40 protein-coding genes and 3 pseudogenes are annotated in these 45,593 nt (G+C 45.2%); 31 read left to right on the forward strand and 12 right to left on the reverse strand.

Going from position 1 to position 45,593, the window contains the following annotated elements:
* The first annotated feature begins 11 nt into the window (after positions 1-11).
* Both BK127_RS37320 and BK127_RS37325 read left to right on the forward strand, forming a co-directional pair.
* Positions 12-113, forward strand: coding sequence for an S-layer homology domain-containing protein (locus BK127_RS37320; RefSeq protein ID WP_256711612.1), 102 nt, complete (start codon positions 12-14; stop codon positions 111-113).
* A 433-nt stretch (positions 114-546) separates the two neighbouring features.
* Positions 547-918, forward strand: a complete 372-nt coding sequence (locus BK127_RS37325; RefSeq protein ID WP_076237767.1) for an iron chaperone — start codon at positions 547-549, stop codon at positions 916-918.
* A gap of 276 nt (positions 919-1,194) precedes the next feature.
* Here BK127_RS37325 and BK127_RS37330 read toward each other — a convergent pair whose 3' ends face one another.
* Both BK127_RS37330 and BK127_RS37335 read right to left on the reverse strand, forming a co-directional pair.
* On the reverse strand, positions 1,195-2,523 hold the full coding sequence (locus tag BK127_RS37330; protein ID WP_076237768.1) for an SMI1/KNR4 family protein: 1,329 nt from the start codon (positions 2,521-2,523) through the stop codon (positions 1,195-1,197).
* A gap of 19 nt (positions 2,524-2,542) precedes the next feature.
* Positions 2,543-3,052: an endonuclease V gene (locus BK127_RS37335; protein WP_076237769.1), complete on the reverse strand. Its 510-nt coding sequence runs from the start codon at positions 3,050-3,052 to the stop codon at positions 2,543-2,545.
* 252 nt (positions 3,053-3,304) lie between these two features.
* Between BK127_RS37335 and BK127_RS37340 the strand changes: the two genes are divergently transcribed.
* A complete protein-coding gene (locus BK127_RS37340; RefSeq protein WP_076237770.1) occupies positions 3,305-4,876 on the forward strand; it encodes a sigma-70 family RNA polymerase sigma factor in 1,572 nt (523 codons plus the stop codon).
* A gap of 259 nt (positions 4,877-5,135) precedes the next feature.
* Here BK127_RS37340 and BK127_RS45200 read toward each other — a convergent pair whose 3' ends face one another.
* A complete protein-coding gene (locus BK127_RS45200; protein ID WP_076237771.1) occupies positions 5,136-5,336 on the reverse strand; it encodes a hypothetical protein in 201 nt (66 codons plus the stop codon).
* 166 nt (positions 5,337-5,502) lie between these two features.
* Between BK127_RS45200 and BK127_RS37350 the strand changes: the two genes are divergently transcribed.
* The 3 genes and pseudogenes from BK127_RS37350 to BK127_RS37360 form a co-directional block, all read left to right on the forward strand.
* On the forward strand, positions 5,503-6,477 hold the full coding sequence (locus tag BK127_RS37350) for an SDR family NAD(P)-dependent oxidoreductase (RefSeq protein ID WP_076237772.1): 975 nt from the start codon (positions 5,503-5,505) through the stop codon (positions 6,475-6,477).
* Between the two features lie 33 nt (positions 6,478-6,510).
* Positions 6,511-6,954, forward strand: a complete 444-nt coding sequence (locus tag BK127_RS37355; RefSeq protein ID WP_076237773.1) for an SRPBCC family protein — start codon at positions 6,511-6,513, stop codon at positions 6,952-6,954.
* A 100-nt stretch (positions 6,955-7,054) separates the two neighbouring features.
* Positions 7,055-7,585, forward strand: a pseudogene (locus BK127_RS37360) (NmrA family NAD(P)-binding protein); the annotation flags it as partial.
* A 45-nt stretch (positions 7,586-7,630) separates the two neighbouring features.
* On the opposite strand, the gene BK127_RS37365 reads toward BK127_RS37360, so the two are convergent.
* Entirely contained in the window at positions 7,631-8,086 is a 456-nt protein-coding gene (locus BK127_RS37365; protein WP_076237774.1) for an AraC family transcriptional regulator, read from the reverse strand.
* Between the two features lie 407 nt (positions 8,087-8,493).
* Between BK127_RS37365 and BK127_RS37370 the strand changes: the two genes are divergently transcribed.
* The 10 genes and pseudogenes from BK127_RS37370 to BK127_RS37415 all read left to right on the forward strand — a co-directional run bounded on the left by BK127_RS37370 (position 8,494) and on the right by BK127_RS37415 (position 21,618).
* The gene (locus BK127_RS37370; protein WP_179097741.1) at positions 8,494-9,180 is read left to right on the forward strand and encodes a hypothetical protein; all 687 of its coding nucleotides are present in this window, start codon (positions 8,494-8,496) and stop codon (positions 9,178-9,180) included.
* Positions 9,181-9,374: 194 nt separating this feature from the next.
* Positions 9,375-10,163: a nucleotidyltransferase domain-containing protein gene (locus BK127_RS37375; RefSeq protein ID WP_076237776.1), complete on the forward strand. Its 789-nt coding sequence runs from the start codon at positions 9,375-9,377 to the stop codon at positions 10,161-10,163.
* Positions 10,164-10,242: 79 nt separating this feature from the next.
* Positions 10,243-10,975, forward strand: a pseudogene (locus BK127_RS37380) (SDR family NAD(P)-dependent oxidoreductase).
* A gap of 188 nt (positions 10,976-11,163) precedes the next feature.
* Positions 11,164-12,156, forward strand: coding sequence for a sugar ABC transporter substrate-binding protein (locus tag BK127_RS37385; protein WP_076237777.1), 993 nt, complete (start codon positions 11,164-11,166; stop codon positions 12,154-12,156).
* Positions 12,137-13,594 (forward strand): sensor histidine kinase, encoded by a 1,458-nt coding sequence (locus BK127_RS37390; RefSeq protein ID WP_076237778.1) that lies wholly within the window; start codon positions 12,137-12,139, stop codon positions 13,592-13,594. The genes BK127_RS37385 and BK127_RS37390 overlap by 20 nt, the downstream gene beginning before the upstream one ends.
* Positions 13,591-15,180 (forward strand): response regulator, encoded by a 1,590-nt coding sequence (locus BK127_RS37395; protein ID WP_076237779.1) that lies wholly within the window; start codon positions 13,591-13,593, stop codon positions 15,178-15,180. Before BK127_RS37390 ends, BK127_RS37395 begins: the two co-directional genes overlap by 4 nt.
* Positions 15,181-15,310: 130 nt before the next feature.
* Entirely contained in the window at positions 15,311-16,405 is a 1,095-nt protein-coding gene (gene xylF, locus BK127_RS37400; RefSeq protein WP_076237780.1) for a D-xylose ABC transporter substrate-binding protein, read from the forward strand.
* A 70-nt stretch (positions 16,406-16,475) separates the two neighbouring features.
* Entirely contained in the window at positions 16,476-18,005 is a 1,530-nt protein-coding gene (locus tag BK127_RS37405) for a xylose ABC transporter ATP-binding protein (protein WP_076237781.1), read from the forward strand.
* Positions 18,006-18,015: 10 nt separating this feature from the next.
* A complete protein-coding gene (locus BK127_RS37410; protein WP_076237802.1) occupies positions 18,016-19,188 on the forward strand; it encodes a sugar ABC transporter permease in 1,173 nt (390 codons plus the stop codon).
* Positions 19,189-19,464: 276 nt separating this feature from the next.
* Complete coding sequence (locus tag BK127_RS37415; protein ID WP_076237782.1) at positions 19,465-21,618, forward strand: bifunctional diguanylate cyclase/phosphodiesterase; 2,154 nt, start codon at positions 19,465-19,467, stop codon at positions 21,616-21,618.
* Positions 21,619-21,749: 131 nt separating this feature from the next.
* On the opposite strand, the gene BK127_RS37420 is transcribed toward BK127_RS37415, so the two are convergent.
* Positions 21,750-24,014 carry an AraC family transcriptional regulator gene (locus BK127_RS37420; protein ID WP_076237783.1) on the reverse strand — a complete coding sequence of 755 codons (2,265 nt, stop codon included), beginning with the start codon at positions 24,012-24,014 and terminating at the stop codon, positions 21,750-21,752.
* A gap of 375 nt (positions 24,015-24,389) precedes the next feature.
* Here BK127_RS37420 and BK127_RS37425 point away from each other — a divergent pair, with 375 nt between their 5' ends.
* The 10 genes from BK127_RS37425 (at position 24,390) to BK127_RS37470 (ending at position 32,976) form a co-directional block, all read left to right on the forward strand.
* Positions 24,390-25,283, forward strand: coding sequence for an ABC transporter permease (locus BK127_RS37425; RefSeq protein ID WP_076237803.1), 894 nt, complete (start codon positions 24,390-24,392; stop codon positions 25,281-25,283).
* An 8-nt stretch (positions 25,284-25,291) separates the two neighbouring features.
* Positions 25,292-26,146 carry a carbohydrate ABC transporter permease gene (locus tag BK127_RS37430; protein ID WP_076237784.1) on the forward strand — a complete coding sequence of 285 codons (855 nt, stop codon included), beginning with the start codon at positions 25,292-25,294 and terminating at the stop codon, positions 26,144-26,146.
* 71 nt (positions 26,147-26,217) lie between these two features.
* On the forward strand, positions 26,218-27,744 hold the full coding sequence (locus BK127_RS37435) for a type 2 periplasmic-binding domain-containing protein (RefSeq protein WP_144026675.1): 1,527 nt from the start codon (positions 26,218-26,220) through the stop codon (positions 27,742-27,744).
* Positions 27,745-27,762: 18 nt separating this feature from the next.
* Positions 27,763-28,791, forward strand: coding sequence for a Gfo/Idh/MocA family protein (locus BK127_RS37440; RefSeq protein ID WP_076237786.1), 1,029 nt, complete (start codon positions 27,763-27,765; stop codon positions 28,789-28,791).
* Positions 28,792-28,836: 45 nt separating this feature from the next.
* The gene (locus tag BK127_RS37445; RefSeq protein ID WP_256711610.1) at positions 28,837-29,769 is read left to right on the forward strand and encodes a Gfo/Idh/MocA family protein; all 933 of its coding nucleotides are present in this window, start codon (positions 28,837-28,839) and stop codon (positions 29,767-29,769) included.
* A complete protein-coding gene (locus BK127_RS37450) occupies positions 29,766-30,659 on the forward strand; it encodes a sugar phosphate isomerase/epimerase family protein (protein WP_076237788.1) in 894 nt (297 codons plus the stop codon). Before BK127_RS37445 ends, BK127_RS37450 begins: the two co-directional genes overlap by 4 nt.
* 190 nt (positions 30,660-30,849) lie before the next feature.
* On the forward strand, positions 30,850-31,299 hold the full coding sequence (locus BK127_RS37455; protein WP_076237789.1) for a MarR family winged helix-turn-helix transcriptional regulator: 450 nt from the start codon (positions 30,850-30,852) through the stop codon (positions 31,297-31,299).
* Positions 31,300-31,364: 65 nt separating this feature from the next.
* A complete protein-coding gene (locus tag BK127_RS37460; RefSeq protein ID WP_076237790.1) occupies positions 31,365-32,186 on the forward strand; it encodes an NAD(P)H-binding protein in 822 nt (273 codons plus the stop codon).
* Positions 32,187-32,334: 148 nt separating this feature from the next.
* Positions 32,335-32,514: a DUF3934 family protein gene (locus BK127_RS37465; RefSeq protein WP_076237791.1), complete on the forward strand. Its 180-nt coding sequence runs from the start codon at positions 32,335-32,337 to the stop codon at positions 32,512-32,514.
* A gap of 18 nt (positions 32,515-32,532) precedes the next feature.
* A complete protein-coding gene (locus BK127_RS37470) occupies positions 32,533-32,976 on the forward strand; it encodes a HEAT repeat domain-containing protein (protein WP_076237792.1) in 444 nt (147 codons plus the stop codon).
* A gap of 77 nt (positions 32,977-33,053) precedes the next feature.
* Here BK127_RS37470 and BK127_RS37475 read toward each other — a convergent pair whose 3' ends face one another.
* The gene (locus BK127_RS37475; protein WP_076237793.1) at positions 33,054-33,602 is read right to left on the reverse strand and encodes a hypothetical protein; all 549 of its coding nucleotides are present in this window, start codon (positions 33,600-33,602) and stop codon (positions 33,054-33,056) included.
* A 251-nt stretch (positions 33,603-33,853) separates the two neighbouring features.
* Here BK127_RS37475 and mreB point away from each other — a divergent pair, with 251 nt between their 5' ends.
* The 5 genes from mreB to BK127_RS37495 all read left to right on the forward strand — a co-directional run bounded on the left by mreB (position 33,854) and on the right by BK127_RS37495 (position 38,229).
* Positions 33,854-34,930 carry a rod shape-determining protein gene (gene mreB / locus BK127_RS37480; protein ID WP_076237794.1) on the forward strand — a complete coding sequence of 359 codons (1,077 nt, stop codon included), beginning with the start codon at positions 33,854-33,856 and terminating at the stop codon, positions 34,928-34,930.
* A 163-nt stretch (positions 34,931-35,093) separates the two neighbouring features.
* Complete coding sequence (locus tag BK127_RS44210; RefSeq protein ID WP_179097742.1) at positions 35,094-35,240, forward strand: hypothetical protein; 147 nt, start codon at positions 35,094-35,096, stop codon at positions 35,238-35,240.
* 136 nt (positions 35,241-35,376) lie between these two features.
* On the forward strand, positions 35,377-36,735 hold the full coding sequence (locus BK127_RS37485) for a hypothetical protein (protein WP_179097743.1): 1,359 nt from the start codon (positions 35,377-35,379) through the stop codon (positions 36,733-36,735).
* 96 nt (positions 36,736-36,831) lie between these two features.
* Positions 36,832-37,464 carry a spore coat protein gene (locus BK127_RS37490; RefSeq protein WP_076237796.1) on the forward strand — a complete coding sequence of 211 codons (633 nt, stop codon included), beginning with the start codon at positions 36,832-36,834 and terminating at the stop codon, positions 37,462-37,464.
* Positions 37,465-37,557: 93 nt separating this feature from the next.
* Positions 37,558-38,229 (forward strand): amino acid permease, encoded by a 672-nt coding sequence (locus BK127_RS37495; protein ID WP_076237797.1) that lies wholly within the window; start codon positions 37,558-37,560, stop codon positions 38,227-38,229.
* Between the two features lie 190 nt (positions 38,230-38,419).
* Here BK127_RS37495 and BK127_RS37500 read toward each other — a convergent pair whose 3' ends face one another.
* From BK127_RS37500 to BK127_RS37525, 6 genes and pseudogenes are all read right to left on the reverse strand, one after another.
* On the reverse strand, positions 38,420-39,508 hold the full coding sequence (locus BK127_RS37500) for a GerAB/ArcD/ProY family transporter (protein ID WP_076237798.1): 1,089 nt from the start codon (positions 39,506-39,508) through the stop codon (positions 38,420-38,422).
* Between the two features lie 28 nt (positions 39,509-39,536).
* Entirely contained in the window at positions 39,537-40,709 is a 1,173-nt protein-coding gene (locus BK127_RS37505) for a Ger(x)C family spore germination protein (RefSeq protein WP_076237799.1), read from the reverse strand.
* The gene (locus tag BK127_RS37510; protein WP_076237800.1) at positions 40,706-42,256 is read right to left on the reverse strand and encodes a spore germination protein; all 1,551 of its coding nucleotides are present in this window, start codon (positions 42,254-42,256) and stop codon (positions 40,706-40,708) included. The genes BK127_RS37505 and BK127_RS37510 overlap by 4 nt, the downstream gene beginning before the upstream one ends.
* A gap of 361 nt (positions 42,257-42,617) precedes the next feature.
* Positions 42,618-43,605, reverse strand: a pseudogene (locus BK127_RS37515) (GMC family oxidoreductase N-terminal domain-containing protein); the annotation flags it as partial.
* 121 nt (positions 43,606-43,726) lie between these two features.
* Entirely contained in the window at positions 43,727-44,260 is a 534-nt protein-coding gene (locus tag BK127_RS37520; RefSeq protein ID WP_256711611.1) for a hypothetical protein, read from the reverse strand.
* Between the two features lie 245 nt (positions 44,261-44,505).
* Complete coding sequence (locus BK127_RS37525; protein ID WP_372237408.1) at positions 44,506-44,991, reverse strand: phage lytic cycle repressor MrpR family protein; 486 nt, start codon at positions 44,989-44,991, stop codon at positions 44,506-44,508.
* Positions 44,992-45,593: the final 602 nt, after the last annotated feature.

The raw sequence follows: 45,593 nt of genomic DNA on the forward strand, positions 1-45,593 counted from the left end.
CAGCCAAAGGCTTGATCAACGGTTATGAAGACGGCACAGTGAAACCAAAAGTGAACACTACCCGCGCCCAAGCGGTCACGGTCATTCTCAGAGCTTTACAAGCGAAAAAGTAATAGTTCTAATGTGGGGGCTACTGCCGCTGAGCGCCAAACTGGTCGGCGCAAAATCTTAAATGAACGCATGAAAGAGGGACTTCCGCAGGCATGATTGATTGCCGGGGGATAGTCCCTTTTTTTTGTTGCAAATCAACGGTTTTATTACTGATTATGGTACAGAAGTAGATGTAATCTTCCCATTAAACAACGAGATAGTGAAATGTAATATACTTCACGGGCAGAAACGTTCGATCCCCGGCTACCGCTATCTTACGACCTTACAAAAAAGAGGTCGAACAGAAAGATCTGGTGACCTCATAATACGATTGGGCAGGATAGCTGAATGGGAATCGCATGTTTTATGGTATATTAATAGAAGATTAGACCGTGTTTTAACGACGAAAGGGATTGAAGAATTTCTCTGAACATAGTTATTTTAGGAGGTTACAACGTGGAAGTTTTTTTCAGATATTTAGCGTGTATTAATAACTCCAAACATCGCGACCGAACGGAGGAGATTTTGACGTGGGTTGCCAACAAATTCCCGAATTTGGAAGCGCAAATCAAGTGGAATACGCCAATGTATTCCGATCACGGCACATTTATTATCGGCTTTTCCACAGCGAAGCATCATTTGAGCGTTTCACCCGAAGAAGTATGCATCGCGCACTTTGCCGATAACATTGCTCAAGCTGGCTATAGATCTACCAAAGGCTTATTTAGAATACCGTGGAATGAGCCGGTAAATTACGAATTACTTGAGAGAATGATCGAGTTTAATATTTTGGATAAAGCAGACTATTCAACTTTTTGGCGGAAATAAAAAATGTTATTGAACTAACTGGGATACTTCATCCGTCCGCAAAGACGAGATTAGAATCGATTGTTTCAGTGTGATACAATTTCCCGTGCATGTTACCAATTTTTACTGGGGGACCATTATTAAATGAATATGTTCGTCTATATACGGAGGCGCGTTCGCTTGAAGCCATATTTCGTGCAGTTTGCAGGTTTCCGCATTGGTTTATCACCGTAACGGAGCGGCCTAGGCATAAGCAGCAGCTAATCAAACTACGGGTGCTCATAATGGGTAGTTTAATTATTTTTTGTCAAAATAATCATCTTGCACATTTAATTCGTTCAAACAACCAATAAATTTTTCCCTGAAATTATTATTGTTTTTATATTCCGGCCATGCAGCCTTATAATAAGGCAATAACTTCTCATGAGGGATAATGCCCCAATATAAAATAGAGCTTTTCATAATCTCCTTGTCGCAACCCATTAACATCTGTTCAATGATCTCCCAACTTTCTGATTTATCATTGCAACTGCGTGTGGCATAGATTGCGGTTGTTTGTATATTCGAGTCGTTGTGGCACAAAAAGGGCTTAAAGTTTTGGAGTGTAATCGCGCCGGAAGATTCCAAAACATACCCCACACGACGTAACGTTTCCGGGTCACGAACCCTGTCAAGACTTTGCAAGATCACTATTATAAAATCCTCTAAATCAAAAGATTTTCCATACCCGTTCAGAATCATTAAAGCTTGTAAAAAATCCTCATTTCTATCCGAATGCAAAAGCTCCAGAAGATAGTCTCTTCCCGCATCAACAGAGGTTTTGCAGATTAGCTGAATGGCTGTGGTGCGATCATTTTGTCTTTGGTCAGCAACGTTTTTTAAAACATCAATGGTTGGCTGCGAGATTTTTTTAAACTTGAACATTCCATCCAGCGCTTTTGATCTGATTTCTTCGTTAGGGGCGTTTTGATAAACTTGTATCAACGCATTTTCATCGCCCGGCATTCTGCTGCCAAACCACGCGATATCATAATCCAGAATAATTTCGTCCAGCCAGCGCTCATACCAGTCCAGAAAGTTGTCTTCATAGACAAAGAAAAAGGGATGATCAGGATAAAAATCTGAAGTGTAAACAATTTTCCCCCTGTGCTTCCCTTCAAGTACGAGATACATATCGTATTCACAACCTTGTGTGCCAATGCACAACATGCCACCCATCACCCTATCACGGGCGGTGTCGTATTCCAGGTCGGAGATGTCCTCATCATTGATCAGGGGGGCGGTCAGATGGTTCCATTCCTCTTTTGTCATTCCGGGATGCAGAACGCATTTTGCAGCGAGTGCATTTCTATCGGTACAGGAAGCTGCCTGTTCAATCGAATAAATCCCGTAATAAGGCCCGGCACCTCCATTTCCGACATTCGTTAAAAAATGTGTATAAGACTCCGGGAGTGAGACCGAATTTGTTGCTTGCCAGTCCGCAAGCTCTTTTACTGTAAGCTTGTCATAGACCCTGTATTTGTGTGATGATGCTCCAAACACCAAAAAAGCCGTATCTTTGCGCATAGCCTTTTTGAGTTTGTTTTTTATGCGATCCAGTTGCGTTTCTTTCTTCCAAAACCACATTTTGAATCCCCCTTGTTGATTATTGCCGGGCTTCCTTTGTTTGAATATCCAGCAATTTCAGCAGATGCGGAAATCGGTATTCTCCATACATACTCTGTATGTGCTGAGCAGCATCTGCCAGATCGATGCCGACAGAGGTTATATATAAAGGTTTGGAGCTGTTGCCGCGGTAAATCTTTTTGACAAAAGCTTCGTTGTCGCGAAAGGTATTTTTCGCAACACCGATGACTGGAATTTTCCCTGAAAAATTTGTGTAAACATAATGTCCGAGCCCGGGCTTTTTTTCATTGTTTAAGTACACATAGCCATCCACAACAATGGTATGTATTTGGTTAATATCAGTAAGTTTCATCAGTTCCTGTATGCAAGGGAGCTCTCGTTTATAGAAAAAACCAGGTTCGTATTCGTGCGGGTTTTCCGTATAAGACACGATGACTTCGTGTGGCGTAGAATCTTCCCAACATTGAAAAATAACTCCCACTGATTTCGCTTTATTTTCCTCATAATACACATCGACAGCGATGATCATGGATAGCGATTCCTTCCTTTAAGCTCATTTATGGCTATAGATTATAGCTAATATATCACATTTTTCCAGTAACGGGGAGCAGGAAAGGCCATCCTTTGCGGGATGGCCTTTAAACTTGCCGTTACAGACAACGCGATGAACCGTATCATAAGTAGCGGCAAATATCTGCTGCTATTACAATAGAACCAAGTAACCTTTTGCAACGATACTGGCACTTGTATATAGAATCTGAATACAGAGGAGGTGCAAGAGGTGCGACAGTGGATCGAGGAAGCTCGGCTTGGTGACCAAATTGCATGGGGGCGGATCGTGAAATATTTCGGTGGCATGGCATTTTCTGTAGCATATGGAAAATTAGGTGATTGGGGCCAAGCGGAGGATGCGGTTCAAGAAGCGTTCGCAGAGGCCTTTGCCAATCTCGCTAAGTTGAAGGATGCGGATGCGTTCCCGGGATGGTTCAAGACCATTATCGAACGTCAATGTCATCGCCTTCTTCGCCGTAAAAGACATTCCACGATGCCGATGGATGAAGCAAGTGCAATGGATGTAGAGAAATTCAATGTGGAATCTATCTTAGAAAAAAAGGAATGGCAGGAAAGACTTCATCAATCCGTCGAGGGTTTGTCTAGCAATTTAAAACTGGTAGTTCAATTATTTTATTTTCATGGGTATTCGATAAGAGAAATATCAAGTTACCTGAGTATATCTCCTTCCGTACTAAAAAAACGGTTGTTCGATGCCCGCAATAAGCTGAGGACGTCGCTAATTGTCACTGACTTTGTATCCATGTTCGACGATCTATACGAAGGGGGAGTATCAATGCTCCATATAGTAAACGGAGATTTTGTCGGTGATAAGTTGAGGAAGGGGAATATTCGCGGAGATATCTTGGTCTGGAGAGAAGTGTATCCGGTAGGTCCGGTATTCGTTGAAATGGGCGAGCCCATTCAGAGGTCGACAAGAGTGGAGTATTTGGAGAAAACCATGGGCATTCCGGCAGATGACTATGTGACAAATTGTAAGTCGCAAGAACAGATTCTGCAAAACTTCCACAAATACGATGAGGTTGTACTATGGTTCGAGCATGATTTATTTGACCAGCTCATGCTAAGCTTTTTGTTGCATTGGTTTTCAAGGCGGACACTAGGCCACACAAAACTGAATTTGCTGTGTATCGGCGACTACCCAGGTATTGATTTGTTTCGAGGATTGGGACAGCTTACAACTAAGCAGTTGGAAACATTGTCAGGTACGTGGCAGAGGATCGGACAAAAGGAGCTTGAGACGGGCAGAAGAATTTGGGAGGCATATGCCTCCCCGGATATAGAACGGCATGTTGAGCTTTTGCATGAAGACACATCGGAGCTGCCCTTTGCTCACGCGGCATTTGAGCTGCACTTATCCCGCCTGCCTTCGGCAATGAATGGGCTGGGGATTGTGGAGCAGACCATCTTGGAGCTTATTCGGCATGGGGTGAATACCCCGCGCGAGCTGTTTAAAGAGATAGGGAGCCGCTTAAGTGGGCTAGGCATGGGTGATTTGGAATTTTGGTATCGATTAAGGAATATGTCGGAACGACCGAATGCGCTATTAGAGATACGGGGGTCTCATACTATTCCTGATTATCGAAAGAAAACTACCCCATCCTTTGAAAATTGCGATATTTCATTAACGGAGGTAGGGATGGAAGTAGCCGCGGGAGTAAAGGACTGGGTGAAGGTGAAGGGAATGAATGAGTGGTATGGCGGTCTGCATCTACATGGTGATTTAACATGGCGCTGGGACCCTGAGAGAAAGCGGTTGGTTCATGGAATAAGGGAATAACTTGCCGTTACAGACAGCGTGGTGAACGATACCATAAGTGACGGCGAAAAATAGGGAGTTTTTCATAAAAAGCAATCTCGAAACGGTTACTCCTATTTTCGATTTCATTTTGCTTGATAGAATAGCATTTGTTCAGCTTGGACTACCCCCACTCCTCTTTTGAATCATGCAGATCAAGGCATTCGCAAGTTCGACATCAGGAAGGGCAGCACATGCTCGATGAATTGTTCCGCCGGCTCTTCCTGCCTTTGACTCCACTTCACAAGAGTTGTTGCTTGGCATTGTCCTTCATCGCCTGCGACAGGACCCGTCGTGCATTCAGCTGCTTAGTCGTTTCAATCTGCCACTCACAGACCGCCAGTATTAGATTGAACAACAGCTCTGTGCCCTGCATTCGCGTACCGGGAGAATCCGTGTAGATAGAATCTTCGTAAATGCTTTCTGAATTCGCGGAAGCCATTGGCTTGTCCAAATTAAAAGAAATGTAAGGGGAGGCGAATGAAATTATCTCCTACACAAAAATATTCAATTTGGTAATTGACTAATCAATAACTAAATGGTAAGATGAATTCAAGTTAGTGATTGATCGATAACAAATAAAAAATAAAAATGGAGCTGATGAAAAAATGGAAAAAGCGATTGTAATTGGAGCAACGGGTGGGACAGGAGCAGCAATCACGGAAGAGCTTGTCAAACGGGGAGTACCTACCATTGCTTTTGGGCGTTCGCGCCAGAAGTTGGAACAGTTTGCTGAAAAACTTGGCAATCCGAAGCATTTGATGCTCGCCATTGGGGACGCAATGTCTCCTGACGACATTGTAGCTCAAGCAGGCGGTGCTGACGTATTATTCCATTGCGCGAACGTACCCTACCACGAGATGGTGAACAAACTGATTCCGCTAGGCGAATCCGTGATGGAGGCGGCAGAACGGCTTGCGATTAAAGTAGTAGCGATCGACGGGATCTATCCTTATGGGAGAAAACAGATGGAGCTTGTCACGGAAGAACATCCAAAGGAGCCTCATACGATAAAAGGAAAAGTACGCCTGGACTATGAACGTATGTTGTTCAGTAATCGATGGACTAAGGTAAAAGTCATGATTGTTCGTTTGCCCGATTATTATGGACCCACGGCTAATGAAGCCTCGTATTTAGGTTCAACCCTAGAAGCAATAGCTGCTGGCAAAATGGCTTTTTTCATCGGCAACATGCATGTGCCTCGCGAATTCGTTTATTTACCGGATGCGGCTGCGATGGTTACTGAGTTGTCAGGCAAAGACTTCGCATATGGACAGAACTGGAATATACCGGGTGCTGGGCTTATATCAGGGCAAGAGATCGTACGGATTGCACAAACGGCAAGTGGCCATGTTAAACCGGTCATTCCCCTGAAAAAATTAGGTTTATCGTTGATAGGTATGGGCGTGCCCGTGATGAAAGAAATCGTCGAGATGCTTTATTTAACCGAAGAGCCGCTGACACTAAGCAGAGAAAAATACAACCGGTTCATTGGACCGATCACCGCGACGGCGTTCCAGGAGGGTATTACTTCAACTGTTTTGGCATTGCAGAAGAGCAAGGCATCTATTGCACAAAAGTAATTGATTAATCAATCATAAAGGAGATGAAATAGTATGTCTAGATCGTTTAAGTTAAAAACATTCACGATGAGCTTTCTTTTACTAATAATAATTGTGATTGGCTGGGTCATCTGGCGGATACAGACTGGTATTGATCAATGGCCAACTTGGCAGAAAAACGTCTCCCAGGCGCGGTTATCCGGTCCTATCGCAGTAGGAAGCACCTTCCAGTGGGAGACGCATGGGCTACCCATCGACTCCACCATCCGCGAGGTCGACCCCATGCGACGCATTGTTTGGTGGGGGCCAGCACAAGGCATCGATGGCGTCCACGTATGGACCATCACTCCCACTGCCAAAGGAGTCGTTGTGCACACCACGGAGTCTTGGGACGGTCCGCCTGTAGCAGCCGACCCCGACAGCATGCGCGCGGCACTCACGTCCTCGCTCAATGCCTGGCTTGCTGACCTCAAGACAACTGCCGAGGCGGCTAACTAAAAAGTAGCCTTTATTAATCGAAGAGGCCGACAGACACCTATCACCATATATTCCAATGATTAAGGACAGGTACGCACTCGAATAGTTTGAAGAACTTGTACAGGCAGGCCATAATGTGCGTGCGATGACGCGCAACCCGGCAAAAGCAAATTTTCCAGAAGGGGTTGAGGTCGTATATGGCGACCTTGCTTCCCCAGAGTCTCTTGTGCCCGCGTTGCGAGGCGTTACCAGCATGCACTTGATCACTTTTAACAGTGAAGGTTTCGGCTCGCTGCAGACTGGACCTGAAATTGTGGAACTTGCCAAAAAAGCTGGAGTAGAGCGAGTCACGGTATTGTGGAACGGTGTGAACGGCCACGAAGTGCTGACGATACCAGAGAAGGTTCGCACGATTAGTGAAGCAATCGGAAAGGATATCCGTTTCGTCGAGCTCACCGAAGATCAAGCGCGCGAACGCATGCGGATTAAGGGAGCCCAAGAGGACGTTATTGATTTTGTAATAGGTTGGCATGCCAACCCTCCTAAATCTGCGTATACAGTGGTTCCTACCGTCGAGCAGGTCACTGGCCGCCCAGCACGCACCTCTGCCGAGTGGGTGTCTGAACACGTGCAATATTTTACAAACCCATGAATCGAAGTGTTACAAAGTAGCAACTAAAGATTAAGCTAAGCAATCTTATAGCCGTTGTACAGGCACGCATATTTCGCAAAAGTCTTGGTTAACCATTTCACCAGTGTATTTTTCTAAAATCGGTTTGTTGTCAATTTGATATCCTCTGTTGTGTAAAGCTGGAAAAATTTCATTCCATGCTTTTTGAATATCTTCTGCTGTATGTTTGACTTTGCAAATAACATATTCTCCGCCAGAAAGTTCACCTTCGTTAATTGAATCATCAATTTGATAATCCTTCACAATGACAATACATGCATCATATCTACAGTTTTCAGGAAGTGTTGTTTGAGGGTTATCTTGTGGAATTCCAAGTAAAATTGCCGATTCAGTAAGTAGTTTTTTCTCACCTGCCCATTTTTTTAACTTATCCATTGCTTGAATATTGGCAAAACCATACGGACCAATTTGTCGGACATATGCAATTCGATAATTCGGGAGAGATTCGATTCTAGTATCCATAACTTCATCTTCCTTTCTCTAATGTGTTATTTTCTACATTTTGGATATTATCATGATATAAAAAAATAATCATTTGATTTTTTTATATTGAAAATTTTACCGAATGGGTTGCCGCGGATAGGCAGCAGATGCGTAAGCACCGAGGGATGAATTGCGAATCGATGAAGGAATAGCCATTACCTACAAGCTTGAATTAATGGAATAAGTTGGTCCTTGGACATCAAGGGCAGTATGGATAAATATGGAATGTTATTATAAAATAGAATATAGCTATTCAAATGAATTATATTGTAGGAATGTTGCGGTAGGATTCTGGGGGAATATGCCGACGAGCTGGGTAAGTTAAAGTAGAACTTGTATCTCTCCCAAAATAATATCATGAGAGGGAGTGAGTGACATACATGTATATGATCTCGGCCGTCTTGTATTTCCTGACGCATCACCCGATCTGGTCATTTTTGATAATCTTATTCTTCAGCTTTGCCATGGGTATCCTCTTATTAATATGGCGTAACCATGTCAAATGGTTTTTTATCTTGCCGACTGTTGGTTTTCTGGCAGCGATTTTCAACATCTTTCTCACACATTATGTAAATTCATTATTTCTTAACGCCGTTGGAACGGAGGGTACTGCAATCATTGTTTATGCAGAGGAAACAAACTCCTTGTACAATGATCAATATGTTTGGGAGTACGAAGTAGTCCTTAAAACCTCCGATGGGCAAGATGTGGCGACGAGTTTCACTACCATGTCCGCCAGTATCTATCCGCTGCGCAATGCCATTCTTATTCCGCCCAAGGGTGAAGTTTTCGTCGCCAAATATGTTACAGGTTTCGAACGTAATATCCTCATCATGAGCGACAAGTCAGATTACGGAAAAAAATGGGTAATCAATACAGACTTAAAACCGGTTAAAAAAGCCGAAGGCCAACTTGCAACAAGCCCCACCAATCCGAAATTTATTTCGGAATACCGCCTGGCACTTCAGGCATTCCTCGAAAAGCACCGCGATGGGCCTGATTCAGCTCTAATGCGTCAGTATGAGCAAAAACTCGAAGCTCTAGAAGCGACGGAACGCAAGCTGCAGCCCTAGCAGTAGGATTCTAACCATTTTCATTATCTGCGCTGTACAGACGGCTAACGGAGAATCATAGTGGAGGAGCTAGTCGCGAGATAGCTTCTCTTTTTTTTATAGTCGTCATACTTGTGCCATGTTCGCTTAGCCTATTATCAGCGATGATAGAAACAGAAGCGACACAACGTGCAGGATGAAGGAGGTAGTGCTATATGACCAATTATCAGCGACTTATTAAGGAAGAGTTACAACAAATTGAACGGGATGAACAAGTTCGGATTTTATATGCATGTGAATCGGGTAGTCGTGCTTGGGGATTTCCTTCACAGGACAGCGATTACGACGTCAGATTTATATATATCCGACCGGTAGAGTGGTATTTGTCCATTGTCGATAAACGGGATGTTATTGAGCGTCCGATCAACAATATGCTGGATATTAACGGCTGGGATTTGAAGAAAGCCTTGAAGCTGTTTCGCAAATCCAACCCGCCGCTGCTGGAATGGCTGCAGTCGCCGATGGTATATATGGAGAACTATTCGGTTGCTGAACAAATCCGCGGCATTTCTCCAACAACCTTCTCACCGCATTCGTGCATGCATCATTATCTGCATATGGCGAAAGGGAATTACCGGGAGTATCTGCAAGGAGATCAAGTAAAGATTAAAAAGTATTTTTATGTACTGCGTCCGATCCTGGCATGTGAGTGGATTGAGAAGTACAATACTATGCCGCCTATCGAGTTTCATTTATTGGTAGAAGGCCTAGTGCCAGAGGGCAGTGAGCTAAAGGGCATTATTCAAGAGCTGCTGGTTCGGAAAATGGCTGGTGATGAGATGGATTACGAAGCAAGAATTAATCCGATCAATGAGTTCCTGGAAGATAGAATTCATTACTATGACAGGACGGCATCCAATATGTCTTCTGCTGAGGGCGGTCTGACTAATCGGCTTGACGAGTTGTTCCGATCGGCACTCGAGGAGGTTTGGTTTATTGCATAGAAACTTACCCTATAGTGGAAATTACCTGTATGGCTGAATCTGAAATGCCTGTTTGAGTTGAAAAAAAGGAGATGCCGATATGGGGATTCTGAAGGGTAAAGTAGCTATTGTGACGGGTGCTGGAAGCGATTCTTCTTGCTGGGGAAGGAGCCCAAATCGTGGCCACCGATATTAATGCTGCCTCCGTACAAGCTGTTGTGAAGGAGATTGAAGCACACGGCGGACAAGCGATTGCTTATGCGCATAATGTTGCAATGGAGGACGAGTGGATCAAGGTCGTGGCCGGAACTATGGAGACATACGGCAGACTGGATGTGCTGGTTAATAATGCGGGGATTTCATTGGCTACTGGGTTGTTAGAGACGACGATTGAACAATGGGACAAGGTCATGAACATCAATTTGAAGAGCACCTTCCTCGGGATGAAACACGCTATTCCACATATGCAGGCCAACAAGGGGGGATCCATTATTAATATTTCTTCCATTGCTGGTCTTACAGGAAGCAGCGGCGCAGGTGCATACACAGCTTCCAAAGGCGGTGTTCGCATGCTGTCCAAAGCCGCTGCCGTTGATTATGGCAAGGACAACATTCGGGTCAACTCGGTTCACCCCGGCTTTATTGAGACACCGATGAGCTCAGATTTTGTACATAACGAGCAGATGCTGAAGTGGTTTTTGTCTCAGACAGCCCTCCCAAGGGTAGGACAAGCTTCTGAAGTGGCGGCAGCGGTGTTATTCCTGGCTTCGGATGCGTCTTCCTATATTACAGGCATCGAATTACCTGTAGATGGAGGCGTTACGGCGAAGTAATCTGAACAGTATCCATCTTATAGAACAAGCCTGAGCTGAGATCTTTGTGATCTCACTCAGGCTTGTTTGGCTATTGGGCTGAATGATCATACTACATCTCACATATCGGGATGATAAGAATAATTCTTCCCAATCCATTAAGGATGCACTATATTTAGTAATACATGGAATTAATAGGAGGTTGCTATGTGCGCAAATGGCTCGGTTTCTTTCTAAGCATCACTTGTATCGCGACTACGTTAGTGTTTACGATGTATTATACCTATCAATTTTATATGGCTAACCAAACGGATGAGTTCCAAAACACAACCGCTCCTGATACCAAATACAGGTTAATGTTTATCGCTACTGAACAGAATGCGCCCTCCAGGGGAAGAGTTCAGGAAAGAGCCTTGGAAGAAGCGCAGAAGCAAGGGGCTTCTATTCAATTTCGCAACGCGGTAAGGCCGAACGAGGATGAAATTATGAAGCAAATGGAGGTCGGGATAGCCGCCAGGGTCGATGTCATGATTGTTCAGGGGATGGACAGCCCGAGGTTTGTTCAAGTCGTGAATAAGGCATCCGCTCAGGGGATTGCAGTCATTACCGTATTTACTGACTCACCGGACAGCCTGAGAAAAGTGTATGTGGGTGCAGACCATTTCATCGAGGGCAATCAGATGGCTGATAAGGTCGCGAAGGCTGTTCATTATGAGGGAGCTGTTGGTATTCTGTATGACAGTAAGGATCACAGTTATCAAAATGAACGATTGAAGGGAATTGTACAAGCGCTATCCAAGTATCCGGCGATCCGCGTCGTTCAGGCGCAGTTTGAAGGAGACTCCCGAGATGGGGCCTATCGACGAACAAACGATTTGTTAAATGATGGCGAGCACCTGCGTGCGATAGTCGGTTTAAGTTCGGAGTCCGTGGTCGGCTCTGTGCAAGCGCTTACTAGCCGTGATCGGATTCAGGATTATTTTGTCGCTGCTTTTGATGATTCACCGGAAATTATGCATTTGATATCTTCGAACAAGATTGATGGGGTCATGCTGCACGATGACGGCGATGTCGGACAAACCAGCGTTTCATTAGCGTTGGAATGGCTGCGAGGCAAGAATCTGCCGCTGGAGCCTTACCATTATGTGACGAATCGGCTGTATACGAGTGAGGAGTTCATGCATGAAAACATTGCAAAGTAAAATGATCATGCTGACGGTCATTATTTTGGTATTTATGGCAGGACTATGGCTATTTCTTAACAATCAGCACCAACTGACGATTGAAAAATACAATTCGATTCTCCAGCGCTATATGGCAATGAACGAGCTGACGAATCTGAGTACGGAAGCGGTCAAGCAGCTTAACGGGTATACCAATAACCCCAGTAAGGAAACAGAAGCCCGATTTAGCTACGCGGTCGAGAAACTCGAAAGAAATTATGTTGAGCTGCCCGCGCTTATCAATTCGGGTAACAAGACGACCTTGCTTAATTTCAAAAATATGATTGCGAGCCTGGTTGAGACGATGAAGCTCTCAGCCAAGGATACCGAGCGACAGGAGAAAAACTCGGCACTTACAAGGCTGGAGGAAGCGATCCAAGTTAATAAATTCGTTCATGAGGAAATGCTTTCTTTGCTTAACCAGGAGTTGAATACATATAACGATTTTTATGTGCGTATGATTCGGCAGAGTGCAGATTTGCGCAAGCTTGGATTCTGGAGCTTAGGTCTGGCCTCGGCGCTGCTATTTTTGTTCTCGTATCAATTTGTCGGCAGCATTACCCGTCCAGTTCGAACGTTAGCGGCTGCAGCCCGGGAAATATCTGCGGGTAATTTTGATAAGCCTATAGAAATCAAAGGCAGGGATGAATTGTCCTTGCTCACCTTGACGATGAATCGGATGAGAATCAGTATCAAAAATTTGATTGAGGAAATGAGTATCAAAGCGCAGCTGGAAAAAGACTTACGGGATCATAAATTATTGTTGAAGGAAAGCGAGCTGCGCAGCTTGCAAAATCAAATCAATCCTCACTTTTTATTCAATACACTGAACATGCTGGCCAAAAAAGCTTATTTGGAAGGTGCCGAGGAAACCAGCGAGCTGATTGCGAGTGTGTCCGGTCTTTTGCGCTACAATCTACGAAGCTTGAAAGGGATGGTGACGCTCAGGGAGGAGCTGCATGTCATTCAAGAATATTTGATCATACAGAAAGCCCGATTCGGCTCCAGAGTGGGGTATGAGCTGAAGCTGGATGAGTCGTGTTTTACCGTACCTATTCCTTGTATGACGCTGCAGCCCTTTGTTGAGAATGCGATCATCCATGCGATTGAACCGCTTGAGCAAGGGGGGACAATCCGTATCGAGGTAATTAGACAGAATGAACAAGTGATCATCGAAATTGCCGACGATGGCGGCGGCATGAAGGAGGAGCAGATTGCTGCTTTTTTCCATTTTCGCGATCATGATCCGGAGGAATCCATCACAGTTGGGACAACTACCGGAATAGGTATACCCAATGTGATTCGCCGTCTCCAGTTGTATTGTGGGACAGACGATGTCGTTCAGATTAGCAGTGATAAGGACAAAGGAACCGTCATTCGGTTGACTTTGCCGCAACAAGGAGGAAATAAGGGATGACTTTATTTAAAATATTGATCGCAGACGATGAGGAACTCGAACGTGAAGCGCTGAGCCGTATTTTGAGTAAAGGACTGAACGATATCGAAATCGTCGGATTGGCGCATAACGGGAGAATGGCGGTGGAGCTGGCGGAGCAGCATCGGCCTGATGTGATTTTATTAGATATCAAGATGCCGGGAGTGGACGGACTGGAAGCGGCTCAGATCATTCGAAGCACGGACCGCGATGTGAAGATCATTATGGTCACGGCGTTTGATTCCTTTGATTATGCCCAACAAGCGCTTCGCCTGCAGGTGAGCGATTATATGCTGAAGCCAAGCAAGTCGTCGGTGATTTTGGAGACGGTGGGCCAGGTGTTGAAAGAGCTGGAGGGGGAGCGGGAGAATCGTCAGCGGCAGCTTCGTGTAGTGGAAAAGCTGGATAAGCTGCTGCCTGTATTGGAGGCGGATTATGTGACACAGCTATTATATGACAGCGTTCACGAGTCGCATCTACAGGAAATGGTGTCATTGCTGGAATGGAAGGAGCAGGGGCCTGCCTTTGTCATGGTATGTACGATTCAGACGGAAGGCGATGACGCAAGCTTGCCCGCCGTCTATAAATCGCTGACCGAATATTTCCGAACCACTTCAGATGGATGGGTTGGGAAGCTCAGCTTTAACCAGATGCCGATTATCGTTTTGGCTGATGTGCAGCAATCGTACCGTGCGCAAAGCACCTCGCTCATACGCAAATTACTTAATTACGTTAGCTGCTTTCGTGGTGTACGCGTATTTATCGGCATTGGCAGCTGCTCGGAGTCTACTCACGACATCCGGCAATCGTATCATGAGGCTCTGTTAGCTTCGACTGATTTGTCGATTCCGACCCATTGTCGGCATTACTCTGATCTACTGCTGGAGGATAATCGGTCAGCTCTGCGTTCTTCGGAAACGGAAAAGGAGGTGCTGGAGCAAGCTCGCCGAGGCCAATGGCATGAGGTGAACAGGCTTCTGCAGCAATGGATCAACGGCTTTGAAGCTGAGGGCTGCCGACTGGTTGAAGCACAGCAGCGGGTTCAAGACCTGCTGTTGATCTTGTCCCGATTTACCCTGGAGCTTGGTGCCAGGACGGAAAAGCCTTATTATGCCTTTCAAATTGTGAGCTATGCCCAGCTTCGGTCGGAGCTGCTTCGTATTGTGGATGGAATCGTAAGATCCGTCAAGGAGATGCAGACCCAGGTGGAGCCCGACTTGATGCTCAAGGTCAAAGCCTATATTATCCAGCATGCACAGCGGGAAATATCGCTTGATTTGATCGCTGAGCATGTCCAGATCAGCCCATTTTATATAAGCCGGCTGTTTAAGGAAACCTTCGGGACGAACTATGTGGATTTTTTGACGGAGTGCCGGATCGATAAGGCCAAGGAGCTCATGTCCGATGAAGGGAAGAGCTTGAAGGAGATTGCCTATGAGGTAGGCTACCACGATCCGAATTACTTCAGCCGTGTGTTTAAAAGAACCGTAGGCCAATCGCCGACCGATTATCGAAAAGATTTGCTGACACGGCATCGTCCGCTATCCACTAACCATGAAAGCGTTTAAAAAAGTGAAGAAGATAACAAGATAGTGCAGATAATGGTTCAACTGAAAGCGCTCTCCCCATGATAAATTCAAGTTGTAAGCAAGTTTAACAAACAAATAACTTTACAATTAGAGGGAGAGGTTCGAATTGATGAACAAATGGTTGAAAAAGAGCGGCATCGTGGGCTTGGCATTGACTTTTACCGTAGCTTTAACGGGCTGCACAACTGGAGAAACCAAGCCAGCGGCAGCAGGTGGCGATTCGAAGCCAGCCGCTACAGCACCAGCCGCGGATAAGAAAGACAAGAAGATTGTTATCGGGATGTCGCTTGACACCTTGCAGGAAGAGCGGTGGCAGCGTGACCGCGACATGTTCGTAGCCAAAGCCAAGGAGCTTGGAGCGGAAGTTAACGTGCAGGCAGCGAACAGCGATGACGCGAAGCAAATCGCACAGGCGGAGAACTTGATCAGCCAAGGCGTAGATATTCTTGTGGTCGTACCTCATAACGCTGAGGCGACAGCAGCCATTGTACAAAAAGCACATGCGGCCAACATCAAGGTCATCTCTTATGACCGATTGATCAAAAACTCGGACGTGGACCTTTACATTTCCTTTGATAATGAGCGTGTTGGTGAGATGCAGGCGAAAGCGATTGTAGAAAAAGCGCCAAAAGGCAAATATGTGCTAATTGAGGGTTCAGAAACAGACAATAACGCACATTTATTCAAAAAAGGGCAGATGAACATTTTAAAGCCGCTGGTGGATAAAGGCGATATCAAGATTGTATACGAGCAATGGACGAAGGATTGGGGTCCGGCTAATGCACTGGCTAATATGGAAAATGCTCTGACAACGAACAAGAATGAAGTTGATGCAGTTGTTGCTGCCAACGACGGTACAGCAGGCGGAGTTATTCAAGCACTGACGGCGCAGAAGCTGGCTGGTAAAATTCCGGTTTCCGGCCAAGATGCGGAGCTGGCTGCGATGCAGCGTATTGTTGAAGGTACGCAGTTAATGACCGTGTATAAGCCGCTGAAGAAGCTGGCGGATGAAGCTGCTACTGTTGCTGTGAAGATGGCTAAAGGCGAAAAGGTAGACGCTCCGAAAAAAGTGAATAATGCCAAAATCGATGTACCGTCCATCCTGCTCGATCCTGTAGCGGTGAACAAAGATAATGTGGATTCAACCGTCATTGCGGACGGCTTCCATAAGAAAGAAGATGTATACAAGAACGTTAAGAAATAAGCAGCGAGCCGAGAGGGCGGGGAATCCCGCCCTTTTTCTGAGAGGGAAACCGAGAAGGGGGAATAGTTACATGGAAACCATGGCCCTTGAAATGAAAACGATTACGAAGGAATTTCCGGGGGTTAAGGCACTGAATCAGGTCACATTTAAGGTGAAGAAGGGTGAGGTGCACGCTTTGTGCGGGGAGAATGGAGCGGGCAAATCGACTTTAATGAAAGTGCTAAGCGGGCTGTATCCGGCGGGAACCTACGAAGGTGAAATTCTGGTCGACGGCGTCGTACAGCGGTTCGGACATATTAAAGACGCGGAAAAGGCAGGCATTGCTATCATCTATCAGGAGCTTGCATTGGTGAAGAATCTGACCGTTGGTGAAAATCTGTTTTTAGGTAACGAGCCTTCCCGCTTCGGTATTATGGACTGGGATTATGTTTACCTCGAGACGGAAAGCTGGCTGCGTCAGGTGGGTTTAAGCGGCATCAAGCCGGATCGGATTACGGGGACGCTTGGCATCGGGCAGCAGCAGTTGATTGAAATAGCAAAAGCCTTATCCAAGAAGGCAAAAATCCTCATCCTCGATGAGCCGACAGCGGCACTGACCGAGAAGGAAGTTGCTATTTTGCTTGCCATTTTGAAAGAGTTCAAAAATCTGGGTGTTACCTGCATTTATATCTCACATAAATTAAATGAAGTATTCGAGATCGCGGATACGATTACCATACTGCGTGATGGACTGACGATTGCTTCGCAGCCGACATCGGAATTGACCGAGGATAAAGTGATTTCACTTATGGTGGGACGAGAATTAAAAGAACGGTTTCCTCGTGTGGAGGCACAACCGGGTACAACGATGCTGGCAGTGAAGGATTACACGGTATGGGACCCGAGCCAGCCGGGACGTAAAGTGATTGACAACCTATCTTTTGAATTAAAGCAGGGAGAAATTCTCGGCATCTCGGGTTTGGTCGGAGCCGGTCGCAGTGAATTGGTGCTGAGTTTGTTTGGAGCTTATGAGGGAGCAAAGCAAGGCAGCGTTGCCATTGACGGCAAACCTGTAAATATTAAAAGTACACAACAGGCCATAGAGCACGGAATGGCGCTAGTATCCGAGGATCGAAAAAAATATGGGCTGGTGCTGGATATGGATATTAAAAATAATATCAGCTTGTCCAGTTTACATAGCATTTCCGTCCGCGGGGTCATTCAGGAAAATCAGGAAATAGCCGTCGGTCAGGATTACATTCAACAGCTGAAAATAAAAGCGAATTCGGTAGAAACCGTTGTAGGTACATTAAGCGGCGGCAACCAGCAGAAGGTGGTTATTGGGAAATGGTTAATGACCAAGCCCAAAATTCTCATATTGGATGAGCCGACGCGTGGGATCGATGTAGGCGCTAAGTTCGAAATTTATAACATCATGAATCAATTATTATCGCAGGGGGTGGCCATTATTATGATCTCATCCGAACTGCCTGAAGTATTAGGGGTCAGCCACCGGATTATGGTGATTTCGGAGGGTAAGATGGCCGGTATATTCAACTATCAATCAGCAACTCAGGAGGTTATCATGGCGGCAGCAACAGGGGGAATCAAACATGGCTAATTTTGGCGGTATGCAGGTGCCGGTAGACGGGGTCAAAAATCATAGAAAAATTCAGTTGTGGATGAAAATGGACATTAGAGCATACGCGATGATCGGTGCTTTGGTGGCGATTTGGCTGTTGTTCTCCTTGCTTAACGACACGTTCCTGACACCAAGAAATTTATCCAACTTATTTTTGCAAATGTCAGTGACCTCGGTATTGGCGATTGGCATGGTACTGGTCATAGTGGCCGGACAGATCGATTTGTCTATCGGCTCGATTGTTGGCTTGACCGGCGGGGTGGCCGCCATTCTCAATGTTTGGTATGACTGGAGTACGGTCCCCGTCATTATAGCTACCATATTGCTGGGCGCAGTGATAGGATTCATTCAGGGCTGGTGGGTCGCTTATCGGGCTGTTCCCGCATTTATCGTGACGTTGGGCGGTATGATGGTATTTAGGGGGCTTTGGCTGGGCATTTCCGGTAGTAAAACGATTGCTCCGCTATCTCCCGGATTCAAATATATAGGCCAATCGTATTTAATTGGACCCATCGGTCTGATTTTGGCAGTAATCGCGATCGTATTTCTGGTGATTGGACTGCTCCGCAAGCGAAATTCGCGCAAAAAATATGGCTTTGAGCTGGAGCCCATGACGTTCACAATGGCCAAGGCTGTCATCTATGCCGCACTCATTCTCGGCTTCGTGCTTCTCATGAATCAATATCAAGGTATACCCGTACCCTTCCTGATCGTCATCGTCTTGGCAGTGATCTTCACTTTCATGGCCAAAAACACTGTGTTTGGCCGCCAAACGTATGCGGTAGGAGGCAATGCGGAGGCTTCCCGCTTATCCGGGATCAATACGAAACGAAGATTGCTTGTCGTCTTTGTGCTGTGCAACACACTGGCAGCGGTAGCCGGATTGATTTTAACCGCAAGGTTGAATGCTGCTACGTCTAATGCCGGTAATATGTATGAGCTGGACGCGATTGCAGCCTGCGTCATCGGCGGAACCAGCTTGCTTGGCGGTGCAGGAACGATTATCGGTGCTATTATCGGTGCTTTGGTAATGGCCAGTCTGGACAATGGAATGAGCATCATGAACGTGGACTCGTATTGGCAGCTGATTGCCAAAGGCAGCATCTTGGTCGTTGCCGTATGGTTCGATATTTACAGCCGTCAAAAAAAGAAGAAGGCGTAAGCAGTGCGAATTCCGAAGCTATTATGGATTGAACAGCAGTTGGTTGTGTACCTACTGCGAGGTTGTATGAGCGAACAACTCATGCAGCCTTTTTTTATGAAATGAAGTATTACCCATTCCCATAGACAAATACGTATAGATTAATTACAATACAATTAAGCAATACAAACCGACCCTTATGATTGGCGGGGTGGGTTTATTTTGCATGTGCAAGTATGAGAGCAAATAAGTTCGATAGATGATAAAGAAATAATTAAATGCTGGAGGTGACAATTAATGAAGGAACAGAGTACCAACAGCTTATCCAATTCCCCTATCTATCCTTCTGAGGACAGCCTGTTATTGGAGAATGACGAAAGACTTAGAGGTGCTTTGAAGGAACTGTCAGATATAAGACATGCCTTGGACCAGTCATCCATTGTGGCAATCACCGACCCGCGTGGAACCATTCTCTACGTAAATGATCAATTTTGTAAAATATCTCAATATGAGCGGAATGAACTGCTGGGACAAGATCACCGGATATTAAATTCAGACTATCACGCCCGCGATTATTTCAAGGACATGTGGGCTACAATAGGGTCCGGACGTATTTGGCGAGGAGAAATCAGGAATAAAGCCAAGGATGGCACGTTCTACTGGGTAGATACGACGATCGTTCCATTTTTAAATGAACAGGGAAGACCCTACCATTATGTCTCGATTCGAAATGATATTTCCCTTCGTAAGCAAATGGAGGAAGAGATAAGAAAAAGCGAGGAAAAATACCGTTTAATTACCGAAAATTCGTCGGATCTGATTTCAATCATCGATACAGCAGGGAACTTTGTGTATGCATCCCCATCTCATATGATTTTGTTAGGACACGACCTGACTAGCTTTGAATCCAGTCATTTACTTCAATGGGTACATGTAGAGGATCGTGAGATCGTATCTACTAGTATTCAGCAAATCATACATACGAGGAAATTGTCGACTCAACTGGAATTTCGAGTTCGAACGCGCAGTGATAGGTACTTTTATGTGGAAACGACACTCAATCCTATTCTCCAAGCATCCGGGGAGGTTACAAGCCTGGTTCTAGTCATGCGTGATATCACCGAACGGAAAAAATCGGAGCAAACGATCTACCATTTAGCTTACCACGATACCTTAACGGATTTGCCGAATCGAAGATTATTTATGGATCGGTTACGCAAGGAGGTTCAACTAGCGAAGCGTCATCAAGCTCAATTAGCGATTATGTTTCTGGATTTGGATCGATTTAAAGACATCAATGATTCACTTGGGCATGAAGCAGGTGATCTTATTCTTATAGAATCAGCTAAAAGAATCAGCCATTGCGTCGGTCCTAATGGTTTGGTCGCTCGTCTGGGTGGCGATGAATTTGTTGTGTTATTAAAGAGCCTGTCGAGCCTGACGGAAGTGGAATCCGTGTCAATCGACATTCAAACCATTCTTCAAGAACCGATCGAGCTTGCTGGGCAGCTTTATAGTATGTCCTGCAGTATGGGAGTCGTCTTATTCCCTTCCAATGGTAGGGACCCGGATGAGCTGTTAAAACGCGCGGATATGGCTCTATATGCAGCTAAGGATATCGGGAGGAATGGGGTCTCATTCTTTCATTCTGATATGGAGGAGCGTTCTTTGGCACGCATTTTGTTAGAAAACGAGCTGAAAAAGGCGATTGAGCTTGAGCAATTTCATATTGATTATCAGCCTAAGCTTGATCTATCGACGGGCCAGTTAATCGGTATGGAAGCACTTGTGAGATGGAATCATCCCGAATTAGGGAGAATACCTCCTGATAAATTCATACCCGTAGCTGAAGATACGGGGCTAATTATCCCTCTTGGAGAATGGGTTTTGCGGCATAGCTGTGAGCAAAATAAAAAGTGGCAGGCTCATGGTTATCCTCATGTACAACTGTCTGTGAATTTGTCGGCCAGACAATTTTATCAGCCTGACCTGCTAGATAAGATCAAAGAGGTATTAACGATGACGGAATTGGATCCGCAATGGTTGGAACTGGAAGTTACCGAAAGTATTTTTGCTGATATTGATCATGCTGTGACCATTCTGGAAGCAATTAAGGAATTAGGGGTCCATACCTCCATAGATGATTTTGGAACAGGTTACAGTTCATTCAGTTATATTAAGCATCTTCCCGTTAATACTTTGAAAATTGATGCCTCGTTTATTCGGGATATTCATCATAATAAAGAGAGTCAGGCCATTGTTAAGGCCATATTGACCATAGCTCAAACGTTGGATATCAACGTGATTGCGGAAGGTGTTGAAAGTCAAGAGCAGTTAGCCATTCTGCAAGAGGACGGCTGCAATCAAGGACAAGGTTTTCTATTCAGCAAACCCTTATCCGATCAGGATTTTGGAGCGTACCTGCAAGGTTTGCGAATAACTCGGAGTTAATGAGATTGTAAAGGTTTGCTTGCTATCCAGAGCAGCACAAAAAGCATACTGACGCGTCAGCATGCTTTTTGTGCTGCATGAACGCTCTATCGCGGATAAATCGAGTAGAGCCATTGCTTTACGGTATCCAGTTAATCCTGAAGCCTCGTGTTCAAAGGATGGGTATGCATTTTCCTGTATTCACCAGGTGACAATCCTGTATGTTTTTTAAACATCCGGATGAAGGAATTGATCGTCTGGTATCCGATCAGATGAGAGATATCCTGTATCTTTAAATCCGTCCCCTCCAGCATATGCTTCGCTTTGCGAATTCGAACGCCATTCAGGTATTCGATGAAATTGATCCCGGTTTTTTCCTTGAAATTCGTGGACAGGTAGGTCCCGCTAATATTCAGCTTATCCGCCACAACGTCTAGCGAAGCATCCTCTCCATAATGCTCCTCCAAATAATTCATAGCGAACGTAATCATCGGATCATAGGCTTCCTTTTTTTGCTTGATCAGCTGGACGCTTTCACTCAGAAAGCTTTCAAAATATGCTTTATACGGCTCCAGCGTATGGCATTCCTTCAGCTGCTCGGCTGGAGCCATATTGCCTTTGAACGGATGCTGGGTGATGTTCAGGGAGGCAAGCGTCTTCAACACCATATCGGCCGTTGATAAGGCAAATCCGGCAAAATGGCAGGCAGGCGACTGCTTTTTGCTCATCTGATCGAACATCCGTTGGACTAGCCGGTTCGTTTGCGGCAGGTTTCCGGCAGATAAATTATTGTGAAATTCCTGGGCTTCCGAAGGGCTAAAGGCCGAATCGGTACATTCATACGGCTGATGCTCAATAATCTGCGTATCCTCATTGAGACGCCGCAGCTTGACCAGTGAAGAGGCTTCCTCATAGGACTTGGTTATTTCCGAGGAGTTCCTATACACCCCGCTGTAAGCAATCGTCAGGAAGCATAGCTCCTTATCCAGATCGAATACCTTCTTCATATGCTCTAACGTTTCCCGCAAATCCGGCGTATTGTTTCTAATGAATACAAGCGCAATGATTTCATCCTTTTCCAGCTGCAGCGTAGCAGGATCATCATACTTCAATACCAGATTGTACTGGATAAATTCGCGAAAAAAACTGGACGCCCGATCCTGCTCGAAGCCTGCCTGCTCATTGAACCTTTTGCGGTAGGTAAGCTGGAAAATAACGAGCTGGAACGGCTTGTCATGGAACAAGGTTTCCTGCGTATCGGCTGCGTTGTTATAAATCTGCTTCAGCTTGTTCGTGTATGAATAATACCGCAGCAGCGAGTTTTTTTCTGCAAGCTCGTGATTGAAATTTTTGTTTGTCTGCAGCAGTGAGTTGAATTGGTCACTAATAATATTAAATTCCTTGATTTGCGTCTGCTTGGGAAGCTCCGAGTTGAAATGCTGAACGGACTCAATGATCCGTTTGATCGGATTGTTAAACTTGATGCTGATAAAGATCGAGGCCCCAACGCTGAACAGGATGGCAACGAGCAGCAGTGAGAACAGGATGATATTAAGCTTCTTGAACTGTGTGGATATATTTTCGTAAGGAACCCTATTGATGTAAGAGAAGCCGGTTTCGTTGGCAGTTTTATAAAAGTAGTAGTTATAATCCTTTTGCGTGTAGGTTTGATCAGCTGGAAAGCTTGGCAGCTTCGAAGAGGCAGAGCCATCCATCATGGTAAATAAAGCTTGGCCGTAGTTATCCATAATCATGAAGTTAGGATTGATCGATTGGTGGAATTTCTCAAACAGCTTGTCGCCATCCAGCAAAATAATAACGGCCAGCTTGGTATTCAGATTGTTCTTGATCATAACGGGGAGCAGGTTACGCTTGGTTAATGCCTTGCTGCTGTCCTTTTCGGTGAAGGTGCTCGCCGGATAGACCTTGAAGGTGAAGGGCTGGGCCATTTCTTGAAGCCAAAAGGATTCGTTGTATTGCGGATTAAGGTAATATTTGGAAAATAGACTTTCAGACTGGTGTGAACCATCCTTGTCGATTACATAACGCATATCGCTCATCATAACCATAATGTTGTATATAAATAAATCTTCATTTTCATATAAGGCCTTTACCGATTTGTTCACGGCACTGACGAACTCGTAATTCAGACTGCCGTTGCTTCGTTTGAGCAAATTCGCCTCCGGGCTGAACAGCAGGTTCAACGCAATTTTACGCTCCAGACGAAACTGGGCTTCGTAGTTCCTCACGGTATTATCCAGATTCAAATGGTTGTAACGAATGATCTCATCCTGAATCATGTCGCGGGAAAAGGAGTACGACAGGAAGTTAAATGAGATAAATAAAATGATAATCAGAATGAAGCTGGACAGCAGCCTTGTGAAGAGCGATCCCGGCTGTCGCTTAATCTTTAGCATGTTACCACACCACCTTCGTCCCTTTTAGGATAAATCCGCACCTCGGCATAAGTGGCAAGAGTGCCATGGATGAGACCCATTATATCATCACAAGCACGGCTTGAATATCAATGCAGCAAGGAAAACGGTGCGATCTTGTTATCCATTTTTGAGCTCTTTATCCATTATTACGATATATAGAGATCGGGCTCATATTGTAAAACTGGAGAATAGCCGACGAGTGAAAATTATTCTAAGCTAGCCTTATCAACTTGCGAAAGGAGTCTGCCGATGACGCAGCGAACTTCCATTCATAGCAGCAGCCCGTCCGATACAGCAGCTTCTGTATATGTAGACAATTACGGTCCCGTCAGCCGCTCGAAGTTCTCAGGGCTCATGCGACAAACCCGAAAAGGAAAATATTTGCTGCTGATGTTTCTGCCCTGTTTGCTGTATTATGTACTATTTAAATACGCACCTATGTTTGGAATCGTCATTTCTTTTAAAAACTATAACCTGTACAAGGGGGTGTGGCAGAGTGAATGGGTAGGCATGAAATATTACATTATGTTTTTTCAAAACCCGGATTTGTTCATTCTGCTGCGCAATACGTTCCTGCTGGGCTTCTATAAGCTGCTGTTCGGCTTTCCGGCCCCGATTGTCCTCGCACTACTGCTTAATGAAACGAAAAATGCGATTTTTAAAAGATTCGTACAATCCGTCAGCTACTTACCGCATTTTATATCGAATGTCGTGGTAGCGAGTATGGTCATTATGTTTCTTTCTCCAAGCAGCGGCATCATTAACCAACTGACCGGACTGCTGGGAGCTTCGCCCATCAACTTTCTGGTCAAGCCCGACTGGTTTCGTACGATCTATGTCGCTTCAGAAGTATGGCAGCATTTTGGCTGGGAAACGATCATTTATTTGGCGGCCCTGACCTCCATTGATCCTTTGCTTTATGAAGCGGCAGAGATTGACGGCGCATCGCGGATGAAAAAGCTGTTTCACGTTACGCTGCCTGGTATCGCGCCTGCCATTGTCATCCTGTTCATTATGAATGTGGGCAAGGTGCTGGAGATCGGGTTCGAGAAGGTGTTTCTGCTGTTCAATCCGGCAACCTACAGTACCGCGGACATTTTGAGCACGTATGTGTACCGGGTTGGTTTGACGAATGGTAATTTCAGCTATGCGACAGCGATCGACTTATTCACGGGTATCGTCAGTCTGATCTTTATTTATTCAGCCAACTATCTCAGCCGCAAGCTGGGGGAAACAAGCCTATGGTAGGAGGTCCCATGAGAGTTAAAATCAGCCTGTTTTCGGTTGTGAGTGCCGTTGTGCTGTCGATGGTAGCGGTAGCAACCTTGTATCCGTTCATCTATATGATTTCCGTTTCCTTAAGCAGCAGCGTATACGTGCTGCGGAACGAAGTCAGCTTTTATCCAAGAGGAATCAACCTCGATATGTATCGCATGGTGCTCAAGGACCCGCGAATTTGGCAGTCTTATATGAATACGATTATTTACACGGGTTTAGGTACCTTGATCTCCTTGGTCATTACCTCTATGGGAGCCTACGCTTTGGCCAAAAAAGAGATGGTGTTCAGAAAAGCATTTACGCTGATGATCGTGTTTACGATGTTTTTCGGTGGCGGGATGATTCCGACCTTTCTCGTTGTCAAAAATCTCGGTTTGATCGATACGGTATGGGGAATGGTGCTCCCTGGTGCGGTCAGTACCTGGAATCTGCTGGTCATGCGTACCTTCTTTTCGGCAATGCCGGTTGAGCTTGAGGAATCGGGAAGACTGGATGGATTGACCGACTTTGGTATTTTTATGCGAATCATCATTCCTCTGTCGAAGGCTGTATTTGCTACGATTGGTTTATTTTATGCGGTGGCAATGTGGAACAATTTTTACCTACCCTTGTTGTATTTGCGGGATGCCAATCTGTTTCCACTGCAGGTCGTTCTTAGAAATATGATTATGGCAGGTACGGAGGCGAGCAATGCGGGAGGTGAAAACTTCATCGTTGATGAATCCTTAAAGTATGCGGTAATTATGGTGGCGACCGTGCCGATTCTGATCGTATATCCGTTTCTGCAAAAGTATTTTTCCAAAGGGGTTATGATAGGGGCGGTCAAGGGTTAGCCAAGCTTATTAGATAAAGTACGACCCAACCCGTAAATAGTGATGTACATTCCATACGAGGAGAGATGACGATGAATATAAGATGGAGAGCTCTGACAGTTCTATCGATAGTGGCGGCGCTTGCTGCAGGCTGCACAGCACAAACCGGACAGGGCACGCAGGGAAAGGATACGGGAGCAGGTGAGAAAAAAACCTTCTCGATGCTGACCGAATCGACGACGAACTGGCCGTACAGCAAGGACTGGCTCATCTGGAAGCTGCTTGAGGATAAAACGGGGGTCAAGCTCAATGTCCAGCTGCCTTCCGGTAAAATGGAGGACGCGATCAATTTGTACGTCGCCTCTGGCAATATGCCTGACATTCTGGTCGTTCAAAATAAAGCGCAAGCGGACAAATTCGGACAGCAGGGGGCTTTTGTGAATTTGCTCGATTATTTGGACCAGATGCCTAATTTCAAAAAATGGATTGCCAAGTATCCCGATATTGCCAAATCCCAGCTTGCTGCAGACGGTAAAATGTATGTGACTCCCAATGAAGGCTTTGGTGAAACTAACCGTACCATCTGGATGTACCGCGAGGATATTTTGAAGAAAAATGGGTTGACGGCGCCTAACAATTATGAAGAGCTGTATGAAACCGCCAAGAAGCTGAAGCAGCTGTATCCCGACAGCTATCCATTCGTGTTCCGCGTTTCGAACAGCAGCAAGCTGCAAATTCTCAAATATATGTCAGCTAACTATGATACGTATGACGATTACTTTTATGACAATAAGACCAAACAGGTCCGTTACGGGCCAACAGAAGATAATTATAAAAAAATGATTGAATATATGGTCAAGTTTGCTAAGGAAGGCTTGATGCCGCCCGATTGGCTGACTACGGAAACGAAGCAGTGGCAGGATTTGATTTCAACGAATCGCGGTTTTTTTACAGCTGATTATATTGGCCGTGTCGACTTTTACAATACGATTATGCGCAAGGAGAATCCGCAGTTCAACTTTGCCTTCATGCCGCCTCCAGCCGGATTTGCGGGTGCCAAGCAGCAGAATGCGTACACCCAATTTGTAGAAGGCGGAATGTCGATTGCCGCGAATTCAACTAATATCAAGGGCGTAGCCAAATATCTGGATTTCTATTATTCGGAGGAAGGCAGAGAGGTCTCCAGTTGGGGTAAGGAAGGCGAAACATTTGTTGTTGAGAACGGCAAGAAAAAGATGAAATCGGATTTTGTGGACGTTACCGATTTACGTAAAAAGACGGGTCTTGCGAGCTTTGGAACTTATACGTGGATTGATTTTGACGCGCATCTTTCGTTATCCTCACCCGAGCAGCAGGCCGTATTCAAGGAAGCCAAGAAGTACGATTCTGAATTGAAGTTCAAGCCGCCGTTTACCGACAAGGAGCTGGAGATTGTATCCACGGTAGGCAAGGCTCTTGAAAAGGATCGGGATGAAACGATTATTAAAATGATTTTGGGTGATATCAGTATGGCCGATTGGGACAAATATGTCGCTAATCAGAAGAAGCTTGGACTGCAGCAGATGCTGGATATTTATAAAACAGCTTACGAGCGATTGAACAATACGAGCTTAAAATAAGCATTAAGGAGAGCGAGCATGCAGGAGTCTATGAGGTTTGCCATTGTTGGGGCAGGGGTTATTTCTGATTTTCACGCAAAAGCGATTACGCAGCATCCGCAGGCCGAACTGGTTGCGATAGCGGATAATGTTCTGGAAAAGGCTAGTAAACTGGCGGATGCCTATAACGTTGCTTCCGTATACAGCGATTATGAGCAAATGATCAAAAGGGAAGATATTGATGTGGTATGTGTATGTACACCGAGCGGTCTGCACGGGGAAGTCGTTATCGCTGCTGCTCAGGCAGGCAAGCATATCCTGTGTGAGAAGCCGCTTGAGATAAAAGCGGGCGCCATGACGGAAATGCTGGTCGCAGTCAACAAGCATGGCGTTAAAATGGGGTGCGTATTCCAGCGACGTGTCATGGAAGCATCGCTTGTAGCGCGTCGGGCCGTGCAGGAGGGTAAGCTCGGCAAGCTGGTGCTCGGTGACGCTTACCTCAAGTACTATCGCAGTCCCGAATATTACCGCAGCGCCGGATGGCGCGGGACCTGGCAGTTCGACGGAGGTGGTGCATTGATGAATCAGGGCGTGCATGGTATTGACCTGATCCAGTGGCTGGTGGGCGATGTTCAATCAGTATTCGCCTATTCGGCTCCGCTGCTTCGTGATATTGAGGTGGAGGATACAGCTGTAGCGGTTTTGAAGTATAAGAACGGCGCCTTCGGCGTCATTCAAGGTACGACCTCCGTGTACCCGGCACAGGAAACCCGCTTTGAGCTGCATGGTGAAAAGGGCACTATTATTTTTGCTGACAGCGGAATTAAGAAGTGGTCTTTCCTTAACAGCGATGAGGAAATGCCGACTGTTCAGCCACGGATTGATTCAAGCAGCAATCCGACTGACATTTCATCGGATGGGCATTACATCCTGGTAGATGATCTGATCGAAGCGATCCGCAATGATAGACAGCCGCTTATTTCCGGTGAAGAGGCTCGAAAATCGGTTGATCTGATTCTAGCGATCTATGAATCGGCGCAAACGGGTAAAGAAGTCGTTTTGCTGTAATGAATTTGAGATTAAATATAAGGACAAAGGATAAAGGAGTGAGGCATGATGATACCTGTAGAGCAGCAGCCACATCTAATTCGAATTGGAATGATCGGTCTGGATACCTCCCATGTTACAGCCTTTGCCAAGCTGCTGCATGATACCGACGGAGAGCATTATATTCCTGGGGCGAGGATCGTTGCGGCGTTCCCGGGTGGCTCACCCGACTTTGAAAGAAGCGTTTCAAGGCTCGAAGGCTACACGAATGAGCTGCGGGAGCAATATGGGGTAAAGCTTGTAGATTCACCTGAAGCCGTTGCGGAGCAATGCGATGCAATTTTGCTGGAATCGGTCGATGGGCGCGTCCATTTGGAACAATTTCGCCGGATAGCGCCGTTTGGCAAACCGGTGTTCATCGATAAGCCGTTTACTACGGATTATGCGGAAGCGGTCGAGCTTGTACGCTTGGCCGAGCGGGAGAGCATTCCGGTGATGAGCTGTTCGGCGCTCCGTTATGCTGAAGGCTTAACAAGAGTGCTCGAGGATACACGGACAGCCGGTTCGGTTATCGGTGCTGAATTTTATGGTCCGCTGGAAATTGTACCGACCCAACCAGGTTTGTTTTGGTACGGGATTCATACGGTGGAGATGCTGTACCGCTCTATGGGCCGAGGTTGTGTAGAGGTTCGGACGACGACTCACGCCGATCATGATCTGGTTGTCGGCCAATGGGCGGACGGACGTATAGGTGTTATTCGGGGAAACCGCCGAGGTAACAAGCAGTTTGGCGGAATTGTTCACCGGGAGAACGATTCTTATTTCGTCGATGTATATGCCAACGGTAAGCCTTATTATGCAAGTCTGCTGGAGCAGATTATGCAGTTGTTCCGCAGCGGCAGTTCAAAGATTGACCTCTCGGAAACGTTGGAAATTATCCGATTTATTGAAGCAGCGAATGCAAGCCGTGATTCGGGCGGAGTCAAGGTGCTGCTATGAGCTTGTTTCGTTTGGGTATTATCACCGACGAGGTGTCCCAGGATCCTGCTGTGGCGATTCGTATAGCCCAGCAGTATGGATTGGAGGCGCTTGAATTCCGTTCCGTTGATAATCAGCCGTTTCATAAGCTGAGTGATAACCGGATTGCCGAAATTGCTGCAATGGTACAGGAAGCAGGACTCGTTATATGCGGCTTATCCACCCCTGTCTTTAAATGTCGGCTCGATGCTGCCCAAGAAATTGAAGAGCATCTGGGCATCTTAAAGCGCTCACTGGACATAGCCAAGCAGTTGAAGGTTAAGCGTATACGCGGCTTCAGCTTCTGGGCTGATGGTGAATTCCACCTGAAGCTACCGCTAATTGTTGAGCAGCTGCGGCGAATCGAGCCGCTTTTGCAGGAGGCGGAGGTTGTGTACGCGCTTGAATTCGACCCGAGCCTGTATGCCTGCAATGCGAGGAAGGTTCGAAGTGTGCTGGATGCGGTGAACTCGCCGTGGATTTGCGGGCTGTATGATCCGGGGAACGATTTATGGGACCCTGATGGTGAAGTTCCATACCCTGACGGCTACAACGCGTTACATGGCACAATCGACCATATTCACCTCAAAGATGCCGTGAAAACCGAAGAGGGTGTTCGCGGTGTGGCAATCGGACGGGGAGAGGTTGATTATAAGGGTCTGCTGCAGCGTCTGAGCGAGGACCAATACAGTGGATACTTGGTAGTGGAAACCCATTATCGCTTACATTCGCAATTGACAGAAGAGCAGCTCAAACGCCCAGCTGGAAGTGATTTTTCAGCAGGTGGCGAGGAGGCGTCCCGTGAATGCTTGGATAGCCTGTTCGTACTGCTACAGGAGCTGGAACTTCTGAAAGGTACTGCCCGCTCATGAAACCGTGAATGTTAAGCAGGACCTTAATTAAAATAAGTCCAGCCTGTCCGTTGTACTGAACGCTATTACAATGGGCAGGCCGATGGTATTATAGCTGACCAAGTGAAGTACGTTTATGTTTGACAGATGGCATGCAGCTATTGTACAGTAAATAAAGTTAAGTGCTTAACTATTTATTGGCGGTGGTTGGATGAAGAAGGATCTGCAGGAATACGTATTGGATTTACCTTTGCATACGGTTGCTTTTTTTTCTCTGGTTGAAGCAACGGCCAAATTAGTCGATGTGTCGGAACGATATTGGCAGTCCAAAGGTCTGAATGGTGCCAGAATTCGAATTTTGGTTGAAATCATGAAGGAGGGCGGCACGATACTCCCTTCCATGCTGGCCCGTAAAATTGGCGTTACCAAATCGAATATTAGTCTCTTGCTGATCCCCTTGGAACATGAAGGCTTGATTATTCGTGCAAGCCATCCGAAGGACGGTAGGAAAACGGTGATTTCAATAACAAGTGAAGGCCAGAGCATTCTATTGAAGCACTTACCTGAAAATCGTCAACAAATTGCCGACAAAATGAACGTGCTGGAGGAGCAAGAACTGCAGCAATTGCTGATCTTATTAAATAAACTAACAAGAATGTAAAATTTCTTGTTGTCCATTTAGTTAAGTGCTTAACTAAAATACAACCATAGGAAGGATGTTATCCGATGTCGATTGTTATTACAGGAGCCAATGGTCAATTAGGAAGTTTAATTATTGAGCAGCTTCTCCAAAAAGTATCGGCAGATCAAATCGTTGCGTGTGTTCGTCACCCTGAACAAGCTATTGCGTATCAGAAGCAAGGAATTGAAGTACGTTATTGCGACTACGATCAACCGGAATCACTGGAACAAGCTTTCACCGGAGCCTCCAAACTATTACTCATATCAAGCTCCAATCCAAACGATACGATTCGGTTGCGGCAGCATGCCCATGTTATAGAGGCGGCGAAGCAATCCAAAGTCGAACATCTTCTATATACGAGCTTTGCTTTTCTCGGAGTCGGCTCGATTGCACCGTCTCATTTGCATTTGGCCACAGAGCATGCGATTCTGACAACTGGAATTCCACACACTTTTCTGCGGAATGCGTTGTATACGGATTTTGTTGGAGTGCTTGGTCTGGATACTGCTCTAACTTCTGGGGAGCTGAGCATATACCCTGGAGATTGGCAATTTAATACGGTGACACGAAGTGATCTGGCTAAAGGAACAGCAGCCGTTCTTACTGAATCGGGTCATGAGCATCAAAGCTATGAGCTGACTGCGCCGCGTCCATGGACCTTTCATGATCTAGTGATTGTGCTGTCTGAGCTTGCGGGTAAGCCGGTTTCACTCCGTCAGGATCCTCAAATCCACAACTGGATATACGGGTACTTGCGTAAGATCGATACGTCCTCAACCTCAGCAGATTTGGAGAAATTAATAGGTGGTCCCGTCACTTCACTGAAAGAAAGCATCCAACCCTTTATCACTGCTCAATATCAATGATGTCTATGAATTTGTCTATGAATTCTTTTACGAAAAACCCAGGTTTCACGATGCTTGGGCTTTTTTCTGTACATATCGGTTTCGATACTGTATATTTCAACATACTAGGTTTAATAATTAAGTATACAACTTATAGCGGAGTGATTATTTGAGTAAAGCTAAGGGCAAGGGTGGAACCGGTAGAGGAACAGACAGTAAAGGCTGGAATCGATGGCAAGCTAGCGCCAACAGAGCCAAGAACTCTCCCAAACCGTATACGAGCAAAGCAGATAAAGCAGGCGGTACTAAGAACGCTGGCAGTAATAAAGGTGACAAATCGGACAAGTAGACAAAGGAGATCGATGGTTTGAATAACATAGCAGCACAGAGTGAATTGCCCCCCAATTATGAGGGATTAGTCAAGTCAGCCAATCGTACAGCGAATTGGAAAGAACGGTTGGATGCGGTTGAAGAGCTGGGTCAGTGGAACAACCAACAAGTTATCAGTGTGCTTACACGGATCATGAACAACGATACGGTATTCCAAGTTCAAGAGGCTGCGTTCCATAAGCTGAAGGCTTTCGGTGAAGAGGTCCAACTGCCCTCGAAGAAAAAAGGCGAACTGATTAAAGGAGCTGCCAAAATATTTACAAGAATTAAAAAGAGCTTGCCTGAAGGCCATACGTATGAAGAATTCAAAGAAAAATTGAAAAAGATGAGAACTGATGTGTATGACACTTACGAAGGCGAAAAGGGCGCGGATTTTGATACGTGGCTTGAGCAAACCTGGGCGTCATTAACAAAAAAATAGGCAAGTTAAATAAAAGACCCAACACCATTGTTCATTACGGTGTTGGGTTTCTTCGTATTATGTAGCGTCCATACGTATTATTTAGCCAGATCAAAAGCTTTGCTTTGATTGATTGTAATCAGCTCCGACAGCTTGGTTTCAGAACCCACTCTTCGATATACCCATCCCTTTGCGAGCAGCGAGGCTTCCCCATTGTTAACTTCAATTTTTCCGGAATAAATCCGCTCGTCGCATTTTTTATGGTTACCATAATTCATATGATACAGCTCCGTACCGTTTCCTTTCAAGTTAAAGGGTTTACCGGGGGTGATGGTAGATTCCAGACCTGCAGAGGTAATTCCCGCATCTGGAAGCATGGTTCCATCCTTCTGGTATAAGTACAAGGTTATATTCGCGGTCGTACTGCTTGCATTTGACACTTGAAAACCAAAATCAAACGGGTTATCCGAACTACAATAATCGTGCATCGGAATTTGAAAGGATATGGATTGAGGAGAAACTGGTGTCTTTAAAGCTTGAATATTTTCAGTGGTCGTGCTTGAAGGCTCAACGGCTGTGGCGGGTATAACGAACATTAGGCTTAAGGCGATGGCTGGCAGCAAAGCTTTTTTCAGAGTATTTTTCATAGATAACGCTCCTCTTCTGGTCATAGTGCAGGTGCAGATAAATGTGGGGGGCTGCTTATTTTTGAGTTCATAGAATTTACTAGAATACTATAATTATAATGGAAATCGATGCCGGTGCAAAGGATTCAATATGACATACTACCCCCAGAGAAGGTGGGTTCAACGCGAACAGTATGAAAAATAACACATTAAATATCACACACTGCTGCTTTACGGCCTAGTCTATTGGCACAGCGAGAGGGAGCGTGTCTATGTTTAAAAGGTTTGAACAACTGTTCGGCGTTGATTTGGGTACTTGTAATACATTAATTTATCAACAAGGCGTTGGTATTGTTTTGAGGGAGCCATCTGTGGTGGCCATTCATAAAGAGACAGGGCAGATCGAAGCCTTTGGCGAACAAGCCTATGCTATGATCGGGAGAACCCCTGCCAATTTGGAGGTTGTCTATCCGTTAAAGGACGGAGTTATTGCCAACTTTGACATGACCTCAGCGATGCTAAAACATTTTATAAGTAAAATACAAGGTAAATATAATTGGTTTCGTGGTTCTCAAATATACATATCTGTGCGGTGCGGGATTACTGAGGTGCAGAAACGGGCAGTGGAAGAGATGATCGTACATAAAGGAGGAAGGAAATCGGTAACGATCGAGGAACCGCTGGCTGCGGCTATTGGTGCGGGGCTCCCCGTAGCAGACCCTATCGGGAGCATGGTTGTTGATATTGGTGGCGGGACAAGTCAAGTGGCTCTGATCTCGCTGGGCGGGATTGTAGTCAGCCAATATGTGCGGATTGGAGGCATGTCCCTTGATCAGGACATGATTGAATACGTCAAAAGAAAATACAATTTGGTTATTGGTGAGCGAACTGCAGAGGAGATCAAGAAAAATTTGGCTTCAGCGGTAATACCCGAAGGCGACGTGCGGATGGATGTTAGAGGCAATGATATGATGGAAGGCTTGCCCAAAACGATTTCCATCTCCTCCAAAGAGATTTATGAGATTGTGGATCAATTCTCCATGTCGATTGTCGAAACGATCCGCCAGACGATGGAGCAATGTCCTCCTGAACTGGCAGGGGATTTGATGGAGCGAGGCATCCTGTTGTGTGGAGGGGGAGCCTTACTGCATGGACTGGATCGAAGGCTACAGCAAGAAACAGGAATTCCGGTTTATTTGGCTGAGAAACCGATGGAATGTATCGCTCACGGAGCCGGAGAGATGCTGAGCTATAAGCTTCTTGCATCAGGTCATCATAGTGCTGGAAGTTCCAAGCCATCGAAAATTACTGAAACGGATGCCGTGCTGGAGCAAGTTTCAGGCAAATAATCGGTAATTTCAATAATACTTGCACGTTGTTACAAGACCGTTCTTTGTGAGCGGTCTTTTTCTCATAAACCAGCTGGCATCAATTCAAGCTTAAATGGTTACAGTAATAAGGGACGACCCCCTATAGGTAAAGTACACTAATGAACAGAGGAGCAAGCTTACAATGACCAAGTCAAAAAGCAGAGATAAAAATTTGCAAAATGTAAATAAGGATTTACGTAAGTCGCCAGTGAATAGCCATCAGGCTCAGCAATTGCAGCAGGATACGAATGATCGCAGACATCAAGATGCCTTAAACCATGAAGACTAAATGGTGATCATAGCTGCCTTTCTTAGCCATGGCTAAGAAAGGTTTTTTCATGTTGACCAATCATTGGACTCCTGATATACAAATCTAGTCAATATTGGTAATATTGAAATTGCCAAATAGCAGTAAAAGTATTTTTATGTCAAATCTAATAGGAGTTATGATGCGGATATTTATATTAATGATCATGTTCGTTTCCATATTGTCAGGCTGTGATGCAGATAATTTACCTCCAGCTGCAAATACCGCTTCAGTAACCAAGCCTGAAATTGTATCAGCACCTATTCAATCTTCTGCGCAGCTTACGGCAGCTGCACCAAGCCAGCCATCAAGTCAACCATCCATCAGATCTACTTTGGATAAGTTTATAGCAAGAGGATATCAAGTAGAGGAGAAACATATTTTCACAAGAAATTTCGAAGGAATAGGAGAGCTGACGGTCACACCTGTCACCCAATTTGGTAACCTTACCGAGTTTCCGTTGTCATTAATCCTAACCGGGGGAAATAAAGAAATAGTTCTTACACCGATTAGAGCAGATGGCCATCCCATGTTCAGCTCTTTTGAAGCGATTTCTTTTAAAGATATCGATGATGGCAGCCCACAAGGTGGTTATGCAGATATAACCGTAATCGCTAATTTCATTACAGGTGCAGGCCAGGATGGCGCTAAACCCTTCTCTGATATATTTATTTTTAAAAATGATACAAAAGGCGGCTTCGTTGAAGAGACTTCATTGGAAGATAGCATAACCAGCTCGATACAAAGCAGAACCTACACGATGAAAACCGTATTTGATTTGGCCAAGTCTTTGAATAACAACAGCCATACAGAGGATAAGCAAGCCACTCACAGTCAGGTGATTAGTAATTTGTGCGACAAAGCTACATTGACGAATGCAGACATAGATCAGGTAATTCAGAAATATAACGACACCTATACTAAACAAGGGCTGGATTTATCTGAGTCAGGTGAGGATAACATGTATTTGGCAATGGGCAGTTGTTTTTATGAAGAGACGCTGCGGCTGACAGCTACCAATAAAGCATTGATAGTTCAAGTACAGACCATCAAAACACTCCTTTCCGAGATCAACAATGCTATAATCCGTTTCAATCTGCATTATAATGGCGGAGGCACTATGTACACGCACGGGGGCAATCGAAGTGAAGGTGCAAATCAATTTTACATCCATCAGTTTGTGAAAATGACTCTTAATGGCAGCAAGCCGGATGTGGATGGTTACAATAAACGTTTAGCCGAGATCAATCAGGGACTCACCAAGCTAAAAGCATTTAACAAGGTTGCAGGCACTGATGACTGGGAGTCGAACCGTGATAAAATCGATGTCGCCAAGAGGCTGAGTGGGATGAAATCAGAAGTTGAAACGATGACCAGTTCGATAGAAAAGCTGACTCGATCACTGCAGGCTCAAGACGCGGCGGCCGTGTATCTACTAGATCGATTAGTCAATAAAATTCAAAACATACTTGGCTAGTTGGATGGATTTAAAAGCTCGCTTTCGTATAAGTTATCCTCAAATTACGCATATTATCGAAGTTATCACAATCCCAATATCAAAGGAGACTTCGAGATGCAGCAGCAAACAAGTTCCAACAGCAATACCCAAGGCTCGCAGCAAATGAATCATGGGGGTCATGAGCTTTTTGATATGCACGAAGTGTTAGGATGTACCATCAATGTGTTGGATCAATTTATGATGTTCAGACAATTTGTTCAGGACCCGGAGCTTCTGGACATTCTGGATCGTCAATATAATTTCACGCTTTCCCAATACAACCTGACAGCAGAGTGCTTCACAACAGGACAAAAGCCAAGCCAGGAAACGTCCACCTATATGATTAAAAATGTAACGCAGCCGATCTATGGGCTCACACCATCCCAGCCGAAGAAACCGAATCAATCATTGGCTGATGTTAAGGATGCAGGCATTAGCGGGCACATGCTTGGTCTGATCAAAAGCCATGCTTCAACCTTGACGATGTGTGCCGCTGAGGTGACGAATCCGGTCGTACGGCGGGTATTGGCTTCGCAAGTGGAAAATTATATTGAAATGGGCTACGAAATTTTTATGTATCAAAATAAAAATGCCTATTACCAGGTACCGCAATTGGCAGCAGCTGATACCCAACAAATGCTTAATTCGTTTGTTCCGGCAACCGGAAAACCACAAATGCCGTCTAATGCAGTCACTACCATTCACTAATCATGACAATAATCCGGTGTGGGTTACTATAACCTGTGCCGGGTTTTCTTTGTCTTGGCTGGCCCTGAGATTAAGGATGTGGAGGGATTCTTTATGCAGACATCTCAGGGGAAGCTGCCCTGGTGGCAGCTAACTCTATTTGGCGTTGGATGCACCATCGGGACGGTTTTTTTTCTTGGTTCCAGTATCGCCATTCACAAAAGCGGTTTTTGGATTCTCTTCATTTTTATCCTTGCTGCCTTAGCGACTCTGTTTGTTTATGTGGCCTTGGCCCAAATGACGGTTCAGCACCCGCATAAAGGCTCTTTTCGAACCTATGCCCAACAAGCCTATGGCCGCTCGGCAGGCTTTAGTGTGGGTTGGATGTACTGGTTCTCAGAGATGCTGATTATGGGAAGCACGTTGACTGCACTCGGGATTTTTACGCAATTCTGGCTTCCAGCTATTCCTCTTTGTCTGCTCGCAGTCGGTTACACGGTACTTGCCCTTTTTGTTGTGATACGGGGCTCTAATGGGATTAATAAGGTAGAGAACCTGCTGGCTATTGTCAAAATTGCCGCAGTATTGATGTTCATTCTGGTGGCGGGATTTGCTTTTATAAAAGGTACGGGTGGCGTTATGCCCATTCATTCCAGCGCGGCGAAGTGGTTTGATTCAGGCTGGCTGGGAGCATGGAAAGGGCTGCTTTATGCGTTTTATGCCTTTGGCGGTATTGAGGTGATGGGATTTATGGCCGTGGATTTGCGTGAGCAGGCGGTCAGGTGAAATCATGGATCGCTATCCTTCTCATTGCCACAGCTGTAACAGGACCACTCTTGGAGAAAACAGGCAGGCCAGGCTTTTGGTCATGCCTAATTATAGTCTTCGTTATCAGACTGGTTACCTTATGGACGTAGCGGTATAGCGGGTATACAAGGACAAAAGAGCCGGCATAACAAGAAGTCGTAAATTTCCTCTATATCTTTTTCTTCAGTCTGATCTTTCCGACAATCAATAATAGTAGAGGCAATCCGATCATATTGACAGGAAGTACAAAGGGAACCCAGTAATGGTTCAAATAACTCGCGGTTGCCTCAGAAACATTTGTGGGAATAAAAGAAAATAATATCACAACGATGGCAGTATACCAGATCAAGTTCTTCCAATTTTTCACTTGTAAAAATTGGGCTGTTCCGTAACTGGTCACAAAAAAATATATAGACAATTTAATGAATACGCTGGCAACCCAGATGACCACGGCAAGGGCGTCCAGGTTTTCAATAAACCCGAAAATAGAGATTTTCTTTGTCATTTCAAAAAATGGATACCACATTTTGGAGGAAAGATTGACTCCTATTGTTAAAATGACCATGATCATCGAAATACATACAATAAAACTTGCAGCCGCAACAGCCCAAATCACGTACGGAGATCCCTTGCGGGGAGCAGCGAGAAACGGTGAAATCATAATGAATTCAACCGCATGGCCGAGGTAGGAAGCGATAGGAAGCGACCCCTTGACGATAGCAGCGACACCACTGTCCGTATAGAAGGGCAGCAGATGCTTCCAATGAATATTGCTGATGCTTGTTGTCAAAACAAGCAATACCATCAAAAGAATCAGAGGGCCCAATATTTCGCTGACGCGGCCGATTCCATCAATTCCTCCGGAATAAGTCACATAGATAACGATCAGGAGCATGGCCAATTCGATGTATATTCCCGGAGTTTGAGGAAGAAGCAGAATCTGGAGCAGATCGCTGAATTGGCGCAAAACAATAGGAATGATGGTATACCATTGGACAAGATAAACAATGATAACCAGCTTTCCGAGCCATTTTCCCATAATGGTTTGACTGAGCTGGATGAATGTATACTCCGGATGAAGAAGCACAAGCTTTGTTGTCACTACGGAAATTAGTAATGCTATGCAACCGGCAACAAGAACAGAGACCCATGCATCCTGCTTTGCATCCTGCAAACCGGGAGTGAACGTCATCAGCAGGGTCATGCCTAGATCCATGATGGTGATCATCCAGAATACTTGAATTCCGCTAACCTTCATTTTTATCATCCTTTTTGTAGGGTCAATTCTACTTTTTCAGGTGTGCAGGTGACTGTGTTCGGCCGACCCGTTGAATGCGGATGTCAACTTCTACAGTAACCGGAACATCAGGATAAATGTGTGTCCATTGCTCCTTATTTTGCTTCCAATAAGCGGGATGTCCGATATGAATTTCTTCCCCAAAACCGAAAACGTCTGACTTTAACTGCTTTTGTACATGATGCAGCGTATTTTTGATTTGTTTTTCTGTTTCACTGGACAGCTTGCTTTCAACGCGTTTCAAGTTTTCGGCCTTGCTCAAATCCAATCTCGTATCGTTTTGAGCCACTCTTACCTTTGCTTTGAAGCTCATCGTGACCTCGGGCATTCCATGATTCAGCTTTGTGCTTATATGCGCATTAGACTTCAATACATTAACGCCAACAGTACCCTTAAAGTCTTTCACTTCGGGCTCAACCTGCGTGGTTATTGTATTACTTTGGAGTTTTTCTCTCCACCAAACTAATATTTCCTTTTCCTTTGACGGTAAAAATCCGACTAATTTATTTTCCTGGTATACGGCCGCTTCACCAAGATCGAATGCTCCGTCTTCGATCCTTCCGGCGGACAGCTTAACGGCTCCGGTTACAGGGGATCTATCATAAGAAGATACAGCATCCAAAAAATCATCGATTTTGACAGACAGAGTGGAGTCGTTTATCAGCATTTTTTTAAGTGCGATGGCTGGTATGGCTTCCAGCAAGTACGGTGTTTGCAGAACTTTTTTTGCGGTTGTTCCATGAGCAGTCAGAATATAACTGTTATATCGGCTGTCGGGCCAGCGCAGCAACTGATCTAATCCCTGATCTATACCATGTCGGCCGTATGTTTCACCGATAATGATGACCGCCCTTTGACCCAAAAAGATTTGCCGTGACAAGCGCTGCTGCAATTTGCGCAAAATATCCGCCCCGTTGCTTCCTATCTCCGAGACGACCAAAATCGTTTTTTTTCCTGCCTGTCTGCCACCCGACGTGGCAGTAGGCACTTCTGTAGGAAGAGCGATTTGCAGAGTAGCCTCTAATTGTCCATTCTCCGCAAGGTCGAAACCGCCGGCAAGCACAAATGCAAGATCGTTAATCTCGGTTCGATCCCAGCAGCCTGTCAATAGGCTGAGACAAAGGAGGGGAGCTATCGTTGTCCACCATTTCAACCTGATCATTGTTTTTTCAGCTCCCGAATCGGGTGAATGCGATTTTGACGCTTGTGTAAGACCCACCAAGGGGCTCTGCCCAATATATCCCATAATCCGTTTGCCTGAAACGGAGCAAGCGGCGTCATATAATAAACGCCGAAGGAACGAAGATTCACAAGATGAATCAGCAGGGCAATCATGGAAACTCCTATACCGTACAAGCCGAAGATGCTTGCAGACACCATAAACGGAAATCGTAAAATACGAATCGCCTGACTCATATTGTTGCTCGGAATCAGAAAAGAGGCAATTCCCGTCAAAGATACGACAATGACAATGGGCGCCGATACGATTCCTGCCTGAACGGCAGCTTGTCCGATCACTAGCACGCCTACAATGCTGATGGTCTGGCCAACCTGTTTGGGTAGACGTATGCCCGCCTCGCGAATCGCCTCGAAAGCAATTTCCATCATCAAGATCTCTATTAACGTCGGAAATGGCACCGGTTCCCTGGCCGCCGCAATAGACAAAGTCAAGCTGGTGGGAATCATTTCGGAATGAAACGTTGCCACAGCAATAAACATGGACGGCAAGATTAAGGATATGAAGGCAAATAAGTACCGAAGCCATCGTAAAAATGTAGCTGTAATAAAGCTCTGATAATAATCCTCCACCGTTTGAAATGCATGCCAAAAAGTAACGGGAGCGATGAGGGCCATCGGAGTTCCATCCACAAGGATGGCGACCTTCCCTTCAAGCAGTGCAGCTGACACGCTGTCAGGCCGTTCGGTCATTTGGATCACTGGAAATAGCGAGTAAGGCGCGTCACGGATCATTTCTTCAATGTAGCCCGATTCCAGAACTGTATCCATATTGATTTGCGATATGCGTTTTCTCATTTCCACAATCACCTGGGGATCAGCCAAGTTCCCTATATATGCGATAATGACCTCCGTTTGCGAAACCTCCCCGACCAGCATCTGTTCCATCTTCAACTGAGGCGTTCGGATTTGCTGACGGATCAATGCCATATTCATGTCGATATTCTCAATAAACCCGATTTTCGGACCGCGAATCACGGTCTCCATACTGGGCTCTTGCAGCTCGCGATGCAATTTTTCTTTCATGCTTATGGACAGAGCCTGGTTCGATGATTCCACCAACAGAACCACTTGTCCCCTGATAATTTGCTGAATCGTATCTTTCTTATTACCAACGATTTTTGTCATCGCGATGGAAAGCAGCTCACTTTTCATCTGTTCAATGAGCTGTGTGGACGAATCCAATTCCATCGTCACATTTTTCGATAGCGTTTTCGATAATTCATCATCCAATTGCTTGGTATCCACCAATTCCTTGAAGAATACTAGCATACAAGGAATCGAATCAAACAGATGTATTTTTCTTATAATCAGATCGGAGCAATCTGAAAATAGTGCCCTTAACCAGGATTCATTGTCATCCAGATTACTTGAAAGCCCTGCTTCAACTTCAACTTCAGGTAGTTCAATTTCAACCTCAAGCTTCTTCTGTTTTGGTTTCTTTCTCCAAGGCAATATTTTTGGAAAAAGCATGTATTCACCCACCCGTCATTTCTTTTTATTTAATTTTTCCAATTGATGATTAAATCATCCCAAACTGGTTCATATTTAATAGCAACAAGAAAGAAGGAAGTTCGGAGATGAGCAGTGGAGTCATATGGAAGACGATTGTTTTTATATTTATTATTGGGTTATCCGGTCTTGTGCTTTACTTGTCCGTTTCAATTGAGTAACAAAGACAGGCAAGCCGGATATTTGCTTTCCGACCTGCCTGTCTTTGTTTAACCAAAATAGGTTTCAGCTAACTTCTCTGCCATACGTGTTGCCAAGGCCTGTGTTGTAAGTGTCGGATTAGGGCCTCCGATTCCGTTAGCATGTACACTGTTGTCGGTAATAGCCCTCTCCCCACCCATGGGTTATGAGGGAGTCCGGAATTTAACCACAGCCTCGGCGTTTCAATGCAGCCTGCTGCCATGACCACCGTTTTGGCTGTAAGTTCTCCGATCTCTCCCGTCCAGGTGTCCCGGAACTGTACGCCGGTTGCGCGAAGGCCTTCTTTCGGATGATGCTCCGTCAAAATTTTAATCGTAAATGAATTGGGACGAATCGAAACATTGCCGGTTTTGAGAGCCAAGGGAATATAACTGACAAGCGTGCTGCGCTTGGCGATTTTGTCTATGGAGGGGCCCGCTGTGCATCCATTGACGCAATGGCCCTTAAGGGTGCAGCCTTCCATATTATCCAATTGGTCCATCGAATAGTCAGGGTCCATCAGATGTTTATTGGGAGGAAGAATCGCGTTCGGATTCGGTCGATACCCAGGTGTTACAACATCAAGCGTCGGAATCAGCGACCACCCGGCCTTCTTGGCTCCGTAGTAAAAAAGTTCTTCCTTGGGTGTCGTAGGAGAAAATTGAACAGGCAATGTTGCTTCGGCTTTTTCATAATAGGGAATCAGCTCCCGATAACTGATGGGCCATATGTTATCAATAGCCGCAGGAAAAGCGCGCGGTGACTGCGCCCAATAATGCTGGGTTGTTCCACCGACCCCGGAAGCTTGCCAAACGGAGCCCTTCTGCCGCATGATCCGGTGCCAGGGCGCGCGACTACGGTTGGCAGGACCGAAACGAATGGTACCTGAAACGCTATCATTCATATTGTTCTCATACGAATTGTAGATTTTCTTATAGATTCCTACATCCAGATCAGCGTGACTGGAGCTCCACTCCGCACCGCGTTCGCTGTTAGGTTTCCCATTTGCTGTTTCCATACCACGGCCCCGCCTCCAGCACCAATACTTTAAGTCCAAGCTCTCCGAGTTCTTTGGCAGCGACAGCGCCACCGCCTCCAGCTCCGATTACGATCACATCGGCATCAAGCATTTGAAGACCCTCTTCCTTCATGAGACATCGTTAATAAAAAACCACGAAGTGCGCGGTAACCCTTGGATACGCCTGGATAACCTACCTGCTCCCAACCAATTGGAAAGTATTCCAGGCGACGTTACGTGGGTGTCTTCAATCGTGTCGAACCGTATGCGGACCATTCTGAATAAAAACCAAACAGGGTTGCCCGATTCAGATAATCGACTATGAATATAACAAGTCCACCATCGTTTCGATACGGAGGAGGCAGAATACTTAAATCGACATCAAGCTGCTCTAACATCGCCAGCACCCGAATACGGTCTCGGGGAGAGAGTGTGGCAAAAGGGTTTCCTCGACAGACTGCATACAAATGTGGATCCAGAACTTTGCCTGATGCTTTGTACTGAACTGCGCCGTCATTAAGCAGCATCGCAGTAGACGCTGCCAAAGGAATTTCCGTAAGGTAGAAACCGAGAAACAGTGAAAGACTGTGATCTAATTCCCAGATCATATACTCGTGAATGCCCAGTTCTACTGCACCCACATCTTGCACTGATCCTAATGAATCTATGCCATACGTAGTAGCCGGGACAACCGTTTCTACTAATGCTCTAAAGGTTGTCATTGTTTGTGAATTTGAGATTGCATGATGTCCATAGATTGGATGCATGTGGTTCCCCCTCTTTGCATGAACCGAGAGCTGATTCAATCCAATAATCTATATCTAAGTTAAATAAAAATTATGTGTGTGTTAATTGCCTTTCCTGATAGTTTGGCTGGTACTATCCCCTATTAGTAAAAGGACATTTGGAAGGCGAGGTTTCATCATGCAGTGTTAGGTAGGTTACTTTCACAGTATGGCTGCGGGGAGGGATTGTCATGCAAGTAAAAAAGAGGCTTTTCAGCCTCCTTCATTCACGCATATGCAATTTCTTTAAGCTGCGGCTTAATTGAAGTTAAATGAATTAATTCAGGTGTTTTGAAAAACTCGGCCAATCTCCGAAGCCGCATGTATATCGTGCGTAGTACTACGGAATCCATCTCGGTTATCATACTTTGGTTGGCTATGAAATCTTGTAAACTTACCTTAATGAGATATTCGCTGTCACGCAAATTTATAGAAAGCTGCCTGCTTGGACTGTATCCATTATTCACAACATATTTAGTTTGATTGACTGCACTTTGGTACAGATCCAAGCACCGCTTAGTTACGGTAACCTGTCTCTTGATTCCATGGCAATCTTTTAAAGTAAGCATCTGGTTTTCCACATCTAAGGAATCTTTCTTTAAGTATACTAATTCGTGGATACCGAAACCTTCCATAAGTAGGCGAATAATGATGGCGTCTTGGGGGTTAATGCACTGGGACTCAATGAAACGGATTTTATCAAGTGTTATAATAGTCGATCATCCCTTCGTAATTCTGTATATGGGTTTACTGGAATATTTTACAATATATCAAAATTTTTTTATACGATGTAAAAGAGGAGGTTTTGTCAATTCATGACTGAAGGCGATTATACTTTATGACAAAAGTTTATGTTTTCTTTCATTCTTGGCATGGCTTTGATCCGAACATTCACCTATGATTTAAAGGCAGGTAGGGCTTGAAAAAAGGATGCTATAATAGAAGCTATAGCTTTTCGTTACTTGGCGCAGAGGGGGTTGGAATCAGATTTTCGAAAAAACACTTGCCATGGAGGTAGTAAACATGATAGATTAGTCTTCTTGCTGTTGCGAAGGCATCAAGCAGGAGGAAAATAGATGGACGATTTAATCATACAAATAACTTGCAGATAACGAGAAAATAATACTTGCAATTGAAGATTAAACGTGGTAAATTAACATTCTTGCTGCTGAGAAGCTGAATAACAAATAGCAAGAAAGATGGATGATCTGATCATCCAAAATAAATAAAAAAAGTACTTGCAATTGAATGAATGAATGTGTTATATTGATCAGGTCGCTTTTGACGGAATGTCGAAAATGATCGAAAAGAATTG

This window comes from Paenibacillus sp. FSL H7-0331, assembly GCF_001956045.1.

Excerpts from the sequence above, each read along its gene's own strand:
- BK127_RS37435 (WP_144026675.1), top strand. The coding sequence starts at position 26,218 with ATGAATATAAGATGGAGAGCTCTGACAGTTCTATCGATAGTGGCGGCG.
- BK127_RS37375 (WP_076237776.1), top strand. The coding sequence starts at position 9,375 with ATGACCAATTATCAGCGACTTATTAAGGAAGAGTTACAACAAATTGAA.
- BK127_RS37460 (WP_076237790.1), top strand. The coding sequence starts at position 31,365 with ATGTCGATTGTTATTACAGGAGCCAATGGTCAATTAGGAAGTTTAATT.
- BK127_RS37425 (WP_076237803.1), top strand. The coding sequence starts at position 24,390 with ATGCGACAAACCCGAAAAGGAAAATATTTGCTGCTGATGTTTCTGCCC.
- BK127_RS37475 (WP_076237793.1), bottom strand. The coding sequence starts at position 33,602 with ATGAAAAATACTCTGAAAAAAGCTTTGCTGCCAGCCATCGCCTTAAGC.
- BK127_RS37455 (WP_076237789.1), top strand. The coding sequence starts at position 30,850 with ATGAAGAAGGATCTGCAGGAATACGTATTGGATTTACCTTTGCATACG.
- BK127_RS37440 (WP_076237786.1), top strand. The coding sequence starts at position 27,763 with ATGCAGGAGTCTATGAGGTTTGCCATTGTTGGGGCAGGGGTTATTTCT.
- BK127_RS37510 (WP_076237800.1), bottom strand. The coding sequence starts at position 42,256 with ATGCTTTTTCCAAAAATATTGCCTTGGAGAAAGAAACCAAAACAGAAG.
- BK127_RS37430 (WP_076237784.1), top strand. The coding sequence starts at position 25,292 with ATGAGAGTTAAAATCAGCCTGTTTTCGGTTGTGAGTGCCGTTGTGCTG.
- BK127_RS37390 (WP_076237778.1), top strand. The coding sequence starts at position 12,137 with ATGAAAACATTGCAAAGTAAAATGATCATGCTGACGGTCATTATTTTG.
- xylF (WP_076237780.1), top strand. The coding sequence starts at position 15,311 with ATGAACAAATGGTTGAAAAAGAGCGGCATCGTGGGCTTGGCATTGACT.
- BK127_RS37410 (WP_076237802.1), top strand. The coding sequence starts at position 18,016 with ATGCAGGTGCCGGTAGACGGGGTCAAAAATCATAGAAAAATTCAGTTG.
- BK127_RS37450 (WP_076237788.1), top strand. The coding sequence starts at position 29,766 with ATGAGCTTGTTTCGTTTGGGTATTATCACCGACGAGGTGTCCCAGGAT.
- BK127_RS37415 (WP_076237782.1), top strand. The coding sequence starts at position 19,465 with ATGAAGGAACAGAGTACCAACAGCTTATCCAATTCCCCTATCTATCCT.
- BK127_RS37330 (WP_076237768.1), bottom strand. The coding sequence starts at position 2,523 with ATGTGGTTTTGGAAGAAAGAAACGCAACTGGATCGCATAAAAAACAAA.
- BK127_RS37420 (WP_076237783.1), bottom strand. The coding sequence starts at position 24,014 with ATGCTAAAGATTAAGCGACAGCCGGGATCGCTCTTCACAAGGCTGCTG.
- BK127_RS37335 (WP_076237769.1), bottom strand. The coding sequence starts at position 3,052 with ATGATCATCGCTGTCGATGTGTATTATGAGGAAAATAAAGCGAAATCA.
- BK127_RS37350 (WP_076237772.1), top strand. The coding sequence starts at position 5,503 with ATGGAAAAAGCGATTGTAATTGGAGCAACGGGTGGGACAGGAGCAGCA.
- BK127_RS37485 (WP_179097743.1), top strand. The coding sequence starts at position 35,377 with ATGTCAAATCTAATAGGAGTTATGATGCGGATATTTATATTAATGATC.
- BK127_RS37370 (WP_179097741.1), top strand. The coding sequence starts at position 8,494 with ATGATCTCGGCCGTCTTGTATTTCCTGACGCATCACCCGATCTGGTCA.
- BK127_RS37395 (WP_076237779.1), top strand. The coding sequence starts at position 13,591 with ATGACTTTATTTAAAATATTGATCGCAGACGATGAGGAACTCGAACGT.
- BK127_RS37520 (WP_256711611.1), bottom strand. The coding sequence starts at position 44,260 with ATGCATCCAATCTATGGACATCATGCAATCTCAAATTCACAAACAATG.
- BK127_RS37500 (WP_076237798.1), bottom strand. The coding sequence starts at position 39,508 with ATGAAGGTTAGCGGAATTCAAGTATTCTGGATGATCACCATCATGGAT.
- BK127_RS37355 (WP_076237773.1), top strand. The coding sequence starts at position 6,511 with ATGTCTAGATCGTTTAAGTTAAAAACATTCACGATGAGCTTTCTTTTA.
- BK127_RS37490 (WP_076237796.1), top strand. The coding sequence starts at position 36,832 with ATGCAGCAGCAAACAAGTTCCAACAGCAATACCCAAGGCTCGCAGCAA.
- mreB (WP_076237794.1), top strand. The coding sequence starts at position 33,854 with ATGTTTAAAAGGTTTGAACAACTGTTCGGCGTTGATTTGGGTACTTGT.
- BK127_RS37405 (WP_076237781.1), top strand. The coding sequence starts at position 16,476 with ATGGAAACCATGGCCCTTGAAATGAAAACGATTACGAAGGAATTTCCG.
- BK127_RS37495 (WP_076237797.1), top strand. The coding sequence starts at position 37,558 with ATGCAGACATCTCAGGGGAAGCTGCCCTGGTGGCAGCTAACTCTATTT.
- BK127_RS37505 (WP_076237799.1), bottom strand. The coding sequence starts at position 40,709 with ATGATCAGGTTGAAATGGTGGACAACGATAGCTCCCCTCCTTTGTCTC.
- BK127_RS44210 (WP_179097742.1), top strand. The coding sequence starts at position 35,094 with ATGACCAAGTCAAAAAGCAGAGATAAAAATTTGCAAAATGTAAATAAG.
- BK127_RS37365 (WP_076237774.1), bottom strand. The coding sequence starts at position 8,086 with ATGGATACTAGAATCGAATCTCTCCCGAATTATCGAATTGCATATGTC.
- BK127_RS45200 (WP_076237771.1), bottom strand. The coding sequence starts at position 5,336 with ATGGCTTCCGCGAATTCAGAAAGCATTTACGAAGATTCTATCTACACG.
- BK127_RS37445 (WP_256711610.1), top strand. The coding sequence starts at position 28,837 with ATGATGATACCTGTAGAGCAGCAGCCACATCTAATTCGAATTGGAATG.